Annotated in this window: 42 protein-coding genes and 2 pseudogenes; 9 read left to right on the top strand and 35 right to left on the bottom strand. The window is 37.1% G+C overall.

The window, feature by feature from the left end; genetic code table 11:
- Positions 1 to 721: 721 nt before the first annotated feature.
- From AB4160_RS13205 to AB4160_RS13195, 3 genes are all read right to left on the bottom strand, one after another.
- Complete coding sequence (locus tag AB4160_RS13205) at positions 722 to 1,957, bottom strand: type II toxin-antitoxin system HipA family toxin (protein ID WP_372004979.1); 1,236 nt, start codon at positions 1,955 to 1,957, stop codon at positions 722 to 724.
- A complete protein-coding gene (locus tag AB4160_RS13200; protein WP_372000007.1) occupies positions 1,950 to 2,225 on the bottom strand; it encodes a transcriptional regulator in 276 nt (91 codons plus the stop codon). The genes AB4160_RS13205 and AB4160_RS13200 overlap by 8 nt, the downstream gene beginning before the upstream one ends.
- A gap of 1,312 nt (positions 2,226 to 3,537) precedes the next feature.
- The gene (locus AB4160_RS13195) at positions 3,538 to 3,699 is read right to left on the bottom strand and encodes a hypothetical protein (protein WP_372004976.1); all 162 of its coding nucleotides are present in this window, start codon (positions 3,697 to 3,699) and stop codon (positions 3,538 to 3,540) included.
- Positions 3,700 to 4,128: 429 nt separating this feature from the next.
- On the opposite strand from AB4160_RS13195, the gene AB4160_RS13190 reads away from it, so the two are divergent.
- Positions 4,129 to 4,866 (top strand): GIY-YIG nuclease family protein, encoded by a 738-nt coding sequence (locus AB4160_RS13190; RefSeq protein WP_372004974.1) that lies wholly within the window; start codon positions 4,129 to 4,131, stop codon positions 4,864 to 4,866.
- A gap of 43 nt (positions 4,867 to 4,909) precedes the next feature.
- Here the strand turns inward: AB4160_RS13190 and AB4160_RS13185 are convergent, their stop codons facing one another.
- Entirely contained in the window at positions 4,910 to 5,728 is an 819-nt protein-coding gene (locus AB4160_RS13185; protein WP_372004970.1) for a helix-turn-helix transcriptional regulator, read from the bottom strand.
- A 287-nt stretch (positions 5,729 to 6,015) separates the two neighbouring features.
- Between AB4160_RS13185 and AB4160_RS13180 the strand changes: the two genes are divergently transcribed.
- On the top strand, positions 6,016 to 7,353 hold the full coding sequence (locus tag AB4160_RS13180; protein ID WP_372004967.1) for an ADP-ribosylglycohydrolase family protein: 1,338 nt from the start codon (positions 6,016 to 6,018) through the stop codon (positions 7,351 to 7,353).
- A gap of 57 nt (positions 7,354 to 7,410) precedes the next feature.
- On the top strand, positions 7,411 to 8,781 hold the full coding sequence (locus tag AB4160_RS13175; RefSeq protein ID WP_372004965.1) for a metallophosphoesterase: 1,371 nt from the start codon (positions 7,411 to 7,413) through the stop codon (positions 8,779 to 8,781).
- Between the two features lie 219 nt (positions 8,782 to 9,000).
- Here the strand turns inward: AB4160_RS13175 and AB4160_RS13170 are convergent.
- Positions 9,001 to 9,264 (bottom strand): annotated as a pseudogene (locus AB4160_RS13170) (IS4 family transposase); the annotation flags it as partial.
- A gap of 523 nt (positions 9,265 to 9,787) precedes the next feature.
- Between AB4160_RS13170 and AB4160_RS13165 the strand changes: the two are divergent.
- On the top strand, positions 9,788 to 11,110 hold the full coding sequence (locus AB4160_RS13165; RefSeq protein ID WP_372004962.1) for an ATP-binding protein: 1,323 nt from the start codon (positions 9,788 to 9,790) through the stop codon (positions 11,108 to 11,110).
- Positions 11,111 to 11,270: 160 nt separating this feature from the next.
- On the opposite strand, the gene tnpA is transcribed toward AB4160_RS13165, so the two are convergent.
- The 4 genes from tnpA to AB4160_RS13145 all read right to left on the bottom strand — a co-directional run bounded on the left by tnpA (position 11,271) and on the right by AB4160_RS13145 (position 14,610).
- Positions 11,271 to 11,612: an IS66 family insertion sequence element accessory protein TnpA gene (tnpA, locus tag AB4160_RS13160; protein ID WP_372004959.1), complete on the bottom strand. Its 342-nt coding sequence runs from the start codon at positions 11,610 to 11,612 to the stop codon at positions 11,271 to 11,273.
- Between the two features lie 383 nt (positions 11,613 to 11,995).
- Positions 11,996 to 13,135, bottom strand: coding sequence for a PcfJ domain-containing protein (locus AB4160_RS13155; RefSeq protein ID WP_372004956.1), 1,140 nt, complete (start codon positions 13,133 to 13,135; stop codon positions 11,996 to 11,998).
- A 237-nt stretch (positions 13,136 to 13,372) separates the two neighbouring features.
- A complete protein-coding gene (locus AB4160_RS13150) occupies positions 13,373 to 14,224 on the bottom strand; it encodes a hypothetical protein (protein WP_372004954.1) in 852 nt (283 codons plus the stop codon).
- A 23-nt stretch (positions 14,225 to 14,247) separates the two neighbouring features.
- On the bottom strand, positions 14,248 to 14,610 hold the full coding sequence (locus AB4160_RS13145; protein ID WP_372004951.1) for an antitoxin Xre/MbcA/ParS toxin-binding domain-containing protein: 363 nt from the start codon (positions 14,608 to 14,610) through the stop codon (positions 14,248 to 14,250).
- A 210-nt stretch (positions 14,611 to 14,820) separates the two neighbouring features.
- On the opposite strand from AB4160_RS13145, the gene AB4160_RS13140 reads away from it, so the two are divergent.
- The 5 genes from AB4160_RS13140 (at position 14,821) to AB4160_RS13120 (ending at position 22,776) form a co-directional block, all read left to right on the top strand.
- Positions 14,821 to 15,318: a hypothetical protein gene (locus AB4160_RS13140; RefSeq protein WP_372004949.1), complete on the top strand. Its 498-nt coding sequence runs from the start codon at positions 14,821 to 14,823 to the stop codon at positions 15,316 to 15,318.
- Positions 15,311 to 16,906: a hypothetical protein gene (locus AB4160_RS13135; protein WP_372004947.1), complete on the top strand. Its 1,596-nt coding sequence runs from the start codon at positions 15,311 to 15,313 to the stop codon at positions 16,904 to 16,906. The genes AB4160_RS13140 and AB4160_RS13135 overlap by 8 nt, the downstream gene beginning before the upstream one ends.
- Positions 16,899 to 19,856 carry a hypothetical protein gene (locus AB4160_RS13130; protein WP_372004944.1) on the top strand — a complete coding sequence of 986 codons (2,958 nt, stop codon included), beginning with the start codon at positions 16,899 to 16,901 and terminating at the stop codon, positions 19,854 to 19,856. The genes AB4160_RS13135 and AB4160_RS13130 overlap by 8 nt, the downstream gene beginning before the upstream one ends.
- Positions 19,857 to 19,867: 11 nt before the next feature.
- The gene (locus AB4160_RS13125) at positions 19,868 to 21,184 is read left to right on the top strand and encodes a hypothetical protein (RefSeq protein WP_372004942.1); all 1,317 of its coding nucleotides are present in this window, start codon (positions 19,868 to 19,870) and stop codon (positions 21,182 to 21,184) included.
- 413 nt (positions 21,185 to 21,597) lie between these two features.
- Positions 21,598 to 22,776, top strand: a complete 1,179-nt coding sequence (locus AB4160_RS13120) for an Arm DNA-binding domain-containing protein (protein ID WP_372004940.1) — start codon at positions 21,598 to 21,600, stop codon at positions 22,774 to 22,776.
- 106 nt (positions 22,777 to 22,882) lie between these two features.
- Here the strand turns inward: AB4160_RS13120 and galU are convergent, their stop codons facing one another.
- The 26 genes and pseudogenes from galU to AB4160_RS12990 form a co-directional block, all read right to left on the bottom strand.
- Positions 22,883 to 23,761, bottom strand: a complete 879-nt coding sequence (gene galU / locus AB4160_RS13115) for a UTP--glucose-1-phosphate uridylyltransferase GalU (RefSeq protein ID WP_102475738.1) — start codon at positions 23,759 to 23,761, stop codon at positions 22,883 to 22,885.
- Between the two features lie 48 nt (positions 23,762 to 23,809).
- Entirely contained in the window at positions 23,810 to 25,741 is a 1,932-nt protein-coding gene (locus tag AB4160_RS13110) for a polysaccharide biosynthesis protein (protein WP_372004937.1), read from the bottom strand.
- A 316-nt stretch (positions 25,742 to 26,057) separates the two neighbouring features.
- Entirely contained in the window at positions 26,058 to 27,233 is a 1,176-nt protein-coding gene (locus AB4160_RS13105; RefSeq protein WP_372004935.1) for a DegT/DnrJ/EryC1/StrS family aminotransferase, read from the bottom strand.
- A 6-nt stretch (positions 27,234 to 27,239) separates the two neighbouring features.
- Positions 27,240 to 28,253: a ketoacyl-ACP synthase III gene (locus AB4160_RS13100; RefSeq protein WP_372004932.1), complete on the bottom strand. Its 1,014-nt coding sequence runs from the start codon at positions 28,251 to 28,253 to the stop codon at positions 27,240 to 27,242.
- A 9-nt stretch (positions 28,254 to 28,262) separates the two neighbouring features.
- A complete protein-coding gene (locus AB4160_RS13095) occupies positions 28,263 to 29,006 on the bottom strand; it encodes an SDR family NAD(P)-dependent oxidoreductase (protein WP_372004929.1) in 744 nt (247 codons plus the stop codon).
- A gap of 275 nt (positions 29,007 to 29,281) precedes the next feature.
- A complete protein-coding gene (locus AB4160_RS13090) occupies positions 29,282 to 29,497 on the bottom strand; it encodes a phosphopantetheine-binding protein (RefSeq protein ID WP_372004926.1) in 216 nt (71 codons plus the stop codon).
- Positions 29,498 to 29,763: 266 nt separating this feature from the next.
- Positions 29,764 to 30,288 (bottom strand): DapH/DapD/GlmU-related protein, encoded by a 525-nt coding sequence (locus AB4160_RS13085; protein WP_372004923.1) that lies wholly within the window; start codon positions 30,286 to 30,288, stop codon positions 29,764 to 29,766.
- The gene (locus AB4160_RS13080; protein ID WP_372004920.1) at positions 30,281 to 30,880 is read right to left on the bottom strand and encodes a sugar transferase; all 600 of its coding nucleotides are present in this window, start codon (positions 30,878 to 30,880) and stop codon (positions 30,281 to 30,283) included. The genes AB4160_RS13085 and AB4160_RS13080 overlap by 8 nt, the downstream gene beginning before the upstream one ends.
- Positions 30,873 to 32,033, bottom strand: coding sequence for a glycosyltransferase (locus tag AB4160_RS13075; protein ID WP_372004917.1), 1,161 nt, complete (start codon positions 32,031 to 32,033; stop codon positions 30,873 to 30,875). The genes AB4160_RS13080 and AB4160_RS13075 overlap by 8 nt, the downstream gene beginning before the upstream one ends.
- A 108-nt stretch (positions 32,034 to 32,141) precedes the next feature.
- Entirely contained in the window at positions 32,142 to 33,398 is a 1,257-nt protein-coding gene (locus AB4160_RS13070) for an O-antigen ligase family protein (RefSeq protein WP_372004914.1), read from the bottom strand.
- The gene (locus AB4160_RS13065; RefSeq protein ID WP_372004911.1) at positions 33,395 to 34,252 is read right to left on the bottom strand and encodes a hypothetical protein; all 858 of its coding nucleotides are present in this window, start codon (positions 34,250 to 34,252) and stop codon (positions 33,395 to 33,397) included. Before AB4160_RS13065 ends, AB4160_RS13070 begins: the two co-directional genes overlap by 4 nt.
- Entirely contained in the window at positions 34,249 to 35,157 is a 909-nt protein-coding gene (locus AB4160_RS13060) for an alpha-1,2-fucosyltransferase (RefSeq protein ID WP_372004908.1), read from the bottom strand. Before AB4160_RS13060 ends, AB4160_RS13065 begins: the two co-directional genes overlap by 4 nt.
- A gap of 49 nt (positions 35,158 to 35,206) precedes the next feature.
- Complete coding sequence (locus AB4160_RS13055) at positions 35,207 to 36,394, bottom strand: CDP-glycerol glycerophosphotransferase family protein (protein WP_372004905.1); 1,188 nt, start codon at positions 36,392 to 36,394, stop codon at positions 35,207 to 35,209.
- Positions 36,395 to 36,402: 8 nt separating this feature from the next.
- On the bottom strand, positions 36,403 to 37,659 hold the full coding sequence (locus AB4160_RS13050) for an oligosaccharide flippase family protein (RefSeq protein ID WP_372004903.1): 1,257 nt from the start codon (positions 37,657 to 37,659) through the stop codon (positions 36,403 to 36,405).
- Between the two features lie 133 nt (positions 37,660 to 37,792).
- Positions 37,793 to 38,872, bottom strand: a pseudogene (locus AB4160_RS13045) (ISAs1 family transposase).
- Positions 38,873 to 39,468: 596 nt separating this feature from the next.
- A complete protein-coding gene (locus AB4160_RS13040; protein ID WP_372004900.1) occupies positions 39,469 to 39,732 on the bottom strand; it encodes an adenylyltransferase/cytidyltransferase family protein in 264 nt (87 codons plus the stop codon).
- Positions 39,733 to 39,918: 186 nt separating this feature from the next.
- Positions 39,919 to 40,470, bottom strand: a complete 552-nt coding sequence (rfbC, locus tag AB4160_RS13035; protein ID WP_372004897.1) for a dTDP-4-dehydrorhamnose 3,5-epimerase — start codon at positions 40,468 to 40,470, stop codon at positions 39,919 to 39,921.
- Between the two features lie 4 nt (positions 40,471 to 40,474).
- A complete protein-coding gene (gene rfbD / locus AB4160_RS13030) occupies positions 40,475 to 41,356 on the bottom strand; it encodes a dTDP-4-dehydrorhamnose reductase (RefSeq protein ID WP_372004894.1) in 882 nt (293 codons plus the stop codon).
- Entirely contained in the window at positions 41,356 to 42,243 is an 888-nt protein-coding gene (gene rfbA, locus AB4160_RS13025; RefSeq protein ID WP_372004891.1) for a glucose-1-phosphate thymidylyltransferase RfbA, read from the bottom strand. Before rfbA ends, rfbD begins: the two co-directional genes overlap by 1 nt.
- Before the next feature lie 44 nt (positions 42,244 to 42,287).
- Positions 42,288 to 43,364: a dTDP-glucose 4,6-dehydratase gene (gene rfbB, locus AB4160_RS13020; RefSeq protein WP_372004888.1), complete on the bottom strand. Its 1,077-nt coding sequence runs from the start codon at positions 43,362 to 43,364 to the stop codon at positions 42,288 to 42,290.
- A gap of 240 nt (positions 43,365 to 43,604) precedes the next feature.
- Positions 43,605 to 44,204: an SDR family NAD(P)-dependent oxidoreductase gene (locus AB4160_RS13015; RefSeq protein WP_372004885.1), complete on the bottom strand. Its 600-nt coding sequence runs from the start codon at positions 44,202 to 44,204 to the stop codon at positions 43,605 to 43,607.
- Positions 44,204 to 44,650, bottom strand: coding sequence for an adenylyltransferase/cytidyltransferase family protein (locus AB4160_RS13010; RefSeq protein WP_372004882.1), 447 nt, complete (start codon positions 44,648 to 44,650; stop codon positions 44,204 to 44,206). Before AB4160_RS13010 ends, AB4160_RS13015 begins: the two co-directional genes overlap by 1 nt.
- 222 nt (positions 44,651 to 44,872) lie before the next feature.
- Positions 44,873 to 45,847 carry a Wzz/FepE/Etk N-terminal domain-containing protein gene (locus tag AB4160_RS13005; RefSeq protein ID WP_372004879.1) on the bottom strand — a complete coding sequence of 325 codons (975 nt, stop codon included), beginning with the start codon at positions 45,845 to 45,847 and terminating at the stop codon, positions 44,873 to 44,875.
- Between the two features lie 65 nt (positions 45,848 to 45,912).
- Positions 45,913 to 48,345, bottom strand: a complete 2,433-nt coding sequence (locus AB4160_RS13000) for an SLBB domain-containing protein (RefSeq protein WP_372004986.1) — start codon at positions 48,343 to 48,345, stop codon at positions 45,913 to 45,915.
- Between the two features lie 626 nt (positions 48,346 to 48,971).
- A complete protein-coding gene (gene rfaH, locus AB4160_RS12995) occupies positions 48,972 to 49,463 on the bottom strand; it encodes a transcription/translation regulatory transformer protein RfaH (protein ID WP_102475763.1) in 492 nt (163 codons plus the stop codon).
- A 256-nt stretch (positions 49,464 to 49,719) separates the two neighbouring features.
- Positions 49,720 to 50,280: a DUF4136 domain-containing protein gene (locus AB4160_RS12990; RefSeq protein ID WP_372004876.1), complete on the bottom strand. Its 561-nt coding sequence runs from the start codon at positions 50,278 to 50,280 to the stop codon at positions 49,720 to 49,722.
- Between the last annotated feature and the right edge of the window lie 229 nt (positions 50,281 to 50,509).

Genomic DNA, 50,509 nt, shown 5'->3' with positions numbered 1-50,509 from the left:
CACCACAATCTACTGTACAAGGTGGTGAGATCGGTGTGCCCTCATTAGGCGGTAGCGGTTTCTGAGTCTCAGAATCAGAGCCACACGCTGTAAGTAACATACAGATAGTAATAAGTAGTATTTTTTTCATGTCATTTCTTAGTTGGGCGGGGAGTAATAAAAGTGAGTTAAAGTGTTAAAATCTTATTCAACTCTAAAGTAATGTACATTCTAAACAGAAGGCACTTATGAGTTAAGCGAAACGCTGGTAGCAGCATAGAAAACGCTAACATTCTCACAATTGTGCTCAAGTCCTTTCACACAATTTTCAATCAACATAACAACAAAGCAAATCAGCAACTTTTGTTTTGCTGTTTGAGCTAAAAAATCAAGAAAAGTATTGATAATTTTGAATGGTATATGAGCTAATACTATAATCAAGATATGGAATTACTCATATTAGGAGCCACCTAATGTTCACAGGAGCAGTAAACTACTGGATGCCTTTTGTTGCAGTTGGGATGTCGCTTATTGTTTGTTTAGGGATATTAATTTATTCGTTGATGACATTCGATAAAAAACAAAACCACCACTAAATAGATAGTTAGGCCTATTAGGTGTTTAAAAAAATGCTGTTATCAAGCCAACTCGAACAATTCTTGGCTCATTACAATCAATATTTTGCATATACACGCCTAAATATCGTGGTACTGAGATCTAGCTTATTACACCAAAATTAATGCTATCGAAGACTATTCCACTTTTCTGTCATATGGTTATCAATACTCGTCAGTAATTGATTAGGGATCCCTAGATTTTTTGCTTCTTGAGCAAAACTTCTGGTCTGTTGATAGATCTCTTCTAACATCTCTCGTAATGGTTTATCACTTGAGTAGCCTGCATGTCCAGCCAGTATATTGAGTGCGTGCTTTGGTGATCTGCCATTGCCATTAAAAGATGTCATATGCTCTTTGTATGGTGAAGGGCTGTAAACAATGTCGTAAAACGGAGATAGTTGCCACTGATCATCATCGTCAGCTAAAAAGGCAAAGTTTTTAGAGTGATCATCTTGGTTAACGGTAATAAAGTTGAACAAAGCGCGTTTAACCAGCTTTCTCGCCTCTCCTACACCACAAAGCATTCGAGTGGCCTTAACCAAATCGACATAATCTAATGATGGCTCCCTAAAGGGAGCGTCCAGTAAACCGCAAGCAGAGATCATGTGGCGCTTACCTTTAGGAGTACAATCAAACCTAGTTTGCTGTAGCCACATTCGTCCTCCCCCAGCTTCAATCAATTCAAATTTAGGTGTATCAATGCCCAGATCACTGGCCATCTGCATATAGGCGTATTCCACCAAGCTCTCTGAATGTTTTAAGTCGAATTTTTCAGAGGTCAATTTCACAATCAGTTTTTCACCAATGGCATTTTCGTGTGTTGAAAACTGGCCATCTCTGGTTTTAGTGACATTGAGTTTAGGGCGAGCACCACCAGAACCAGCCGCATTCATAAGATGCTCAATCAATCTCGATTCTGTGCCCTCAAACTCTTTAACCGCCTCTTGCCCTAATGTTATTAGCTCAACATCCCTAGGATCAGACTCAAGTAGCTCTATCTCAGGTTCATAGGACAATGCGCCAAGGCATTGGTCACCAATATAAGCCAACCGTTGTAATGCGGTGATAAGTTGTTGATTGTGACCATTTTGCCTGAAAACGCGATCCATAAGGTGTAAGCCCCACCCATCAGGAAGACTGTCACCGAACACACCATGAATACCGTAATGGGGTTGCTTGGGGGCTTTTTGCAGGGTTAGATCCGCTTTGATATTAAAGGGAGCAATTGAAGCTGAATGTTGAGCTAAATACCGCTCGTCAAACTGAAAGTAGGTGCCAGTTCTATTTTCAGCCAGCGAACCAACAAGCGCTTTAGATCCGTCGGAAAAGGTTCTGTTTACTCTTAACGGAGTATCAAGCATTTTTTAGCACCTCTTCAATGCTGGTGGGCTGGGCACTAGATGGTTTTGTCAAGGCACGGACTTTGTTCAAATCACCAATAGCTTCATAGAGCATCAAAAACTGCCTCAGTGAAATATTACCGGTGCTTTCAAACTTTCTAATCGTACCATAGGGCACCCCGGAGCGAGTTGATAACTCCTCAACGGATAACTTCTTTAGTTTTCGAGATTGACTTATAAAGTCGCGTAACTCCATTTGAACATCAAAAGCGGTATAGAGACTAAGCATAAAACCTGCTACTATAGTGACAATATAGTTTAAAAAAAGCAATAATTGTCACTATAGTAGCACAAACTATATTTTCATACTATAAACTCAATAAGGGAAGAGTTAAAAGGTAGTACAGCTCGAGTGCAAGCAAAAAACGAAGAGCAAGACTTAGGTCATACTGAATAATGGTGGTGTGTCACCTGTACAATTCGAGAAAGCGTACTATTCTGAGTTGAAAACGGTCTAGTAAAAGCTGGGAAGTCCAGTCTGTCTATTTATTCGCTGGGATGGGAAGTATATTCTACATTAGGGGATGTTGCACATTTGAACTTTTTTGGGTAATGAGCTAAGGAGTGTTGTATTGACTCACTTCGTCACAGCTTGTTATCCGTTAATCTTTAAAAAGGGAGCTGTGTAAATTTGTGCTGCTTAAGTAAAACAGCCCATCATGTTGCCAGAAACAATGTACTCAGTATTAGAAAATCTAGGACGAAAGTACTTCGTCTAACGAATACTTTAAGAATTCTGACTCATTTGGGGGCATAAATAAGCTCGGTATGCTCTTATAATAGTGGCCAAATTCATCACATCACTACAAAGGAAGTGATAGTGAGAATATCATTTTTCAGCTTCGCCTTCAGACAATAATTAATTTAATAGGAATAAACCCGTAAATCAAATTACACATATTTACCTGCCTTGCGTGTAATTATACATCAGTTAGATAATTGCGTGTAATTAGAGGTAACAATGAGGGAAAAACGGAACAGGCATAACTTTTAGGTTGACCACTTGTATCTTGGAGCTTTGGATGATTAGCTATCTCTAAGCTCTAAAATCAGTGAGGATGTTTGTACTGTGGTATGATAATAACATCCCGAATGATAAGGTGAGAGAACGCTTATGTTTACTGATACGGTTAATTATTGGATGCCACTCGTCGCTGTAGGCTTTGCGTCTATAGTATGTTTTGGGATGATAACTTATTTTCTCTATCAACAAAGTAAAAAGAAAAATAAATAGATAGTTAGGCCTATTAGACGCTTTTACCACCAGTGATTTTATAAACTAAATTCAATGCCTTACATGCAAATCTCGTTAACCATGAGACGTTTATTGGTCTTAAAATGGCCATTTGAGACAGTTTCCCCCCACCCTTCCCTGAGTAATAAAGCTGAATTTTTCACGTGATGACAAAGCGCAACCGACTCGGATCGGTACTTATTTGGACAGACTAAGCACGCCCCCCTCAACATTCACACCGTTTTAAAAAGGTGTAATGAGCGAGTAGAATGCGTTCTTATGCATTACAATAATGGACAATAAATAGTTAAAATAAAGGCGCAGACAGAGGTGCTTTGCTTTTACGCACACCCTTCAAATTTGAGCTACGATTCGCTGAGGGAGGAAAAGCATCATTGATGACTTTCTCGACATATCTGGCTTGGCGCGCCGCTTTTTCAGCTTTCAAGGCTGCGTAATTATCACTCATTTTAAAGCCTCCACTCGTTAACGCTTTACCTAAGAACATTTAACACTATCAGTAACACCCTATAATTAAAAGCCATCAAGTGCAGTAGTCTATTAAGGCTTTTAATTCAAAACCTTAAAAAATTTATTTCACAATGAGACGTTAATTTGTCTAAAAATGGACATTTCAGACAGTTTTGCCGGTATATTTCTGAAGTATAAAGCTTCAATCAACTCACCCAACTGATAGTATTCTGATCAAGCACAATCTGTACGTTTTCATGCTATGTCAGTGGGTATATTCGCTAACCGCAAACGCTATTATGAGTCTAGCTAAAAGCTAGTACTGAAGGTCAATTTAAATACAGAGAAATTACAGAAAATAGGGTAAAGTGCTGAAATAATGTATATTACATTTAGAGAAATGCTATTAGAGACCTCATATACTACAATGGAAAAGCATACAATTTTATACATAATGCGTTCAGTGCATTTAGATGGACGTATTTTGGTTAATGACAAAAAGATCGGAGTTACGGGTAAAGGAAATGCTACATTACGGTCGAGAATTTCCCAGTTATCAAGTACAAAAAATAATTTTGGTGCACAATGTATTGCTGCTTGGAATATCGATAAAGAAGATAGTAACTCAGCACTACACTATGAAAAACAACTGCACGCTTTATTTCAAAAACAAGTAGTTCCCTGTACTACAGGAAACAAAACAGAATGGTTTTATGATGATGGCGGTAATCAAATTGATATAATTGAAACTGTTTCCTCCCTAGCTGATAAATGGAAATTAAACCCTGTCGACGTTTATAAATTACAAGATGCAAATGCCAAACTGCTAGCAATTAGAGCAACAAAAGCTTCGTTTGAGCAAGTACTCTCTGTCGTGAAAACATTCACCTCTGCTAAAATTATGAGTTCAGCGCTAACAAAAGATTGCGTTAGAATTACAACTGACGATAAAAGATCTTTCCATATAAATGTAAGAGCAGATCTAAATAAACAATATATTAGTATCAGCAAAACAAAAAATGATCATAAACGCTTTGAAAAAATGTGTAATGAACATCAATTAAAATGGGAAATTTCAAACAAAAGTGGAAACATCCGTGTATACGTGAAGAGCCCGAGAGATATTGCTAAAATACTTGATATTTTTTATGACGAAGGGATTTAGTAAACATCAAAATATAAATAACTTACAGATTCAGATAATAAACTCACAGTACTGATAACACTAAATGTGACATACCGATATCACCTGCTGGTTTAACACCTAACCTATCCATAACATAACCAACAACTGCTTTGCGACAACAAATAATCAACTTGTTGTTTTCCATTAAATAGTCTCTAGCTATTAACTTTTGTTGATCAGTACTGTAATTAGGGTTTGGGGTAATAATAAGCTGCGACTTTTGATGCCAATCCGCATCTTCAGAGGGGTTTTCTAACCTCTCACCTAATCCATCTTCAACTTCACTAATTCTATTAAGTACAAAATCCCTATAATCTCGATGTTTCTCACAGTAAGCTCTTACATGCCACCTTAAACCACAAAAAACCAAAGTATGTGGAGCAATAATCCTTTGCTCGCCTTTTGGTGAATTCATTGAAAAATATCGCACTTCTATACGCATGCCTTCGCGAGAGGCTTTAATAAGAGGCCTTAATACATCAGATTTTATTTTGCGTTCAGGAACTGTTAGCACTTCAGTGAAGCATTTTGGTAGTGGTATAGTCGTTAGTAATCCATTTATCGTTTGATTATTGTGAATCAAATTTAAGTATTCACTCGCCAAACCCTGAGTGAACTGAGGTGAAAAACTCTTAGATGGTTCATACCCACGTTTAGAAGGATTATAGATTAAATTATTTGGCGCAATCTTAAGGTAGTTTTGAATGTCTTTTGATGCTTGCTGACGCCCAATACCAAATGCACTACACAAATGATTAGTAGTTAAACGCCCTTCCCATTGGACAAATGTTTCGATTAAGCGATATCGAAGTAAGACTTCCCAGCGTTGAACTGAAGACATGCTTGTACCTTACAATTTGATAAAAATTCCTGCTATATATGACTTTTATCTGCCTGATTAGGCGACATGTGTATGTATACAGTAATTGCATGTAGCCATCAACTACAGGTAATATTGTTTGTATTCAGTGTGCGACCTACAACACTAAACTTGATACTCATTTTAAGACTCCTTCTTTTCATTTCCCTAAACAAACAAGTTAACACTCAATACCATAACTGATTATGTTGTAACGAGAAAAATACTGAATACCTGATTGCTTAACTCAATTAAGGAAGAATATGACAATGAAAATTGATACCGCTCAAGGTGCATTACTAGGACTTGCTTTAGGTGATGCATTAGGTACAACACTTGAGTTTAAAACCAAAGACAGCTATCAACATATAACTGATATCGTAGGTGGAGGTCCATTTAAATTAAAGCCTGGTCAATGGACTGATGATACAGCAATGATGTTATGCCTCGGTAAAAGCTTACTTATCACCGGACATAATGATTTAGATGACCAGATGAATCGTTACGTCGATTGGTACAAAAATGGCACTAATTCATGTACAGGTCATTGTTTTGACATAGGTAATACCGTTCGTAATGCTCTTACATCATTTACTAAAACAGGTGTAGCTATAGCTGGCAGTGAAGACAAATACTCAGCTGGAAATGGTAGTTTAATGCGAACAGCACCTATAGCACTAGCATTTTACGACTCACATTTTACCACTTTAAAAACAGCATCTTACCTTTCATCCTCTACAACTCATGGGGAGAAACGCTGCCTTAATGCTTGCGAGTTAATGAATTACTTTCTTTTTACTCTTCTTAAGCGTGATAAAGCTATCAACAAGCAAACACTACTTTCGTTACCACAAGCATTTATAGACAATGTCGTAATAGATTGGCACGAAGATATTAAAGAAATAGCCTTAGGTAGTTATAAAGAGAAACACCGTGACGACATAAATGGGTCTGGATTCGTAGTTGAATCAATTGAAGCTGCATTATGGTGTTTTTACCATAGTAATGATTTTAAAGAGGGTGCGCTTCTCGCAGCTAATTTGGGGGATGATGCTGATACAACCGCTGCAATTTATGGTCAACTCGCTGGTGCTTTTTATGGAGTAACACAATTGCCTAGTGACTGGTTAGAGATACTTGCTTGGCGAGATGAAATAGCTCAACTTGCAGTAGATTTAGTCACAATGCCAAACAATGAAGTTATTAGAGATTTCTTGCTGAAAAACCTAAATATTCTGCAGCATCATAGTCCAGATGTACAAAATGAAACCCTTTTATCTTTCAATAGTAGAGATGAGTTAATTTCAACTTTAGTCAATAGTGCCTATGAGTTTAACATCGTCCTCACAGAGTTTGATTGGCCTGAATGGGCAGAGCGATTTACTAGAAAAGTTAGAATGCATAGTTTTCAAGAATGGCTGTCAGATGCTGACAGGGTGGAATGTATCAAATACTTAACTATGCATATTAGACAAGATCGCTTTAGCGATGGATATATTGAAAAAGTGATACTTAGTAAAGAATTACCCCAGGTTTTACACAAATTAATGTGTACCTCTCAGAATCAAGATATCCAAGAACAACATGTTGAATCAGACTTTTTTTGATTCTTCAGACACTATGATTCTTATGTAAATTAATCAATATTTGTTAGGAAAAGAAGTATGACAAATACCTCAAAACAGCACTCGCAGGTAAAACATCATGTCATCGAGCAAGGTGATTATCAATTGGTTTTTATCGGAGATATACATGGTCAACATCAAAAGCTGCTAGATTTACTTAAGCACATTGATTTCAATTACTTAGACAGCGGCTCTAGTATAGAATTCATGCGCTTAGTCTTCCTTGGTGACTTAATTGATAATAAGCTTGAAAAAAATGTTGATCACCTAGCTTGTTTACAGTTGGTTAAAATGCTCGTAGATAGAGGTTTAGCTTACTGCATAATGGGAAACCATGAATTTAATGCTATTGGATGGGCAGAGCAAAATAAAAACGGACTACCTTTACGTGACCACAGCGACAATAACTATCTACAGCATAGAGTTTTCTTATCACAGATCGGTGAGAATAATAAACAGCATAAATACTGGATTGAATGGTTTAAAACCCTTCCGCTATTTTTAGATTTCGGCAACATACGTGCTATTCATGCATGCTGGCATCAAAAATCTATCGAGAACATAAATCCTTTTTTAAATCAGGATAATAGCCTAAAGATTACTATGTTTCCAGAAGCATTCAATCCACAATCTAAGCTTTATCAATTTATTGAAACGTTACTAAAAGGCCCTGAAATTGACTTACCTGAGGGTGCTTTCTTTTTTGATAAAACAAATACAAAGCGAACAAAAATTCGCTTACGTTGGTGGTTAAAAAGTTTTGAAACCTATCAGCAGTCTGCTCAGGTTCAAATATCAATGAAGCCTAAGATCCCAACACTTCCGATGCCTACAGAGATAAGTTTTGATGAAATTACCATTCCTGTAGTAATAGGCCACTACACGCTTGAACACTTCCCAACCAAACTTTCTGATAAGGTTGTTTGCGTGGATTACAATGCAGCTAAGGGTGAAAACCCACTAGTCGCCTACACCTGGTATGCTCAAACACTAACCAATGAAGGTACATATGAAAATTTGTGCCATGAAAATAATTTCGAATTTATTATGGATGATAACCAGACAATAACTGATGGTTTAGATTCATTATTGCAGCCAATAATAAATTCGCTTCCTGAAACTAAAATGACACCAGCATATAATCTATTTCTAACGCAAGTAAGTGAATGGTTATGGAATGAATGGGATCCAATTGGCATCAATGATAATCAAGAGTGTCGTGATGAGTATGAAGGTTACGTCCAAATATTTGCCAAGCTAGCATGTCATTTAAGTCAGGCAGAGTTGAGTGCATATATTTCTTTAATCTGTAATTATCAATTGAACATAAGCATCGATAAAGTAGAAACTGAATCAATTAGGCTTGCCTATGATTTAAAGAGAATTGCTGAAAGCCTTCATCTAAAGTAAGTTTTTATTTTTCACGCCCTATGAAATCTTTCAGTTCATCGAATTGGTTGAGTGCAGGGGCAAAGTATTTTAAGTAACTGGGGGTGCGAATGTCATGCTCAAGTATATTTGACTCAGAGTTATAAACGTAAATAGCCTCTCCTGTACCCCTTAATTTAGGCTGAGATAGGTTTATTAAGAAGCCCATATCCGACAATCTCTGAAGGACAGACCCTGAATTTAATAGGATGCTTGTGGTTCCCTCACTAAACCCTGCAGCATCTTAATCGCTAACTGCCAATGCGATTTCAACAGCTTCAAATTCCTATCTTTATAGGCTCTCAAGCCAATAAACTGGTTTGTAAGTACATTGCGGTGCTTTATTGAGTTCGCTTGATATTGCCTGTGTTTATCGGCTGCTTTGACAGCTAAGCCAAGCAGATAAAGTATAAATTGTGAAAGACAGGCGATGAGTAGAAGTACGCTTAATTTATCTTGGTTCCTTGTGCGACCCTGTAGCAGATTCTGTGTAGCACCTAATGTCACATCACTTAGACCTACATCATTTACTTCGTCAAATGCATTTAAAGATATTGAGTTCACATCATTAATTGGTTTGTTATGTTTCTGCTTTGTCCCCTCTTTGCTACACTGATCTAATAATCTGGTCACAAACCCCGCCCTTTAAGTAACTTATATAAACCATCAATTTTAGCCTGGGACTTTATTGTCTAAAATTGGTTTTTTTAGACAGTTTAACCCCGCTCATTGCTGAGATTTAAAAGCTGAGTTGTTAACAAGTAAAGCGCAGCACATGACAGGTAATTCAGTTCACTATTGTGTGGTTTATTAGCAAATAGCTAAATTAGGTTCGGACAAGCCTATCCCTAGATATCCCCTTGTTCTGCTCATCTATAGCGCAGACAATTGTAAAGCACCAACATTTAATGCGCATAAAAATGTAAAAACTTGCTTTTTTATGCGCATTAAAGTGTAATGTGATTATATGTAAGTGCTGGAGTTCGTCATGCAAAGGTCATTACTGAATAAACTACTAGAGTGGAAAACGCGATCCGAACGTAAACCTCTGCTGATCGATGGTGCTCGTCAAACAGGCAAAACCTATCTGCTTCAAAGCTTACTGGGTAGTAAGTTTAATCGCACCTTACGGATCGACTTTCTTGAATCTCCCGAGATGGCTGATGCTTTTTCAGGTTCTCTTACACCCACAGATCTCATCTCTAATATTGAGCTACTGACAGGTGAAGAATTCGAGCCGACAACGGATCTGCTTTTATTGGATGAGATAGGAGAATGCCCCCGCGCAGTCACGTCGCTTAAGTACTTCGCTGAAAAAGCACCTCACATGTATATTGCAGCAAGTGGATCTAATATCGGCTTGTTAGACAGCTTCCCTGTTGGCAAAGTCGAGCAGCACAACCTTCACCCCCTCTCCTTTCATGAGTTTCTACTTGCATCTAATGAAGCCCCACTCATTAAAGCATTTGAAGGGCAGGTAAACAACGCAGCAGCACATACAAAATTATTCGACAAGCTTACTGACTACTACTTCACTGGCGGTATGCCTGAAGCGGTAAACAGTTGGTTTGCGCCAGCTAATGACAGTATTCTTGAGCGAATAGCGGCTGTGTCTCGTGTTCAAGCCGACCTAATATCCGGCTATCAGCGTGACTTTGGTAAGCACTCAGGCAAAGTCGATACTGGCTTGATTGAAGCTGTATTTAATAATGTTCCTTCTCAGCTCTCAGCGGTCATAGACGAGTCAGTCAAGCGCTTTAAGTTTAAGGGAATACATGAGCGAAAATCTCGTTACGGTGAGCTAGAAAGCGCAATTACTTGGTTAGAAAGATGCCGATTAGTATTAAAGAATTTCCCCATTGATGGCATGCCTAAAAGTCCACTCGCTGCCTATAAGAAAAATAATATGGTCAAGCTATTCCTGTTTGACGTTGGCCTTCTTAACCATATGCTAGGGATCAGCTACAAAGAGGTTAAGCAACAGGGCTTTGACTACAAGGGCTATGTTGCAGAAAACTTCGTGCAACAGGAATTAGCTGCACAAGGTATCGACCCAACGTATTCATGGGGTGATGCACGAGCTGAAATTGAATTTATTATTACTGATGAGCAAGGTAGGGTTGTTCCGATTGAAGTCAAAAGCGGTAAGCGCACTAGAGCCAAGTCTTTAGTGTCATATATCACTAAGTGCCAGCCCCATAAAACAATAAAACTGACAGGTACTCAGGGCTCTACAGCAACAGAAACAAAGAACCTCGTTGTCCCACTTTATTTCACTGAGTTTGCCGTGAAGGAATATTTAAAAAGATGAAGAAAGGTACCTATTTAGAAGCTTGGATAATGACTAATTGATTTACAGCCTTACTCTTATCATTCTAGCAATTATGCAGCGGCTTGAGTTCTATAGCTCAGGAAACTCTAGGATGGCCGCATCGTGCCAAAGCTTGCACTGCGAATATACGAAGCCAGTTTTAAATAATGGCAACATGATTTAAAACGGTAGTGTAGGCGCTTCGTTTAAGTAGGTAATTTGCTGGCAACGAGCCTGGGAAAGTCCATAATCCAGTTTGATGCTGTAAACAGATAACTTGTTGAGTATCACTAGTTTGGGTTTGGGTCGTCACATCTGTTGGCGTTGCCACTGTTACTTTAGCAAAAGGCATGACCGTTTTAATTTTAGCCTTGTTGGCTTTACGGGCATAAAAAGTACTGGTACTTAATTTATGCTGACGACAGAAAGCCGTGATCGTTAAGCCGCTAGCGGGCTGCTGTTTTATCAAAGCAGTCCAATCTTCATGTGAACGTTTAGCCATATTAACTCCTGATGTATAGTCAGGAGTTAAAATAAGGGATCAATGAAAGCAGTTGAAGATGTACTTGCCCGGACGCTTACCTTTATTCAGAGTCTTAGGGTCATCCGGTGATACAGATGGTTCACTCTTATCGCGGTGAACAGCGCTTCATACGACCTCAGGTCGCACGGACATTTCCGAGTTAGATATTTAAATCTAATTCGTGAGTTTCGGATTAAAATTTCTATGCTAAGTGTAGTGGTCAACTACAAATGAGAGGCCAAATTCACCGTACCACTACACCCCTTAAAGAACGCCCCATCATAAGGGCAAAGCATCACTAAACTGCCGCCTAAAAATCTGTCAGTTCACGTCAACCTATGACGCTTATTAATCAAACATATTTATTCCGAACCTTGTTGCAATTTCAACACCTTTTTTACTCTCTCAAACCAACTGTAAACTAACTCTCGGGTTTCAGTTGTAGGCAGCGCATTACGCAAACCTGCAATTTGGTCCAGCTCGATAATGCCTGTTTGTTTGTTAAGCTTGATACCAATGGTGACTCTTTGTGGTTGGTTCAAAGTGAACACACAATAATGCCCAGAAACAATGCGAGTATGATAAACCGCAATACAGTGGTGTTGTTCAGCACCTTCTGTGAAAAGCTCATCATAATTTTTGATAGCTACAATGTTTGCTTCATCTGGCACTAGAATAGAATATGGTTTGTCGGCATCAACAGGTCTTAATTTTTCACGCCTTATGTCATTACGCCTATTTATCCATTGCTGATGCAAATGCTCTAGCTCGGCAAATGACGATAACTGACTAACACGTTTACCTGGGTCATTTACCCCCAGCTCGACTCCCAATGCGAGGGTATCTGATAAACATGAACGTAATGCCCTTCTACCTAGTTGGTTTTCACTGGCTATCGCCAGTCCTAGCTTAGTGCCCGTTAGAAAGGGGTATTTATTATCTAAGCTTAATGCAACATAGTTAACTGAAGGGTAATGATTAAAAGCTCTATAGCGTCGACAGTGTTTATCTAGCTGTTTTTTAACATGCTCTAACTCTAAATTTCGTTCATAGGTCAGGGTTAATTTATCAATAAACTTGAGCACAGACTTAGCACCATCATAGCCTAGACAATGCAATATTTGTCGTTGGCCTAATTGGCTAACAGCTAATGCCATTTGGTTATCTACGGTATAATGCTCACAGATTAACACTAACAATAGTGGACGAGTGATGAGTAATTGGGCTGCTACGTCACTATTGGCAGCAAGCCATAACAATTGATATTGATGCTCAGGAAATGCTTGAGTTTGTTCTAAATACCCTGTGGGAATGTTACTCAGCCAGTCATCTAAGCATTGCTCATCGTGGATAATATCAAAACCCAGTCCAAGACCTCCTTCAAGTAACTCTTTGGCCTTAGTTTTAAAGACTCGATATGCCTGTAATTTACTGTGCCAGTCATGTAATTCAATATCATAATCAAAGCCAAATGCACTTGTGGGAATAGAGATATATTGCAAGTTACACTCCTTAAGTTGTTTGGGTTTTGCGTAAAGCCAATAAGTATTCATCACTGTAACCACCACAAAGTTGAATAAATATCGTTCGATTAGTACTGTTGACAGGAAGCTGAAACCTCCCTACGGTTTATTCTATGAGCTTCGGATATCCCTGCTAAATAATGCAGCCCACCGAAGACAAGCGAAAAGCCATTTCTAAATGGCTTTTCGTTTTTATCTCCCGCCTTATATACCCCTTTAAAAACCAAGCTCGATTAACCTATCTATTACTTGTTTTGCATAGCGTCTTGCCATTAAATCTAAGTAAGCTGGATTTTGTGTTTTAGGTAAAAAATCATCCATAAAAGTTGCAGGACGAATTAACGACAGTGTTTGATCATTTTTACAAATGAGCTCAACTGTTGACACCCCATCATAATCAACACCATAAATAATATACGTTGCCGGTGTCTGTGAATTTAGGTAATCATTAAGCTCTGGAGCTAACTCTTTTAAAAAATCCCGCATAACCGAACGAGCCCTAGAGGATTGCTTATCATTACTTTCATTATTAGTGGCGAACTCGACTGACACACAACCCTTTTGATTTTCGCATTGGTAAGTATTGAGTTGCAGTTGGTATGGATACCGCTGCTCTATCCAGTTTGTCACCGTGTCTTCTACCGCGAGTAGAATAAAATGCATTGCTGTATATAAGGAACCGTAATAAAAAATGCCATCAATATACAGCCTCACCCAGTCGCCATAAAACTTGCTGATGTATTTATCAGGCGCCTTAGCAATATATTTTGGTATCTCCATTTCTTCTAATATCGCGTCATCATGGGAATCTTGATATTGCCAGTAGGGAATATCATAACTAAGCAAATCAGGAAAATCGCAAATATCCCGCTCAGGTCTAAAGGGTTCATTCATGGTTAAGTGGTCTTTGCCTTTTACATACAGCTTTTGGCACTCGGCAAGATACTTGTGTTTCTGCGCATCGCTAGCATCAAGGTACACATTATCCGCCTCGTCATCATTCAGGCTCGAAATGCCAGGAAAGTAAGCCTCTAAAATCTGCTGCTTTTTATATTCTAGATCCATCATATTTGCCCCTAATGCGCTGAACGTTAAAAATTCCCTAAATTTAAAACATGGTTCATAACAGCTTCAAAGTCACTATGCTCCCCTTCCAATAAAAGCGAAAGTGGTGTATGACCGTTAAATAATAAGTGCTGATTTTTCATTGTCATGAAGCCGTAAACATTATCTGGATTTGAAAAAACCTGTCTTAACCCGCCATGGATATTCAAAATGTAGCTTATACGTATGACTTGATCTTGATTTAAGTCTTGCTGATTAACGGCGCTAATGTCGTCTTTATTCTTAAAGCAAAGTAAGACTAGTATTTGATTTTCATTACAGCCCCATTTTTCAAGTATTTTTAAAACGGCCTTAAGTCCGACTTTAAAACCTTTCTGTGTAAGCTCCATACCAGCCTCCTACAAAAAACCAAAAACATATTCTTGAAAACTTAAGCGACTAATAATCACAAAAGTAAACTTGCTAAAAATAGAATAATAATCAAAAAACACTGTTGATTTATAAACCAAACAACTGTATAAATCAACAGTGCGAGTAATTAATAACTAAATAAATGCATCTAAAAATAAGGACATAAGATGACTTAGGAGAATATTGTTATGCCAAAGACAAAAAAGTTGCCGCTAAACTCACTTGAATGGCACCAGCATCCAAAGCTCACAACTTTGTTGTCTGGCGATTGCCATCAGCTATCGACGCTTCCCGATCTTCAGTTTATTAGCTTTGCACAACTGCAGAGTATTCTTGATTCCTGCCCAATCCCTGTAGTGAAAAGAGCAAAAGTTGATGCTTATTACTTATTGGCTCCAATGCCCATCTTAAAACAGCTACTTGGTCATCCTGATTCCCATAAACTAACAGCATCATTAAATATTTATAGCGAACCCGAACCGACATTATCCACCCTAGCCTTAATTAAACCCGCATTGTTTTACCAAAAATATAAACGACTTCCTGAGATATTGCATAGCCGACTTGATAAAGCAAAATCAATGAACTTAGTCACTCCAAATAAAAATCAAATAAGTCAGCTAGCCCAAATATCTCCTTCTGCTTTTCGTAAAATAACCCACTCACAAGGGGGCAACCATGGGTAAGTCGAGTTCTATCGCCAAAAAAAATCGCCAACGAAACGCCGGTGGAGTGATGCCCGACCCCATCAAAATTGCAACGGCGCTCATAAAGCTTTTTAGCACGTTGAACAATAGAAACTATAAAAAAGTGAACAAAGAAAAGTTTCTCGTCGTTATTATCTATTTATGGCTCACTCAACGGCTAACAAAAGATAAGACCAACGATAAAAATGCTAAACCCGCCGATTTTTTTATCCCTGACTGTATTCGTGTAACAGGCAGTGAAGAGTGCCAAGAACATGCTTTTAGAACGGTCAAAGACGGTAGTCACTCTTGGGCTGAATATGCTCAACCCTACCCCACAAAACAAGGTGAAGTATTTCTCTGGCAACCAATACCTAAAGGGTTAAATGCATTGTTTAGACCGTTTATTTCAAAACAACGATATAACACGCCTTGGCTATCAAGAAGTGAGATAAATTTAATTATTGAGATACTGACTAAAAAATGGAGAAAATCAACATCTGTCATAGGATTTCCTAGCGCAAGAAAAGACAAATTATTCAATTACTTCACAAATTGCATTCAGGTTGATAATGAGCTTTCAAGCATGAGTAAATATGTCTTGCTACGAGAGCACAAATTGCACCACCGAAACGCCAAAGCGTATCAATCAGAAGACAGTGATCGGATCCGCTATCGAATATATCAGGCGCACGAACGTTATCTAGAGCATATTTTTACTCAAGTGAGGTTGTTCAATTGGGAAGCGATGCTTTCAATTAAGTCCTCAAATAAAGAACAAAAATCAGAACTCTACTTAATCAATAAACACCGAGGGCAATCATTGCCAGATGAACTCATCGAAGAAGGCAGAATTGCCCAACTGCGTAAAATACAATACCAAGGAGGGACTGAGGAAAGAGCTGATATTCCGATCCAAATAGGCAGTTCAAAAGTACTACAAGAACATGAAGTGACTCATTTTTTTGCTTCATTACATGATGAAATTATTCGCTCTAAGCCTGTTGGTAAAGTTGAATTAAGTCAGCATATTGAGTATTACAACTTATGTACTTACCACCTTGCTTTACTGTTTGTATTTCTCACTGGTGTTCGTCCAACTCATGAGATTTCAATTGAAAAGGAACGTTGTTACAGATTAAGTACCTGTGCCGTCAGTGATAAAGGGCGACTGAGGCAAATCATTTTATGTGATTACTTTAGCCAACAGCTCAGACACTACCTCAGTTTACAACGCTCATTAAGTACTCACCTTTCCAGCTCATTTAACAGTCCTTATCTATGGTATTTATGTGATCCTAGTGAACAAGCTTGCCCATTAACGGCTAAAAAGTTAAAGCTATTTATGCATGACAGATTAAAAAATAAAACCCCCTACATGCTGAGGCACACTTTTGCTCAATGCGCACTAACCAGTGTTTATCCTATCAGGCTAACAACCAGTCAGATCGACCGATTAATGGGGCATTCAGAATATGGTGAGCACTTTGGAAGTGATCATCTTTTTCCTGCAAACTTAACCACGATAAAGCAGCATTTAAACAGTTTAGCTAGTCGCTTTGACATCAAAGAGGTTTGCTATGTCTAATCGGTTTAATGGCTTAATACCTGCCGACATTATTCACTTTTATCAACGTGGGGGTGGCACTTGCGCAGAAGAGGATGAACTTTTATGGGTTATTGATCATTGGCCTGATAGCATGATGCCTGCAAGTGAACAATCTGCATACCAACGCGAAGTCACTTCTGATGAAATAAATTACTTAAGAAAAATCATCAAGACAATCCCTACAGGGAGACAAAAAAAGCTTAGAAATGCACTCAATGATCTACTCTGCTATTTAAGCGATGCGCTTCACTGGCAAGTACCACCTGAAGTCGTTAATCAGTTAAAAGATAAAGATTTACAGTGGTTTGAGCAGCTCAACCAATTTGCCCATCAAGCAGGTATGCTTCAAGATGGATACGAAGCGATTCGTACTCAATATATTAAAGTACGCCCGGCTGTAAGTAGTGAATTTACCGCTTTAGTTATTGGTTTAGAGGTCGCCCCGCTTTCAATTGAGTATCTAGCACATGTTCTCAATGAACCTAGCAGTATCAAACAAGAAGGCACTTCGCTTTACCTTGATATCACTCACTTAGCAAAAAAAAGTAAACTACAGCAAAAGCAGCATTTCACCCGCTATCATTTACCTTTGTTTGTATACCGTGTTTTACAGGACTATTACGCAACAACCTTTGCCAATGATAAGCACTCAACTTTATACCATAAGAACAAAAAAGTAACTGCTAGCCAATTGGTGCGTAAACTTAATCTATATACACCAGTAACGCCTTTTTCGTTACCAGAGCTAAATGCTCAAAAATGGCACCTGCGCCTTCAATCGGTTTGGCTATATAGAGACAATATCGTACCGAGTTTTTTAAAAGACATTCGTGACCCAGAAAGGCATGTTGCGTTTAATAAACCAATCATCAAAACAAAAGAAAAGCATCTTGCCTTAACAGCCATTTATCAAAAGGATTGGAATGAAAATTGGTTTGAAGGGCTCAGCTCAAAAGCCAAAGTTAATCGATGGCCACATAAAACATTACGAAAAACATCGTTAAACAGTTCACAAAAGCCAGCACCAGTCCCAGAGTGGAACCCTCATAACATATTGCCAGCAATGCTTTTTCATTATAAAGCTGATTTAATCAAGTATGGCGGTGTCATTAAAGAAACGTTGTCTGATGACACAATTAATGCATATACCAATATTGAACAAGTTTTTGAAGATAACCCACTACCTTACGAAAAAACACTTGATAGTGACGCATTGCACTTATGGGCGCACACGGTTTATGACAGCTTAAGCAATGAGGGACATCAAAAATATGTTCACTACCTTTTTCGCTTTATGAGTCACCATCCTTTAACCGAGAATTTAGATATTTCAGAGTTTGATCCACCAACATCCACCCCCAGTGTTGACCCTAATTACCTCACATTAGCGGAATTAGACGAAGTCATTAACGCTTTGCTCACGCAAGACACTGGAGAAATGATGCAACGACTGTTCTGCGCAGTAGCCTGCATCATTGGCTACTTTGCAATGTTACGCCGAGGGGAAGTATTACGCCTTAGGATTCAAGATATCTTCTGTTACAGCACAGACAAACAGCAGTTTCATTTTGATATCAGAGAAACCACTGAAGGCAGTACAAAAAATAAAAGTGCCAGAATGGTACATGTCGTGATCCCCGAAGAATACGCTTGCTTAGTCAGGATGGTTATCGACATCAAGCAATCGGCCTCCGTAAATGAACCATTAATTGGGTTTGCAGATGAAAAAATGCATTCTAGGCAGTTACACTATCTACTCCCTATTACCAGAGCAATTAAGGCTGTTGCTGGTGAGGATGTCAGATTTCATCACCTTCGCCACAGTGGCATTTACCTTTTTATGCAACAGGCACTGCATCTCGCTTATGAAATATCACCTAATGAAACCACCGATGAAAGCTATTTACCTCGTTTACTCAGTCCAAGCGCCATAGCAAAGCGATTTCATTATTGGGTAAAAGCCAAGCATTTCTCACAATATAATGACAATTTATTACTAAGTGAAATTTGTCAGCAAATTGGGCATAAATACTACTCCACAACCCGTTGGTCTTACCTTCATGGTATTGATTGGCTATACCCTTTTTACCGCTATGGCTTTGGCGAGCGACAACAACGTGAATTTAACCACAATGAGTTAAAGTACTTGCTAAGACTTAGTCCTACATCAAATGATCTATCACGACAACTCAGTCTAATTAATACTGATTATCGGGATAAAATGCCTAGTCAGAAGCAACAAGACGCTATTCTATTGACTGAGGTAACGCTCAAAAATTGGTTATTTAAAACATCGCAAAAATCAACGTTAAGCATACCTGCAGTTCAAGATTTGCCACCCTCTGACTTCGATGGCATTGCAAGCACTGACCTAGCATCGCTATGGCAAGTAAGCTGTGATACTAGCTCATCAGGCCATTTTCTAAATGATTTATTAAAGCAAGTACGCTTAGGAGAATTAAATTGGAAAACGTTCAGTCTAATTTGGCAACGTTCAGGAAAGCACACCTATCAACCATTAACTAAAAAGCAAAAAACAGCATTGTCACTCCTTCCTACTTTTGTTCTCGATAGCAATAATCAAACTGAGTTTCGTTTGCACATTATCTTGGCATGTAACAGTAAGAATGCTCAACTGATCACTCGCGTTTTTAGGACTCATCAATGGCACTGGTTATCCCTTGATTTTGAATTAGTCTGCAATCGAAAGACCAACATTCAAAGACAAGAAGCGCTGCTTAAAGAACAATTTATGATTAAAGGCGACACCTATCGCTGCATTAAACAATCAACTGGAAATAGTCATTTAATCATTACTTTTAAATTGAAGTTAAACACTAAAAATAAGGCAAAGTCCCAGCCCTCGCTAGACCGAGGTATTTATCAGCATTTACATCAGTTTTTAACAAACTTCCAATCACTTCAGTAGAAGAGGTATTTATGAATGAGCTCGTCATCCCACACACGCTATTTCGCTCTTTTGAAGCGATTAGTAAACAACTGCAAGCCAAAAAAGCGGATTACGGCGTCAGTGTTTTCATTTCACCAAAAGATGCAACGGTAACCTGGGTTGGCGGTAGCAACCCTAACTACTCGCTCATCGTTCAACCTTTAGAAAAAGGCCATGGACTAAAACAGGCTAAGTTTTACATTCCAGGTGACTTTTTTAAACACTCACTTAAATCAGTAATTGCGTTCAATAGAAAAAGCACTGGTTCCCTACTTTTGCCACTCATATTTGAATTGGAATACAAGAATGGGAAATACATAAATGCCACTCATGTTGAAATACCCGATATATCGATACCGTCACTCAATCCTATCTATCCGTCTTGTCGTAAATTTGACCTGTTAGCTGCTTTTAAAAAGCATGTTGAGTATATTGATACGCTGCCACAACGTGCGGTTGTTGAGTTTTCGATCGCTGATTTAGATAAGCTAGATATGAATGTAAATCCATTAGGCAACTTTGAATATTTACAGCTCGAATCCAACTCACATAACCTACGCTTTCAGCGTGGAGGAAACGTTGGAATAGAAACGTTATCAAGCAATATCCCACTGCCAGTAACTCTAACAATTAATAATGAAACCTATCAACAATTGCGCCATATTTGCCAAGAAACGCAATCACAAACGGTGGCTATTGCGCAAGAAGGTGAATTAATTACCATCCGTAGCCCTGAAAAAACAGTGACACGCTCAATTGCAGGGCTCACTGCATTTATAGAAACACAACAAAACCAATCAACGATTGAAGTCACTCTCATAGCAGATATTCAATCCTTTAAAGGTGAAATCGAATCTCACGCCGATTATAAATCGGAAAAAAAAGCCGACCAATGTTACTTCTTAATCGACGATAACAAAATATATATGTCCTCGACGATTAGTGCTGACGGCTTATCAAAAGCTGTTTATGCTAAATCGATAAAATCCGAACAAACCCGTTTGTACCGTTTTCACCCAAAAGAGCTAATAAACACTCACATAAATGACCTTATTAGCATGGCGCAAGTGAAAATTTGTATCGTCATCAATGAAAATCATGAACGCTTTTTTGAGTTTTATAGCAGCACAAAAGAAGGAAGCCTACCCTATGTACAAATTCCTGTAGAAACCATTGATACAAGCGTAAGCAATATAAATAAAATCAAAAATGGCTGTATAACAAAGACTGTCCAGGAAATACTTGAAACAATACAGCAAGAAAATGGATCAGCTCAGAACGAACAATTGGAGTTAATCGGTTTTTAAGCAATGAGATTATAAAAGCAGATATTAGATAACAAAGCACTGGACAAATAGACAGTGTTAGTTATAGTGATAGATGTCTTTTTAACCAATATTACTCAATTGAATGCTATTGGGAAAAAATACGAAATGAAAGATAGGAAGGTAAAAGTAAAAGTAAGATTAAAAGTAAAAGTAAGATTAGAAGTAGAAGTAGAAATAGAAGTAAGCAGTAATGGATTAACTTGCGCGTTTTAAAAGCCCTGTTAACCTAAAGTAACTTTAAATGAAGCAGTTGGGGCAGAGTGGCGGCAACCACTCTACCCCGTACCGGCTGCGACGACTTTTAATCCAGACCCAGCCGATGAGTAAATTCTAACGAATTCCATTGGTAAGGGACAGATCTATTTAACGATCTGTAATCAATGGAGGCCACTATGGCTCATATTCGCATACGTCCAAACGGGCGCATTCAGTTCGACATGCATCTTTATGGCTGCCGTTTTCGTGAAGGCAGTAAATTGATGGCAACCCCTAAAAACCTCACCCAAGCTAAAGCCATGCTCAAAAAAATGAATGCTGAGATTGATTTAGGCAGCTTTCAATATCGTGACTATTTTCCAAAAAGTAAAAAAGTCGCTAAATTTGAGCAACTGCAACGCGACAAACATCCTGACCGTGAATACCCATTTTTCAATGACTTTGCTAACCAATGGTTTGAACGCAAAAAAGGCGCTTGGAAAAACAGTTATAAAAGCACCATCCGCAACACACTCGATAAATACCTTATACCCGAATTCGGTAATACCTTGGTAAATGATATCACCCTGTCGCAAATAGATTATTTTCGACAAGAATTAATGGAAATAATGAAAGACTGTGATACACGCCAATTATCGAATCGCCGTATTAATTTCTTACTTTGGCCTGTAATTGCCATCATTAGCTTGGCCGCTGAAGAATGTAAATTTGAATATCCCTTAAGACGCTACAAAGCGCTCAAGGAAGAAAAAGCAGAGTCGCACCCAATGACGATTGAAGAGGTGCGCAAGTTTTTAGACAAGGTGCCACAAGAGTGGAAGGATTACTTTATTATCCGATTTTGGACTGGGATACGTAGCTGCGAGATACACGGCCTTGAATGGCAGCATATTGATTTTGAACACCGTTTAATTCGTATCCGTCAGAACTGGGTAAATGGTGAGGTCTGTGATGTTAAAACGCCTAAATCACGCCGAGACTTAAAGATGTGCGATACCATCTACGAAGCCTTTAAACGCATTAAAGATTCGTATGAGGCTGGTTATGCTCCCTATTCTGACTTTGTGTTTACCGGCAAATCAGGTGCGCCACTGGATACCCACTATGTGAGTAAAGCATTATGGTACCCCACATTAATCAAAGCAGGACTTAAACGCAGACGCGCTTACGAGACGCGCCACACTGCAGCAGTGCTTCATATCGCAGCCCTTGAGAATCCCTTGTACATCTCACAAATGCTTGGTCACAGCGATACTCGCTTATTGTTTGACGTATATGCCCCTTATGTAGCTAATGCATCACGTACTGATGGAAATGCATTTGATACGCTGATGCGCAGTGAAGGCTTTTCTTAAAGGTGTAGACGTTTTAATAAAATCCCCATTTTATAATTTTGTCTCTAAAAGCAAAAAACCAACTCATTGTGAGTTGGTTTTATTGGTAATGCGAAAGTAATCTAATCTAGAGCAATGTTTTAATTACTTTAGCAAAATCATCACCTAGATTTTTATCACGAAGGCCATATTCAACAAAGGCTTTCATGTAACCCAGTTTGTCACCACAATCATGTGATTTACCGGTCATATTGAACGCTTCAACAGTATCTTGTTCAATTAGCATATCAATCGCATCTGTTAACTGAATTTCGTCACCCGCGCCCGCTGGTGTTTTAGCTAATAGATTCCAGATTTTTTCTGATAGCACATAACGACCAACAACAGCTAAGTTTGATGGAGCAGTCCCAATGGCAGGCTTTTCAACCATAGCTTTGATTTTAGCTGAATCACCTGGGGCGATTTCTTCACCATTACAATCTGCAATACCGTATTTGTTCACTTCATTATCTGGTACTGGCGCAACCATAATCTGACTAGCAAAACTGGTATGGTAACGTGCCATCATCGCAGCTAAATTTTCAGTTTTTTGGTTTGCTGTATATTCATCTAAAATAACATCAGGCAATACCACTGCAAAAGGTTCATTACCGATACAAGGTTTAGCGCACAACACTGCATGCCCTAGGCCTTTAGCCTCACCTTGACGAACACTGATAACAGAAACGTCTTTAGGACAAATTGATTGTACTTCTTCTAACAGCTGACGTTTAACACGCTTTTCAAGCGTTGATTCAAGCTCGTAAGATTTATCAAAGTGGTTTTCAATGGCATTTTTACTGGCATGGGTAACCAGTACAATTTCTTTAACGCCAGCAGCTACACACTCATTAACGATATACTGAATAAGCGGCTTGTCCACGATAGGTAGCATTTCTTTTGGAATCGCTTTAGTTGCAGGAAGCATACGTGTGCCAAGGCCTGCAACGGGAATAACAACTTTCATGAAAAACCTTATTTAATTAGGTGACTGAAAAACAATGATAAAAATATACTAGACTAAATTAACCACATTTTGAACAGCTGGTTTGTTTTTTTCTGTTTGCTGATAAAGCAAATCACAAATACCATCCGTTGGCGCAAAGCCTGTCGGCGTGGTTAATAAAATGTCCCGTATTGTGGCATGGTCAAAAGCATGACAAGCGGTATCTAAACGCTCAAGAATTTTCGAATACTCTGCCCATGAAAGATGAACCTCATTAGCCGTCATAATTCTTTCATGCTCAGTACCCGTAACATCATCACCAATTAGTAACTCTTCATAGAGTTTTTCACCTGGGCGTAATCCACTATATTCAATCGCGATTTCACCTTCAGGGTTTAATTCATCACGGACATCAAAACCACTTAATCGGATCATTTTACTGGCTAAATCGACAATTTTGACTGATTTACCCATATCTAATACAAACACATCACCGCCTTTACCCATAGCACCAGCCTGAATAACCAATTGCGATGCTTCAGGAATGGTCATAAAGAAACGGGTGATTTCTGGGTGAGTTACAGTTACTGGTCCGCCATTGGCAATTTGGGTTCTAAATAGCGGTACTACAGAGCCTGATGACCCTAAAACATTACCAAATCGCACCATACAAAAGCGAGTTTGATGATCCTCTTTTGAAAAAGCTTGTAACACAAGCTCTGCCATACGCTTGGTTGTGCCCATAACGTTAGTTGGTCGTACCGCTTTATCTGTTGAAACTAAAACAAAGGTTTCAACTTTGGCAGCAATAGCCGCTCTGGCTGTATACAGTGTGCCAAACACGTTATTTCGAACACCTTCAACAACATTGTGCTCAACCAGTGGCACATGCTTATAAGCAGCGGCGTGGTATACAGTCTGAACGCCAAAAGATTCCATAATCGCTTGAACACGGTTTTCACGCTGAACCGAGCCCATCATCGGCAAAATACGCACATTGAGGCCAAGCTCATTTGCTGTTGCTGATAACTCTCTTTCAATGGCATAAAGCGAATATTCAGACAGTTCGAATAACACTAATTTTTTTGGTGATTTTTTTAAAATTTGACGACATAATTCTGAGCCGATAGAGCCGCCAGCACCAGTCACCATAACCACTTTATCGGTAATATTGGCGGTTAATAAATCTTGTCTAGGCGCGACCGAATCACGCCCTAATAAATCATCAATTTCAACTTCTTTAATATCACTATAAAGTTTATTACCACTTACCAGATCGGCCATTGCAGGAATGGTTAACACCTGAGTAGATAGCGACTCTAAACGATTAAGAATGTCTTTACGTTTGGCTCTGGTTGCACTGGGTATTGCAAGCAACACTTTGGTTGCTGCTTTTTGAGTGATGAGTTTACGTATGATTGAGGGTGAATGAACATGAACACCTTGGATTACGCTGCCATGTAGCGCTTCATCATCATCGACGAAAGCGTAAGGATAATATTCATGGCTTAGCACCAAAGAGTTCAGTAATTGACGACCACTAACCCCTGCACCATAAATAATCACTGGCTCACCGTGACGTTTAATACCTGAGCCAACTAAAGAACGAACAAGTGCACGAGTCCCCCCTACAAACACCAAAGCGAACATGGCATATATGATAGGAACAGTGCGAGGCAGATGCGCTTCAGTAAAATAAGATACGAACACTAAAGTGACAGTTGACGCGACAATACCAAGTAAAATAGCCGTTATTGCTTGTAAGCTCATATAACGCAATACCGCGCGGTACAAACCAAGCTTGGCGAACGCTAAAATGCTGAAAGGAATACTTGTAGCAACCAAAGCCCAGTAATGCCCATTAAGCAACACACTGACATCATCAACTCTGACTAATAACGCAGCCCAAAAGGCAAAGCTTAGAAAAACAGTGTCAATTGCGATACTCACTAAACGTTTTTGACTACGCTCTAAACGAAACAACTTTTGCAAAAAATCCATTTTCCGCTCCATAAACTTAAAAATCATAGTGTATTACTTCTTTAAATACTAACGCATCACCACTATACCATTTACAGGGTAATATGAGTAATGCGTACAACCAGCTTAGGATATTATATGTGATAGCATGAAAGAACACGAAGAAAAAACTTAACTTGTGCACTACTCTGGAATTGTAGGAATAAATGTGAACAAAAAACCGATGAGACACATTTTTATCGACTTTTTTGATAATGAGACAGAAAAAATTAGCGCTAGTTTAAGTAAATCAATACTCTAGCGCTAAAATCATAATAGATAGATAGGACAGTTCGGACTACTTTTGTGCAGATAACAAAACACTGCGAATAACTTCACATGTTCTATCTATCTCAGCTTTAGTCAAAGTTGGATGAACTAAAAACATTAAACTGGTTTCCCCTAGTTCAACCGCATTTGGTAAACGTATCTCAGGGCGCCATGGAGTATTATCAAAGGCTTTTTCAAGATATACCTCTGAGCAACTACCTTGAAAAGCTGGAACACCAAGAGCCATAATTTCATCTACGATACGGTCTCTTGACCAGCCTACGGCTAAGTTTTCAGGTTTAACAAACATATAATGCTTGTATTCTGCATGTTCAATATAATCAGGCACAAGAACAGTTCGAACGACATTTATATCAGCAACAGCTTCATCTATCGCTTTAGCATTGGATTGACGTTTAGCTGTCCAGCCTTGCATTCGAGTTAATTGAATACGTCCAATAGCTCCCTGCATTTCAGTCATGCGCCAATTTGTGCCAAAGCTTTCATGTAACCAACGAAACCCTGGTGGATGTTCACGGTTATAAATCGCATCAAAACTTTTACCATGATCTTTATAAGACCACATTGTTGACCATAACTCTTTATCATTAGTTGTAACCATCCCACCTTCACCACCAGTGGTCATGATTTTATCCTGACAGAATGACCAGGCACCGATATGGCCAATAGAACCAACACTTCGGCCTTTGTTCTTTGCACCATGTGCTTGAGCACAGTCCTCAATAACCTTAAAGTCATGTTTTTCAGAAAGCACCATAATAGCGTCCATGTCAGCGGGCATGCCAGCAAGATGAACAACAATCACAGCTTTGGTTTGTGGCGTTAACACAGCTTCAATTGATTCTGCTGTAATATTTTGGCTTTCTAAGCTGACATCTGTAAAAATCGGAGTAGCGCCACTAGTCACAATTGAGGATGCAGAAGCTAGAAACGTGCGAGGAGTAGTAATAACTTCGTCATCCACACCAACACTTAGCGCTTTCAACGCAAGGTCTAGAGCTAAAGTGCCGTTACCTAGAGCAATTGCATTATCACAACCAACCCAAGCCGCAAATTCTTTTTCAAAGTTTCGACATTCTTGACCAGTCCAATAATTGACTTTATTTGACAGTAGGACGCGACTAACTGCATCAGCTTCTTCTTGAGAAAAAGATGGCCAAGGCGAAAATGGAGTATTTAACATATAGATTTACCAATTAATAACTGTACCAGCCCATGAATAACCAACACCAAAACCAATTAACATAATTTTGTCACCGGATTTGAATTGATTCTGATCAATTGCAGTCTTTAAACCTAAAGGAATTGTTGATGAAACTGTGTTTCCAAAAAATTCATAAGAAGTGAGGAATTTATCCTTAGAAATTTTACATTTTTTCCGTAACTGTTCTAGCATGAATTTATTAGCTTGATGGAATATGACATAATCAATATCATCTTTTTCATAGCCAGCCTTAATAAGTAAATCGTTAAAGCTTTTAGGAACTGAGTTCAATGTAAAAGTAAATATTTCACCACCATTCATATATAAATCTTTGGGTGAGCGAACATTACCGCTTGCATCTTCGTATTCAACAGATGAGTTTGCATCGATTGGGAATTTATTTCCGCCATGAGGCACTATAAGATTATCCGCACCAGAACCATCAGTACCAAACACAAATGGCCCTATCGAATCAAAGTCTGAATTTTTACCCGATATCAATGTGGCAGTTGCTGCATCTCCAAATAGAGTCCTAACACTCTTATCACCATCGGCAATATATTTAGAGTACAACTCTGAAGTCACTAATAAAATATTTTTAGCTTGACCAGATTCTATGAGCCCTTTAGCTAAGCTCAGTCCATATACATAACCTGAGCAACCTAAATTGAAATCTAAGGCTGCACATGATATTGGTAAATTTAATCTATTCTGAACTAAACACGCTGTTGTAGGTAACTTATAATCGGGACTTTGCGTGCAAAGTAGAAGGCAATCTATTTCAGCTTTACTTATAGCATTCTCATTAAATAGATTTTCACAAGCAGAAACGGCCATATCAGAACATGTTTCATTCAATCCTGCAATGTGCCTTGAACTTATTCCTGTTTTATCAAAAATCTTTTCAACACTCCAATCTGGGAATTGTTTTGAAAGCTCTTCATTGTCAAGAATATCATTGGGTAGATAAGACGAAATAGCTGAAATATAAGACTTCATAAAACCTCCTTAATGTGCACTGTAACCACCGTCTACCACTAAAGTAGTACCAGTAATCCACGATGATTTATCACTAGCAAGGAATGCAGCAGCGTGGGCAATATTTTCTGGAATACCAAGTCCTAAAGGATGCTTTTCCGATATTTTACTTTTCTGTTCTTTTGTTAATTGCTTACTAAATTCTTCATTCATTTCTGTCTCTACATGACCTGGAGCAATACAGTTCACTCGAATGTTACACCTTGATAATTCAATGGCTAAAGATTTAGAGAGCCCAATCAACGCAGCCTTTGAGGCGGCATAAGTAGAAACTGCGGGCTCCCCACAAAATGCAGCAACTGAACTGATAAATATTAAACTTGAGCCATTAGGATTGAAAAAACCTTTTCTTCTAAAATTTTTGGCTAAAAACTGAGAACTCTTAACATTAGTATCAAAAACTTGGTCAAAATGAGATTCATTAATAACTTGTAAAGGGATTGTTTTTTGTATTCCAGCACAATGAACAACAACATCAAGCATACCTACTTGGTTATTTGCGGACTCCATTAAGTTCTTCACATCTTGAACATTTGAAACATCTGCAGAAATAATTAAATGATCTGTTCCAGTTAGCAAAGAATGTGTTTTTTTCAATCTAGTATGATCACGACCACTTAAGATAAGCCGTGCGCCTTTTTTACTGAAATATATAGCAATAGCTTTACCCAGTCCTGATGACGCCCCAGTAATTAAAATATTTTTATTTTTCATACAATACTTGACTCATAAATTAATACATCACACACATATAATACAAATAATTATAATTGATACTAAAACATAAAAAAAACAGTATGGTGATTACAAAAAAATACTTGTATTTTTGAATTAAACACATGGCACCAAGGAAAAGTTTATAACAATTGATATTTAAACAAAAGATCACAGAGCGCTTAACAAACAAAAACATTGATGAACGCCCCATACAACCAAACCCATGAAAAACTATAAGTTTAAACTTAATAAACTCTTGACTTAACGACTAATTAATTCTGAACCAAATCAATTAAGTTCTTCACTTCTGAAGCACCACCAACCAGAGATGGTGACAGTACAATGTTAAAATTTGAATCCACTTCAGAAATAAAGCTTATAACTGCAAGCGAATCCCAGTTTTCAGCATCAAGTTTTGTACCTTGATTAACTTCATCCACTTCCAATATTTCTGCAATTATTTTTAACAATTCTATTTCTTTTGACATTACAAACTCCAATTGTACTTTAAGTGTTATCAACATAGTTACTTTATTACTTACTAACGACTAATAGTATTTAATAAGCATTTAGTAAAAAACAGCCTATCCATTACATAATAGCTATGAAATTACCAATATAAAGGTATCTTTATTTCAAGGGTCTAGCAACTTCACTTACACCTCTAATTAGAGCCTATAAATAGTCTTTACTAATTAGGACTGAATAAAGCGAACTTGGCTCTTCTTGAGATAAAGATACTGTAAATAAGATATTAATCGCTTTGACTTAGCAAATATTGATATTCCATTTCAAGAATAGCTTGTTTATTTCTTTGCTTTAGTTCTCTTAGTTTACCATCGATAGACACATACACTGTCCATGGTTTTAGATTTTTATGAATAATAGCGCCTGCACCAACTGCACATCCCTCACCTATAGTAACACCGGGAAAGATAATACTATTAGTTCCTATTATGGCATGGCGACCAATCTCAACTTTGTTAAGCGTCACATTGGTGAACTCAGATGGTACAGTAGGGTTTGTCAAAAATGGACCTGAGAAGTCATCGCTTCCAGTGATAATCCTACAACCAGCACTCAAACCAGCAAAATCACCAATAATACACTCCCCTCCCCCAACAATAGATGTAAATGAACCTATATGAACATTTCGGCCAATGTCTGTAATCTTACCAGCATTGATAAAGCAGAAATCATCTATTTGACTTTTTTCGCCAAGGTGTAAATTCTCTAAATTAATTATCTTAGCTAGATTGTATATTGTGCCATTAATCATTTTTATTACCTTTGAATGGTTTTGCTGTAACATGCCCTTCAGATGAAATACCCTCTTTGACAATTACTTTTTGTACCGTCAACAGCAAAATCTTAATATCTAACAAAAGGGATTGATTTTCGACATACCAAGTATCAAAATCAAATTTTTGCTCCCAGCTAATAGCGTTTCTTCCGTTCACTTGAGCCCAACCTGTAATACCTGGTCTAACGTTATGTCGTTTGGCTTGATGCTCATTATACAAGGGCAAATATTGCATCAATAGAGGACGAGGTCCGACTAAACTCATATCGCCTTTTAAAACCGCAATAAGACCTGGCAATTCATCTAAACTAGTTGCGCGCAGCTTTTCCCCAAAAGATGTTAAGCGCTCATCATCAGGTAATTGATTGCCATCTGCATCCGTCGCATCTTTCATGCTTCGAAATTTTAACATATTGAATGGTTTACCATCTAAGCCTGGTCGTTGTTGGCAGAATAAGACGGGGCTTCCAAGCTTTTTATGAATTAGCAGGACAGTGATAAGCATCACTGGAGAAAGAGCAATTAATGCTAATAGAGATACGAGAATATCCATCATTCTTTTAATCATGGTCAAGTAACCCTTCTACAATATTTAATATCCTTTGATAACCTATTGACCTGTCAAAATCGGTATTAGGACGAAACATTAAACTTTTTCGGCTGTTATACAATTCTACAATTCTCAATTTTGCATCCTGAATATTACCAGCTTCATAATTAGCATGGCAAACCGTGTTCAAGACTTCCTGCACCTCTGGATTCGTTTGACTGTTTAAAATAGGAATCCCCAAACTCATGAAATCAGAGAGTTTATTAGTAATAGACTGCTTTGCTGCTTTTTTTATCGCATTAACTGCAACGTCTGAAGATTTCAAAAATGAAAAAAGTTCGTCCAAATTTATAAATCCGTTAAAGAAAACAGATTTACCAGCCAAGGATTTTAATTTATCCTCAAAAGGGCCGCACCCAAATATATGGAACTCTATTGGATAATTCTGGGTCACCAACTCATTAACTGCTAGTATAACAGTTTCGACATCGTAACTATGACTTAAAGTACCAATGTAAGACAAAATAAATTTGTCCTCTTCCTTTTCCTTAGGGACAGATTTAGCAATAATATTAAAGTCACTTCCAATGTAAACCACATCTCCAGCGGCCTTACTATTCACTGAGGCTGCTCTATCTAAATATGTTTTTGACACTGCGATTAAAGCATCTGCAGAAGCATAAGCACAATTAGCTTTTTTAGTAAACGGCAAGAACCTTTCTGGTAATAAATCTAACAAAGGAAAAGCTGAACAAATAGATTCAGGCCATACATCTTGAACATCTACAATCAACTTAAAACCAAACTTACTTTTATACTTTGACAATATCAAATTAGTTTCTATTAATGGGAATGCTGAATAAACCAAGTCAAATTCATTATTTTTCTGAAACCACTTATCAAAGTTAACCGAAAAGACTTTATGACTATAAAGCCTTGAAAGGGATACATTTTTCTTATAACCGACCTCGTTAATATACTGAATTTTATAATTAAGGTTGCCAGGCAATTCTTTATCCCTAAAACATTTGTCAAAATGCCTAAAGTTACTTGTAAGTAAAGTAACTTCATAACTATTAGAAAGCAACTCTGCTATATAAAGGAAGCGATTAAAACTCGGTTCATTTGGTAATGAACAAAATGGTGCAACTATTAATATTTTACTTTTCAAAAGAAAACCTTATTTCATTATAATAGTAAGAAGCTTTATGAAAAAAAACGCGAAAATAACATACCTGAAGCACATTAACATGCCAAGCACATTATATTTTACAAAAAACTACAGCGGCCTGCGAAATCTATTTTTAAAGCAGCCATTAAAAACGATAATAGACAAAAACCAAAACCATGAAAAATAAACCATGGGATTACTAGATGACGCTATAACAAAACATACATAACCACTAAAAATTGAACCAAAGATAGTATTTTCTACCCTATCACTACATTTAAAATTCATTAACAATTTTAATGCAATACCCACAAAGCAAGAAAGTAAAACCATTGTTATCAAGAATCCATTCTGCGCCAAAAAAGCCAAATAGACCCACTCATATGACCATTTTTCAATAGCATTTCGTATATAGACTGGATGAGAGTTCAATCCATGACCATAAATTGGTGAATCATTAAAATAATTTAATAAAACCTCGGCCTGATAATTCCTAATTGCTCCAGAAGCATCGTTCTTGTCAAACGCTAGCAATACCGTATTCAAAAATGTATCCAAAGGGCTTTTCAAGCCTGTGATATACCCTATTATTTCAAAAATTATAATTAAAATTACAACAAAAACAAGAGAACCAAACAAAAGCCTAAATAGAAATTTCAAATCGACATTATATTTAAGAATATACAATAATACATTTAGAAAAATTCCGAAGAAAAATAAAACTTGAAGACTCCGCCGCCCCGACAAAACAACGATAATAAACCCAAAAAACATTAATATCGACAATAGCTTCTTATTAGATGATTTATCAAAAAAAAGCATCGTTGAGATATATGGCAAAAGAAATATAAGCGATGGTTGATTTGTAAGACGAAACTCTAGTTGTTCTTCACCTATTTTAACACCTCCAAACGTTTTCATTTCAACCAAAAAGCTAGGCATTTGATACAGACCAACTTTACTACCTACATAGAAGAAGCTTAACAACAAAAGAAACGCAGTCGCTACAACCAGGGTATTATTAATAAACAAGAGCCTTTCTTTATTAATAACAACAGATAATACAGCACATATTAGAGGCATTAATATTATACTATTTAAAAGACTTGTGCTAAATTCAAACCCATTAGAAAGACCATGGAGATAAGAAACCGAGAACAAACTCAATAAAAGCAAGAGAAAACCAACAAATTTTTTGGATATGAATATGCCTTTCCTAAAGAACACTTCAAACAAAGAAAAACCAAACAAAACGATTAAAACAATTAATTTTAAAATAGTAAAATCGCCTGAAAAATTAAGCATTAGGAATAGAAAGCCAAATAAGGCCGTTCTATAAATATACTCATAAAAAGAAAGTGTCATACAACCTCAGTTATTAACTTCCCCATACGTGCATTCATACCATCCCAGCTCCCTTTTAGTATATATTGAACTTTTTTCATTTTTTCTGAATCGAAAATGATAACTTTCACTAGCTGTTTAAGTGAAGAAATTGCAATTCTTAAATATAGAAATGAAAAATGCTCTTTATTTTTCAGGTAAAAATAGACTCGATTTCTTGCCATATAGTAATTTCTTATTGAATTATGCTCAGAATACTCAATCCCAAATAACGCTTTAGGCTCACCAAGTTTTTGTCTTAACACAGTACTTTCTATTACTTTTACTTTGAAACCCTGTTTTCTTGCCTCATAGCAATAATCATAATCAAGTCTATCTATAAAGTAATTTTCGTCAAATGGACCAATATCCTTGAAAAGTTCCAAATTAAGAAAACTACCGGAACTAATAACCCATTCAGCTTCGGTTACTTCAGGTTTACAGTCAATTATAGAGTCACCATATGCTACCCTAGGCGCATATATTGCAACATCGTTATGTTTCTGCCTTGATATTACAGACATCAAATTTTTAATAGATAATTGTGGTATTCTACTATCTTGATCAAAAATACACACATAACTATTACGAACTTCATCCAAACCATTATAAAAATAAAAGCAAATCTCATTGAAGGCAAAAGATAAACCATCATTTTTTCCATTTGACAAAATCAATACATTCGAATCATCTAATATGGTTTTGTTTAAATTTGAAATACATCCTTCTGTATTATCGAATACGATAACTTGCTCAAAAACTCTAGATAGCTCAGAAATATAAACAATATCCGAGTCACTTGGGTGGTAAATAGTTATTCCGCAAAAAAATCTCATCTTTTACTCATTTTATCATTATATATATCAATTGTTTTATCCATATCACTGTACCATTTTTCGGGAGCAAGTATGATTTTTTGCGAAGAACGGCTCAAATATGCCCCCCACCAAGAAAATGAACTATTTGATATAACAAAGTGCTTGCAACTATACATCAACCTTAAGCTTTCATAATCATTACAACCTTCAATATAGATATAATCATTGTTATCACCCAAGTAATCTTTCGCCTTACCTATCTCATCGCTAAAAATAAAGAACTTAGGGTTCTTAATCCTATTTTTAAGCTCCTCAATAGAACTTAGATAAAATTGTTTGTCACAAACATTTAAAATTTTTGATGATGTATAATCAGTACCGAGCCTCATACTGACTGCTATTGATGTAGAGGAATTTATAATGGCAAGGTAGTCACTTTCATTTTTTGTAGGATTTACTTTAACTCTAAATGAGTTATCTACAATTGATTTGCACTCTTCAAAATATTTTTCACTTTGAAAATAGCCATATATAGATATAACTTCGCTATTTATAGCTTTTGTATCGTAATGGAAGTTATCAAAATTATATAAAAGCCCGAACTTAGAAAGAAATTTAAATGGATACTTGCCAAAATTATTAACCAAACCACACACTTTTAAGAACTTTTGGAATACACGATAACAAACTTGAGTTAGTCTAAAAAAATATCGCTGTTTAAAAGCCAAATCATTATTACTCAGAACTACAATGTTAGATGGCAAGCATAAATTCAAAGCGGAAAATGATCTTATTTTATAAGTTTCAAAAGCAGTAATATCTAAATAGATTTTATCATGATTAAATCTATTTGCGACATTAATAGCGTAAGCAATTTGAAAAAGTTGATTGCCCAACCCCCCTATAACCTTCACTACAATCATAAATATAAACCTTATCTCTATTTCACCAGAAAAGTCTGCACAAAATAATTTATAAACTAGATTTTACATACTCAAAAACACACTTTGAGTACTCATCTTCACAAGATGATATATTATTATGAAATGACTGAAGGAACAGTGGTGGCTGTGTATCAATCATTTCTTTTGCTTTTATTATGCCTTTAGCTAGTTCTTCCCAATTATGATAGCTAACCCCACCGGAAACTTCTTCATATGAGTAATATAGCTCTCTATCTTCACTCAGATAACAGTCTAAATCAAATGGAGCAAATAAAATTGGTTTGCTCGTTAGTGCAAAGTCAAACATGATACTAGAATAATCAGTTATCAAACAATCATAGCAGTTAATTTCTTCATAAATATCACTTATTGTTGATAAAAAAATTCTGTTAGATTTTTTTAACTTAGACATTAAAAAATCTGATGGTTTATTAGCTGGGTGAGTTCTTATATGCAATTCAACATTGGCACTATCAAAAATCATCTCTAACTTTTCAGTATCAAAACCAAATTTGGCAAATAAATCAAATTCGTCACCTATATCCCCCCGAAAAGTAGGCATATAAATAACTTTAAAAATACCGGATTTTTCTCTATCAATAGCACTCCTATTAAATACGTCGTTACGTGGAAATCCAGTATTAATTATTCGTTCTAAAGGAATCCCAAATGCAGATGAGAAGTGGTTGGAACAAAACTCTCCTGTAGAGGTAACAATATTATATCTGTTGTTATTAAAAAAAGAAATTACTTTTGAAAGCTTCTTCGCTAAGAGGCTTTTGTTTGTGTGAATAGTATCGTCGAAACCAATTTTTTTAAAAGGTATACCGTGCCATAGTTGTACTCTTTTGGTATTTAACCCAATACAATAAGGGTTTAAATCAGAAGAAACTGAATGGCCAACAAACACGACCTTAGACACTAATTGGTAGTAAATACCTTTAAAACTTTTGTAGTAATAAACATTCATACCTTTTGCTGTTAACTCTGAAACTACTTCACTATTTTTTGTCACCCATATAGGTTTAATCGATTTATGCTTTAGAGCATATATATATTGATATAAGTATTTAGGGTTATCTGAAAAACTTTGACCAAACCAAGCTCCAAACACCCAAATTGACTTTCTTTTAGGTATTAAGCTCGCCAAACAAAAACAAATAAATCTAAACAAATATTCAAAACACTTCTTACAAACATGCATAATTGGACTCATTCTCTATATCAATTTTTTAATCTACAATAATATTTATACAAAGCAACCCTGCTGGACATTATAAATAATTCGCTAATCAACACTGATGAGACGACAGTAATTGCTGAAACCCTATCTAGAAAAAACAATACTAGCAGGCATATAGCCTGAATTAAAGCTCCAAGCATTACTGTATAATTGGCGACGTTTACTTTATCTAGACCTGCAAATGCAGGATAACCAAAGTTAACTGATACAAAATTAATAACTGTAATAAATAAAAAAATTTGTAAAATATCACCAGCATTTTTGAAGTCATAACCAAAGATTAAAGCCATTATATCTTCAGCCCAGAAGCCTATCAAACAACAAATAATAGCTAGTGGCAGTCCAATATAGGCAATGATTTTGAATAACAATTTGTTATCCTTATGTTGTGCCATATAAGGAAAAAGCGCTTGAGAAATGGGGCCTGATATACTTTGTGATGCTTGATATACCTTTTCACTTGCACTATACATTGCAGCTTGTTGAATGCCAGCACCTGCTCCCACTAGGAATGTACTAGCCGCTGTATATATAGAGACTGCTGCTCTAGAAATAAAGAATTGAAAGCTATCTTTAAAAACAGCACCTACACTTAGAGATTTAGGATACGCTATAGAGTAGCCATTAATATAAATCAACCTAATTGCGATGCAAGCCGCAACCAAATTACTTAGAGCATAAAACAAAATAACTAGATCAATATCTGATTCGACTTTTATAAAAGTAAAAACTAAAAATAAATAACTTAGCTTTGAAAAAACCATGAAATAAGTCACATTTTTCATCTTTTCAATCCCTTGAAAAAACCAAGTTGGAATGAAAGCTTGAGCTACAATATTTATGCCTATATAGATAAGTAGTGTTTTCCCGGCAATAGTTCCGCCGACATAATAACTATAGACAAACAAAGTAAAAAGCACCGCACAAATTAGTGCTATTTTTATTAAAAAAATAGCACCAACCAGCTCATTAATATATAATTTATCCTGCCTATGCTTTGATATTTTATATGTGGCAGACAAATTAAAACCAAAGTCAGTTATTATCATTGCAATAGCACAAGCAGAAAATACCAACATGACAATTCCAAAACCATCAACACCTAAAACTCTAGTTAAATAAGGTAGGGCTATCAACGGTGCTATCATTGTTATTACTTGCAAAACCAATAAAGCTACCGTATTCCTTGTTACGCTATGTGAATTTATTCTATTTAAAGCATTAATTATTTTCAACATTTACAGACGTACCACTCTTATTTACAACTATGTTTTAGCTTACGTAATTGGCTATGTCAACCAGTCGCCGGGGTCTTCGCTTGTCGCCTAATCAATTCAAACAGGCTTTAAGTCTAGGTAACAGCATGTGTGTTCAGTTTTTAGATAACCCTGGAATCAACACCTTTCCAACATTGATGTATTCATTAAGCGTCGCTTTTGTTTTACAACAATGCTCAACTTCGTTGGCTGAGCCCTAAGCATATTGTGGGCTATGTGACACAGGAAAAACAATTTGTCCGCTCCGTTTTCTTTGTATATCTGACAGGTACCTTCACTCATGATGACATCAGGAAGTCAATGCATCGATTCTATCCCACGGTGCCACGTATAACACTCGCGGCTTGCTCAGCCCATTGGTGACTTAGAGATAATGTAATAGCGGTTTTCTAAGCTCATGAATTTCCAATTTTCATATCGAAATCTTAAACCTTGATGATGTTTATAGTCCTGTCCAACATGGTAATTTCGTTCTGGTTGGCCACTATTGAGTACAGAAGACTGGCGAGACCCCATACGGCCATAACCTCATACAAATCCGATGTCTTCAGTTGCCGTAGCAGTTTGATGGCTTGAGGCTTTTACTACAGCTTTACGCAACTAGCCTTGGTTATTTTAAACCACAAGCAAGTGGTCTTCACCTTGATTTACTATGGGTTTGGAAATCTTGTTTAGCAATTCATTGCATCGATTATCAAAAGAGCACCACGTAGGCCAAGCATCTTTAAAAGTTCGGGTATGCTGTAATCTAGTTGCTATTTTGATCAGCTTTTAGCGCCCTAGTACCAATTTGTCAGAAGAAACGTAAATACTAATCATATGGATTGCGTAGGCACTGTCCTCTAGGTTATATGAGCAGCAAAGCGTTTTACCATCGATTGCATTCTCTTGATCATTTGCCAACTTATGTAGCGATTGCATGCAGTTAAAAAAACACAGTGAAACTGCTAAGGCTCTATTGTCGATATGATCCGAGCGATAGTGTCGTCAGCGAAAATATCACCAGTGTACATGTCATTCTTTTCAAACCAATCCAGATGTTCTTGAATGTACTCGCGAATGTGAAACCAGCCTTTAGCGCCTTCGCGCATAGAGTGTCCAAGCATAGTAAACTCGCGCTTTGGCATTTGTATACAATGGCTTTAAAATGCTCTTTGAAACTGTCTATGTCCATGTTAGATCCCTAAAAAGAGCGTATAAGATAACAGACCAATGTGACCGTTAAATCGATCTTTCTTCTCCAGAAAGGATTTCAATTCTTACTATGGACTTGGTACTGTATTTATTTAATTTTCAACCAATAAGAAAGTTATATCAAAACTTACTTTCATGATATATCGAGTACTATATTTTATTTTACCGAAAAACATTACTGGTGTTCATAATTAGTTGAATATAGATTAAGTCACCAACCAGTTCTACGAATTCAGTTATAGCTTTACACACTTTTTTAGAGTCCCTTCATGGTTTAATAACTTTTAACGTCTTAAAACACTCTACATCGCGACGATTAAGGAAATGAAAATATACCAACAATATTTAAATACATTTAGAACATGCCACGTGAGTGTACGGATTTTTTTAAGTATCTAATACTAATCCTTAGCAATCCAAAGCCTACATCAGTCACTTCAACGAAAGACTTTTCACTATTTCTATTACACCATGTAAAGATGCTTCGATCTTATCTAGCTCCACATTATCTATTCTAGATAATGCTTTTTTTATATCTGTCGTGGATATATCTTCTGTTCTTGGGAGGTAAACAACCTAACAAATATCTTTTAGCTCATCAAACTTACCTTCCCAATCGTCCCCCATGGCAAATATATCTGCTTTATATTTTATAACGTCACTTCTTTTTTGTTCCCAGTTCGACTCAGGGAATACTTTTGTCACATATTTGCAGCTTTCAATTATATCAGCACGCTCTTCGTAACTAAAAAATGAACTTTTCCCTTTAGCGGCATTAAATTCATCAGATGAAATCCCAACAATTAATCGGTCACCAAGTGCGCTTAGTCTTTTAAGCAATCGTATGTGGCCAAGATGAAACAAATCAAATGTCCCATGGTAATAATGGTTTTCATAGTTTACGCCTTGTTCCGTTTTTACATTTAGATTGATAAACTCATTGATAATGGCTTTAACGACCTCTATTCACACGCTTTAAAAAGGATATAACCTTGCTTTTAGCAGTAATGATTTTATTTAAATAATTTAAATCGAAAGCAAATTCAACGAATTCATTTTTACGGCATTAAAATCTTTATCTGATAATAATGGTTTTATATTTGAAGGCCAAACAATACCTATATCAGTATCATTCCAGGCTATACTTACTTCGGATTTAGGATGGTAGTAATCAGTACATTTATATACAAATTCAGCCTCATCGCTAGTTACATAAAACCCATGGGCAAACCCTTTAGGTACCCAAAGTTGACGCTTATTCTCCGCAGAAAGGTATTCACCTACCCATTGACCGAACGTCGGTGAACCCTTTCGAATATCAACAGCCACATCAAAAACCTCTCCAGAAACTACACGAACTAGTTTCCCTTGAGTATTTTCAGTCTGGTAATGTAAACCACGCAATATTCCTTTCTTGGATTTTGAATGGTTATCTTGCACAAATTGAGTGGGAGTTCCGGTCACTAGTTCCTCGAATTGCTTTTGATTCCAGGTTTCCATAAAGAAACCGCGTTCGTCACCAAACACACTAGGCTCTATAATTTTCACATCAGGAATACTGGTATTTATTACTTTCATGATTTTACTCTGTGTAGGCTCGAATATTATTTAATGCCATTTTCCAATCACTTGCTTCAATAGAAAATATATTGCTAATTTTGTCAGTACTTAAACGAGAGTTACTAGGTCGCTTTGCCGGTGTTGGGTATTGCTCTGTAGTGATACTACTAATGAATGGCTTTTTGTTAATTACATCTTGCTCGAGTGCTTTATCAAAAATAGTTTCTGCAAACTCGCACCAACTTACATGAGGTAAACCCGAGAAGTGAAATAATCCATATTCAATAGCATCACCTTGCTCTATTCGTTTAGCTATTTGAATTAAAGCGTTAGCAATATCACCTGCATAGGTAGGCCCACCAAACTGATCTCCAACAATATTCAATGCATCACGAGTAGCCCCTAATTGCAGCATGGTTTTTACAAAGTTACTTCCATTTTCACCAAACACCCATGCGGTACGGAGAATTATATGCTTATCGCACGCTTCAGCCACAGCAACTTCACCAGCAAGCTTGCTTACGCCATAAACACCTTGCGGGTTTGTAGTGTCACTTTCTTTGTATTCACCGATTTTGTTGCCTTCAAAGACATAATCCGTTGATATATGTAGTATTGCAGCCCCTACGTCTTGCGCAGCTTGTGCTAGGTATTTAGGTCCATCACGATTAATCGCATAAGAAAGTTCAACTTCTTCTTCTGCTTTATCAACTGCGGTATGCGCTGCTGCATTAATAATTATCGTAGGTTTAAACTCGGTAAAAGTTGCATTAACGGCTTCTTGATTCGTTATATCAAGGCTATCTCTATCAAGCGCTAATACTTCTGTATTAGCGTCTTTAGCTAATTGCTCAGTAAGGCTACAGCCTACTTGTCCATAACATCCTGTAATTAGTACTCGCATTAACTAAAAGCCTTCTTTTGGTTTTCATTAACTAAACGAGTCAAATACTGTCCGTATTCATTCTTCATCATCGGCTTTGCAAGGGATAAAACTTGGTCATTAGTCAACCAACCATTACGCCATGCTATTTCTTCTAAACAGGCGACTTTTAGGCCTTGAACATTTTCAATGGTTTGCACAAAAGAAGAAGCTTCATGAAGGCTTTCATGAGTGCCAGTATCTAGCCAAGCGAAACCTCGACCTAATAATTCGACGTTCAATGAACCATCATTAAGATACATCTCATTTAGCGTTGTAATTTCAAGCTCACCACGATGAGAAGGTTTGACTTGTTTTGCCATTTCAACAACACGATTGTCGTAGAAGTAAAGACCTGTAACAGCATAGTTTGATTTTGGGGTCTCTGGTTTCTCTTCGATAGATACCGCTTTCATATTCTCATCAAATTCAACCACACCAAAACGCTCAGGATCTTTAACTTGATATCCGAAAACTGTTGCCCCTGTCTCACGCGAAGCTGCATTTTTCAGGGTTTGTGAAAACGACTGCCCGTAGAAAATATTATCGCCAAGGACTAAACAAACGCTGTCATCACCAATAAACTCTTCACCAATAATAAAAGCTTGTGCTAATCCATCTGGGCTAGGTTGAATAGCATAATCAAGGTTAATACCAAAATCGGAGCCATCTCCTAATAAGCGCCTAAAACCTGCATTATCTTCAGGTGTGGTTATGATTAAAATATCTTTAATGCCTGCTAGCATTAACGTTGAAATAGGGTAAAACACCATTGGTTTATCATAGATAGGTAACAACTGTTTTGACACACCACGAGTCAGTGGGTATAAACGAGTACCTGAACCACCTGCTAAAATAATACCTTTCATAAATCCTCGATTTTTATATGGTAGACAAACTTAAAAATTACTAATTAAGCATTTATGCCTAAACGCTCTCTTTGATAACTACCATCTTGAACATGCTTACACCAAGTTTCGTTGCTTAAATACCACTCGATAGTTTTACGTAATCCAGTTTCAAAAGTTTCTTCAGGTTCCCAATTTAGTTCTTTGCTCATTTTTGTAGCATCGATAGCATAACGGCGATCATGACCTGGTCTATCAGTCACATAAGTGATTTGATCGGCATAAGCTGACTCTTTAGGTACTAATGTGTCTAAAATAAAGCATATTGTTTTTACCACTTCAATATTCTGCTTTTCATTGTGGCCACCAATATTATAGGTCTCGCCAACTTTACCTACTGTCACCACTTTATATAATGCACGCGCGTGATCTTCTACATATAACCAATCTCTAATTTGATCACCTTTACCATAAATAGGTAAATCCTTACCTTCTAGTGCATTTAAAATAACTAATGGGATAAGCTTTTCAGGGAAATGATACGGACCGTAGTTGTTTGAACAGTTGGTTACAATAGTTGGTAAACCATAGGTACGTAACCATGAACGCACTAAATGGTCACTTGATGCTTTAGATGCAGAATAAGGGCTACTTGGCGCATAAGGCGTTGTTTCAGTGAATAAGGTTAATTCATCTTCACTTTGAACCTCATCAGGATGAGGTAAATCACCGTACACTTCATCAGTAGAGATATGATGAAAACGAAATGCTGTTTTAGCTTCATCTGATAATTCGTTCCAATATGCACGAGTGGCTTCAAGCAGCGTATAAGTGCCTACTATATTTGTTTGAATGAAGTCGGATGGACCAGTGATTGAACGGTCTACATGAGACTCTGCCGCCAGATGCATCACAGCATCAGGTTTGTGCTCTTTAAATACACGTTCAAGTTCTACGGCATCACAAATATCAACTTGCTCAAATGCATATCTTTCATCATTTTCAATGCTAATCAATGATTCTAGATTACCCGCATAAGTTAGTTTATCTACATTAATTACGCTATCTTTAGTTTTTTTTATTATATGACGAATAACTGCAGATCCTATAAAGCCTGCACCACCTGTAACTAGAATTTTCATTTTTCACTACCCAACTGGATGAATTCAACCTGATAAATGGTTATCTAAGGTTATAAATTTTGAAGAGTTAACTCGAAAGTTTTATTGTCTTAAACCAAAGTAAAAGGTCTTTAAACATTTTAATAATCAATTCTACTTGCCGAACTATAACGTCCTATTCACTACTTTTATGACAAAAATCGCTATTTAATCTAGAAAAAATAGTGACTAATATTGAAAGTTTCAGATAAAGTGTAAAAACTATAATATCTCGACTCTATATTCATTTTTTCGATATATAACTACTTCGCCAAATTTCTTATTTACAATAGCATCAATTATGGGTTTTACACCTTCAGCTATTGATAAGACGTTAGTATTGTTTATTTTTAAGTTTTTACGAATTTTAGTTTCTATAGCACCGGGGCAAATAACACAAACATTGTATCCATCTTTATGCATACCTTTGGATAAAGTAACAACTCCAGCCTTAGATGCACAATATGAAGTCCAATCTGGATAACTATTAAATGCGGCTGTAGAAGCAATATTAAATATAGCTGTCTTTTTGTTAGCAACGACTGCTTGTCTACAAATTAAGTAAGTGCCGATTAAGTTAACTTGGATATCTTTTATCCACTCGCTAGGATCCGAATCAGCAATGAGAGAGCTATATAAAGTACCTGCTGCGTTGATAACAATATCGAACTCTCTATCTTTGAAGTAATTTTCTACACTGAGAGCATCAGTCACATCTAGTTGATCACGTTCAGGGCTCAATACGCAATACCCTAAAGAGACTAAATTTTTAGCAATACTTTTAGCTAAATCACCATTTCCACCTGTAATTAAGACATTCATTACTTAGGCTCTGGTATAGGGTGTTTATCACTGGATTCAATCAACTTAGTGTAATCATCATGGATTTTTTTCTTCAAGTTAGTCGAACTAACACCTTTTCCGTATGGAAAATAAAATACTTTTACACCAAACTCTTTCAAGTAATCATATTTTCCAACCCAATCATCACCAATAACAAAAATATCAATATTAAGGTTTTGGACTGTCGAGTCATGCTTTAAAGTATGTTGCGGTATAACCACATCAGGTGCTTTTAACCCTTCAACAATTGCTATACGTTCTTCAAAAGGTACCGCTGGCGGTTTTTTATAAGAACAAACTAATTCATCAGTACTTACACCAACAATTAGTGTATCGCCCAAACCTTTACCATAGTTAATCATTTTTAAATGGTTACTATGAAATAAATCAAAAGTTCCCGATACATAAACCACTTTACTATGCATAATCACATCCATATCTATTGAAAGGCCATAACTAAATATTGTATCTATTTAGGTACAGTTATTGAACATTGTCATATTTACATCTCAGCCTTTAATACCAAGCTGAGACACTTTTTATTCATTTTGAGACAGCGACATTGCCGCTATCCCATACAGAACCTAGGTTTTACTGTTTTCTTGAAAACAGTCCCAATAGGCTCATTTTTTTTCTTTTTTCTTTGTTTAATCTTCTTTTCTAACGAAATGCCTGATTAAAACAATCATTACCGCTAACATGCCGCCTAGCATTGTGCCTAATACACAAATCAAGGCTCGTTTAGGACCTGCTTTTTCTTCTGGGACTAATGCTGGGTCAATGGTTTTAAATACGTATTCTTCACGTACTTCAGCAAACATAATAGTTTTAGTTTGCTCTTCAATTAGCTGGTAAAGTATCGTGCGAATATCTGCAACATTAGTTTGGGCTATCTGAGTTTCTAGAAATGCGGTACTGCGCTGAGCTTCTGCCACATCGCGCTGTTTCATTTCTAAGTTGATATCTTCTACTAACCATTTAACCCACTGTTGGGCAACTGATGGTGATAAATGCTCTACCGACACTTTCACCATGCCGGTTTCTTTATCACTATTAATAGCGATAGCTTTATTAAATTCTTTGTAGGCTTCCTGCATTGAAGGCTCTGGCTTAAATGGGGCTTTAACCTCACGAATCCATTTGTTGTTTTTAACATCAAACATATCTACATCATAAGCGAGTGTATCTGATGCCATGTCCCATTTTTCAGCCGCCATGAGGTCGGCAAGAATATTATGCTTTTGAATAAACTCACTGGTAAATTGACGTGATTTAACCACTTCTATCGCCATTTGAGTTTTGTCAACACCACCGCCACCACCAAGGTTGATGCCAGCCATACTTGCAAGACCGCCAAACTGTCCAGCAAGTGCGGCTAAACCACCGCCACCTTGTTCCCCGTCTGCCGGTGAAAGTAGCGCTTCTGATTTATAAGTATTTGGTTGACTAAGTGCAAACAAAACAGAACCAACAGCGAAGACAGCAGTTACTGCAATGATCAACCATTTGCCTTTCCAAATTACTGAAAATAGCTCTCGTAAATCGATTTCATCATCTGCAACAACTTGCGGAGTCGAAGTAAAATTAGCATCTGTGTAATTTTGTGGGATGTTTTTATTCATTATAAAAATTAAACTCTGGCTTTTAGGTTAGTGACATCAATATATACGGATTTTTCTAGACCATGTTAAATCCCAGATATCGCCGAAATAGCAACTGCAGTGTTATAAATAATACCCGTTACCTGAGTCCATAAAGTTAAGCTGTCTTTGTACTCTGTATCCAGTGGAACAATAATCGTATCGCCAGGTTCCATCTCACTGTCTGTTTTATGCCAGAATGAACTACTTGGCATCGCAACTGAACCGTCTGCTTTGATGATATAGGCTCTACCGTCATCTGCGCGTTTACGTGGTCCACCAGCCATTGTTAAGTACTGACTATAGGTATACCCAGCTTTATAACGGTGGGTACTAGGATGCTGCACTTGGCCCATTACTGATACTGTCTGATTATGTGGCGGGACATATAAAACATCAGCATCTTCCAATTCTAAATTGGCTTCTTCAATACCAAGGCTAATTGCATTTAAGTCAATAACTAAGCGACCAACAACTTCAACATTCTCTAGTTCTTTAAGCATTAATTGCGCATCAGCAAAACCTATCATTGGTGTATCTTTGGTTAAGGCCTTAGCAGATATTTCACGTCTGAGTTCATCTGACAGTTTTGATAACTCAAGTCTTTCTTTATCTTTAATTGATTCTCTTAAGAAAACAGCACTTTTTAATGCAGCCTCTTCTGTAAAGCTACCTGCTCGTGCAATCACATCTTTTAGTGACTCACCACGTTGAATTGAGTAAGTACCAGGGAACTTAACCTCACCTTTAATAGTAACCCATCGTGTTTCCTGCCAATCAGGTAAAGTTCGAACAGTTAGTATGTCACGACTTAAAAGAGCTAAATTAGAGTCGGTTTGATTTTTCATAACTTCATCTAAACTTAACTGTATATGCTCAATAGACACCCCGTCAGTATCACTCACGTTTTGACGTGTTAATTCAGCTGCTAATGTATAAGCTCCCTCTTCGAGTCCGCCAGCTGCAATAAGTAATTCTTTTACATCGGCGTTAACGGTTAGAGGATATTTTCCAGGAAACCTCACATTGCCATTAATATCGACAAGCTTAGCAGCATCACCAAATCGGCTTTGTTTTTTAAGTTTTTCAATAACTGGCTTTAATAACTCTTGTCGATCTTCATAATCAAATACAACGATTGTATCGCGAGGTTGCAAAGTTAAATTTGAGGCTAAAAAGGGCTCTGCAATTGCTTTTCCTAATGTAATACGGTGAACTTCAATATCGCCACGCTGATTAATTTCACGAATTAAAAGCGAATAATCCAAATCAGCAGATAAGGTCAAATTTCCCCACACTGACGGTAATAAATCAGCAACTTTTAAACCTTTAGTCCATTGATATTTACCAGGACGAATAACTGCACCAGCAATTGTTATAGCATTATCTATGCGACTCGATGCAGATTTAACATTCAATACATCGCCATTCTTAACTTTTAAAGTAAGATCCGACTTTTTAGTTAAATCAACATTAACAACCGTTTTCACAGCTTGATCACTATAGCGTTCTACTACACTTGACTTAGGGTGTGCCCCAGGGTTTAAACCACTTGCCATTTTCAGCACGTCAGCCATTGTTTCACTATTTTTTAATTCATAAATAGCAGGACGCCTTACTTCGCCCATTACACTAACGCTAGCACCCGCTGATGGGATAAATACAACATCACCTGATTGTAGACGTTTATCACCGGATGAATCACCATGCATTAATAAGTCATATAGGTCTAACGTTTCAACCGTTTTTCCTGAACGCTTAAGTTGAATATTTCGTAACGAACCAATTTCATTAACACCGCCAGAAACAAAAAGTGCTTGTGTAATTGTAGATAGGCTAGATACGGTGTAAGAACCTGGTTTAAAGGCATCTCCCGCGACAAAAATTCTAACTGAACGTAACTCTCCCATTGTGATGTTGGCATTGATACCTATCATTGACTGGGCAATTTTATCTTGTAATAACGCCCTTGCTTCCGAGAATGACATTCCTACAAGCGAAATCGGACCTAAGTCTGGGAATTGCACAGCACCATCACGACCAACAACTAATTGATAATTATTATTTTCCTTACCGTAAAGCTGAATATTGATGTTATCCCCTGGACCAATCATATATTCATTTGGTACCGGCACGTCTGAAACAGGCGCAAAAGTCGTTGGGCTACCAGCGAATAAATCGTAGCCAAAACGTTTCAGCTGAGATTCTTTTTTGTCATTTAAAGCTTTTACTGATGTTTCAGTTTTAGTCGCTTGATTTAAAGCTTCATCTTCTGACTGATCAACAACTATATTACTATCATTACGCGCCTCAACTAAAGGTGGGTTTTCAATTTGAGCAACACCTGAACTTTGTGAGGTTAAAATTGAAGGATCCACACCATATTGTTTTGCTAGTCTTTGTTGTTCTGATTTAGGCAATTGCTTAAATTGTTCTATCATCTGCGGTGATGGCGTTACCGCTTGGACTGATGAACTCATTATAATAAAGGCTGACAATCCAGCAGTTAACAATTTTTTGGTTTTATGTAACACCAGTTATCTCCGATATTATTTGTTGTACAATTATGTTTGGGGTGACAAAGGGTTAATATTAGCTTTATGCAACTAACAAACTAATATAAAAGCAGTTTTAATTAAATCAATTCTAATTCAGACACGCTACCGTTCCGCGTGGCGGGCATTGCCCTGATTCAGTACATCCTGTACTTCACCCTTCGGGCCAGCTGAAGCTGTTAATCATTGTTCCCGACAATGATTTTCGGCTTATAGCTAAACGAATGAAACTGTTCATTCGATGCCCTTCAGACACGCTACCGCCCATAGATTACGGCTTCTAACGTGCCCTTCAATAAATGAAATTCTAATTTTGATTGAACCTAAAAAGTCACTGCTAACCTATATACTGACTTCTTACTTATACGAACTTATTTTTACTAAATGCAACTATGGTTAAATAGCAACCTTTAGTAAAAACACGTTATGTTACCCTATATTTTTTGTACCTAAATAAGTCATTTTAAAAAACTGAATCTCCTGCACATAAAAACCTGGCATTAAAACAAAACATCAACACTATTACGTAAAAAATTAACGCTTAGCGTTCATTAAATTTTCTTAATGCTACTACTATCTACACACATTCTTTTTTGTTGCCCCATGATATTAAACAATACAAAGCATCGTTTTTGGGCATTCTTTTCTTCAAAGATGGCTTCTAAGTCTACAAATGGCCCGTCAGTAAACTGAACTTTATCACCTGCGATTAAATCACTTTCAACATCAGGCTTGTGAACTGAAACTCTGTTTTTTATTGCTTGTATAATCCGCTCATCAATCGGTGTCATTGTTTCACTGCAACCAATGATGCGACTTGCACCGCGAGTTGAGTGAATACGGCTTACACTGACTTCTAGTGGATCAAAATAGATAAACAAATAACATGGGAATAGCGGGACATCGACGAGTTTGGTCTTTCCGTTTGAGGTTTTCTCTTCTTGAATGATAGGTAAGTAACTTTCGACTTGTTGTAATGCTAAGTTTTGTTGCGCTCTAACTTCACCGCGCGGCTTACAATATAACAAATACCATGACTTCATTTTCTACTCACTTAATATAATTCGAGGTAACGTCCATTATCACCAAGCGCAGTATTTTATCAAAGCCAGTAAGCTAAGTGAAAGCTTTTTGATATTTAATATTTCAAATGCTGCAAATTGATACGAAAGTGTTCAATTGTATTACTTATGTGGCGTCGTAAGAGGGCTTTCAATGAACAATAATAAAAAACCGTATCAAGATTAGATACGGTTTAATCATAAAGAGTAACTTAACTAATACAACTAATAATAAAACCTATTTTGTTTCAGGCTGTGGCGGATAGTTCAACATCACTTGTGAAATCGCCGAGTTGATGATTAGTACTCGCTCTTCTGGGGTGTTTTTATTGCGGATAGTATCTGCAACACTGCCGCGCCATACTAAATTGCCGGTTTTGTTATCGATTAAATCAACAATTAAGGTGCCGACTTCGTATTCACGTACTGTGGTTTGGGTGTTCATCCCAGCTCCGCCCCAGCCACGACGACCATAATATGGGTAGTAACCAAAACTGGTATTGAAGGTGTCGACATTAATTTTTTTATCGACTTTAGTTAAGTAGTTAACCAGTAAGTCAGCTTCAGTAATGTCTGCTTTTGTTAAGCCTTTTTGCCCAAGTTCGTTGTTAACAGCATCGCGAACACGTTGGTCCATTAAGCCATCCAGATGATAACTTGCATCTTGGTTTTTCTTTTCGACCCAAGAGTAGGTTTTATATTGGTCAAATGAAACGGCTGGATCAAAATCGGTATTGGTTTTTAAGGTACTACATGCACTTAATGCTAAAACCGCTGCAGCAACAAATAACTTTTTCATAATAACTCCGAATAACAACCCAAACTGGCTGTTTCTGTATTAAATACATTTTAATGAGGCTAATAAATAGCTTACCTAGCTAAACTATAATCATCAACTGATAATATTAACAATAGTCGCTTTAGCCAGTTTTCTAAATGTTTAACAGCAAGCTTTAGCCTTAACCACCGCGAAAATGATTCTTACCTAGTGAATGGGCTTAGTTAATGAGCTTAGTTAATGCGCTTAG

Origin of the sequence: Shewanella sp. 10N.286.51.B8 (assembly GCF_041469325.1) — a bacterium.
GTDB lineage: Bacteria > Pseudomonadota > Gammaproteobacteria > Enterobacterales > Shewanellaceae > Shewanella.
Note: the sequence above shows the minus strand (reverse complement) of the source record. Positions and strands in the feature narration are given on the sequence as shown.

Coding starts and splice junctions, on each gene's coding strand:
- AB4160_RS13205 (WP_372004979.1), bottom strand. CDS start 1,957: ATGCTTGATACTCCGTTAAGAGTAAACAGAACCTTTTCCGACGGATCT.
- AB4160_RS13200 (WP_372000007.1), bottom strand. CDS start 2,225: ATGCTTAGTCTCTATACCGCTTTTGATGTTCAAATGGAGTTACGCGAC.
- AB4160_RS13195 (WP_372004976.1), bottom strand. CDS start 3,699: ATGAGTGATAATTACGCAGCCTTGAAAGCTGAAAAAGCGGCGCGCCAA.
- AB4160_RS13190 (WP_372004974.1), top strand. CDS start 4,129: ATGGAAAAGCATACAATTTTATACATAATGCGTTCAGTGCATTTAGAT.
- AB4160_RS13185 (WP_372004970.1), bottom strand. CDS start 5,728: ATGTCTTCAGTTCAACGCTGGGAAGTCTTACTTCGATATCGCTTAATC.
- AB4160_RS13180 (WP_372004967.1), top strand. CDS start 6,016: ATGAAAATTGATACCGCTCAAGGTGCATTACTAGGACTTGCTTTAGGT.
- AB4160_RS13175 (WP_372004965.1), top strand. CDS start 7,411: ATGACAAATACCTCAAAACAGCACTCGCAGGTAAAACATCATGTCATC.
- AB4160_RS13165 (WP_372004962.1), top strand. CDS start 9,788: ATGCAAAGGTCATTACTGAATAAACTACTAGAGTGGAAAACGCGATCC.
- tnpA (WP_372004959.1), bottom strand. CDS start 11,612: ATGGCTAAACGTTCACATGAAGATTGGACTGCTTTGATAAAACAGCAG.
- AB4160_RS13150 (WP_372004954.1), bottom strand. CDS start 14,224: ATGATGGATCTAGAATATAAAAAGCAGCAGATTTTAGAGGCTTACTTT.
- AB4160_RS13145 (WP_372004951.1), bottom strand. CDS start 14,610: ATGGAGCTTACACAGAAAGGTTTTAAAGTCGGACTTAAGGCCGTTTTA.
- AB4160_RS13140 (WP_372004949.1), top strand. CDS start 14,821: ATGCCAAAGACAAAAAAGTTGCCGCTAAACTCACTTGAATGGCACCAG.
- AB4160_RS13135 (WP_372004947.1), top strand. CDS start 15,311: ATGGGTAAGTCGAGTTCTATCGCCAAAAAAAATCGCCAACGAAACGCC.
- AB4160_RS13130 (WP_372004944.1), top strand. CDS start 16,899: ATGTCTAATCGGTTTAATGGCTTAATACCTGCCGACATTATTCACTTT.
- AB4160_RS13125 (WP_372004942.1), top strand. CDS start 19,868: ATGAATGAGCTCGTCATCCCACACACGCTATTTCGCTCTTTTGAAGCG.
- AB4160_RS13120 (WP_372004940.1), top strand. CDS start 21,598: ATGGCTCATATTCGCATACGTCCAAACGGGCGCATTCAGTTCGACATG.
- galU (WP_102475738.1), bottom strand. CDS start 23,761: ATGAAAGTTGTTATTCCCGTTGCAGGCCTTGGCACACGTATGCTTCCT.
- AB4160_RS13110 (WP_372004937.1), bottom strand. CDS start 25,741: ATGGATTTTTTGCAAAAGTTGTTTCGTTTAGAGCGTAGTCAAAAACGT.
- AB4160_RS13105 (WP_372004935.1), bottom strand. CDS start 27,233: ATGTTAAATACTCCATTTTCGCCTTGGCCATCTTTTTCTCAAGAAGAA.
- AB4160_RS13100 (WP_372004932.1), bottom strand. CDS start 28,253: ATGAAGTCTTATATTTCAGCTATTTCGTCTTATCTACCCAATGATATT.
- AB4160_RS13095 (WP_372004929.1), bottom strand. CDS start 29,006: ATGAAAAATAAAAATATTTTAATTACTGGGGCGTCATCAGGACTGGGT.
- AB4160_RS13090 (WP_372004926.1), bottom strand. CDS start 29,497: ATGTCAAAAGAAATAGAATTGTTAAAAATAATTGCAGAAATATTGGAA.
- AB4160_RS13085 (WP_372004923.1), bottom strand. CDS start 30,288: ATGATTAATGGCACAATATACAATCTAGCTAAGATAATTAATTTAGAG.
- AB4160_RS13080 (WP_372004920.1), bottom strand. CDS start 30,880: ATGATTAAAAGAATGATGGATATTCTCGTATCTCTATTAGCATTAATT.
- AB4160_RS13070 (WP_372004914.1), bottom strand. CDS start 33,398: ATGACACTTTCTTTTTATGAGTATATTTATAGAACGGCCTTATTTGGC.
- AB4160_RS13065 (WP_372004911.1), bottom strand. CDS start 34,252: ATGAGATTTTTTTGCGGAATAACTATTTACCACCCAAGTGACTCGGAT.
- AB4160_RS13060 (WP_372004908.1), bottom strand. CDS start 35,157: ATGATTGTAGTGAAGGTTATAGGGGGGTTGGGCAATCAACTTTTTCAA.
- AB4160_RS13055 (WP_372004905.1), bottom strand. CDS start 36,394: ATGAGTCCAATTATGCATGTTTGTAAGAAGTGTTTTGAATATTTGTTT.
- AB4160_RS13050 (WP_372004903.1), bottom strand. CDS start 37,659: ATGTTGAAAATAATTAATGCTTTAAATAGAATAAATTCACATAGCGTA.
- rfbC (WP_372004897.1), bottom strand. CDS start 40,470: ATGAAAGTAATAAATACCAGTATTCCTGATGTGAAAATTATAGAGCCT.
- rfbD (WP_372004894.1), bottom strand. CDS start 41,356: ATGCGAGTACTAATTACAGGATGTTATGGACAAGTAGGCTGTAGCCTT.
- rfbA (WP_372004891.1), bottom strand. CDS start 42,243: ATGAAAGGTATTATTTTAGCAGGTGGTTCAGGTACTCGTTTATACCCA.
- rfbB (WP_372004888.1), bottom strand. CDS start 43,364: ATGAAAATTCTAGTTACAGGTGGTGCAGGCTTTATAGGATCTGCAGTT.
- AB4160_RS13015 (WP_372004885.1), bottom strand. CDS start 44,204: ATGAATGTCTTAATTACAGGTGGAAATGGTGATTTAGCTAAAAGTATT.
- AB4160_RS13010 (WP_372004882.1), bottom strand. CDS start 44,650: ATGCATAGTAAAGTGGTTTATGTATCGGGAACTTTTGATTTATTTCAT.
- AB4160_RS13005 (WP_372004879.1), bottom strand. CDS start 45,847: ATGAATAAAAACATCCCACAAAATTACACAGATGCTAATTTTACTTCG.
- AB4160_RS13000 (WP_372004986.1), bottom strand. CDS start 48,345: ATGAGTTCATCAGTCCAAGCGGTAACGCCATCACCGCAGATGATAGAA.
- rfaH (WP_102475763.1), bottom strand. CDS start 49,463: ATGAAGTCATGGTATTTGTTATATTGTAAGCCGCGCGGTGAAGTTAGA.
- AB4160_RS12990 (WP_372004876.1), bottom strand. CDS start 50,280: ATGAAAAAGTTATTTGTTGCTGCAGCGGTTTTAGCATTAAGTGCATGT.